Source organism: Paenibacillus xylanilyticus (assembly GCF_013359935.1).
GTDB lineage: Bacteria > Bacillota > Bacilli > Paenibacillales > Paenibacillaceae > Paenibacillus > Paenibacillus xylanilyticus.
In genome coordinates, this window is sequence record NZ_JABMCB010000203.1 from 115,085 (window position 1) to 157,173 (window position 42,089).

A 42,089-nucleotide genomic window follows, 5' to 3' on the forward strand; every position below is an offset into this window, starting at 1 on the left:
ATTGGTAACGAGTACATGTTCAAGCAACCGGAGAACGAAGTGGCTCTGACGACGAGTGAGCTGCAAGCTGAAATCCAGATCCTTGAAGATACGCCGTACCGTGCTGCCTACGAAATCGTCCATCATTGGGAAATTCCGGTGTCAGCGGATGAGATGCTGGATCGTGAACAGCGGGAACTGATCTATTATCCGCATCGCAAGGCACAGCGGTCCAAACAAACCGTAACGCTTCGCATTCGCACGCTCTTGTCGTTAAGCCGCAGCGGAAAAGGAGTTCGTTTGGAAACCACGTTCAACAATCAGGCGAAGGATCATCGTGTGCGCGCTCTGTTCCCGACAGATTTGGAGACTGCTGTTCATCATGTGGATTCCATGTTCGAAATTGCTGCTCGTGATAATGTACCCGCACCAGAGTGGCAAAATCCAAGCAATACGCAGCATCAGCAAAGTTTTGTGGATGTGAGCGAAGAACAGGCTGGGTTAGTCGTTGCCAATCTGGGTCTGAATGAATATGAAGTCCTTCAGGATGGACGCAATACGATTGCCGTAACGCTGCTGCGCGCTGTGGGGGAACTCGGAGACTGGGGATTGTTCCCGACACCGGAAGCACAATGTCTGGGAGAGCATTCGTTCCAGATTGAGATCATTCCACATGATGGAAATGGCGCATCGTCAGGTGCATACATCGAGGCTTACCAGTTCCAGGTGCCGTGGACTTTGGTCCAAACCGATGTTCATTCAGGCATGCTGTCATCAGCTCATACGCCATTTGAGTGGCAAGGAGAAGGTATGGCATTCTCCTCACTGAAAGTAAATGAGGAATCAGGAGATCTGATGATGCGCTGGTACAACATGGTGCCGAGCAAAACCCTGCTGCAACTTTCAACTGCTGAATTGAATACACAGCAATACGACGAGGCATACAAGAGCAACATTTTGGAGGAAAAGGGCGAGAAATTGGCTTCGTCCGATCATTCTGCTGGACCAGTTGGCAGCAAAGAATGGTCCATCCAGGCAGGCCCTTGCGAGATAGTTACCTTAGGTCTGCACCGTTAAGCCTCAACCCTAGGGAGGCGTCATGGTCATTATGTGATTTCACCGCGATGCGCTGCATCATGAAGGAAGATCGTTTTTTCCAGCCGGAACATGTTGAGTTATGCCTCGAGTTTCTATAGAATGAACAATAGAATTGCAATCGATCGAAGGATACTCTGCCATCATCATGGTTATTGGTAAAATTCAGGTGGTTCATTCTATATTGAATACATTAAGGGGGCTTGAAGCCATGGAATCCTTGGGAGGACTGCTTCAGCAGCTGAATCCTTCCTTTCGTGAGCAGTCGCGGCGAATAGCGGCGGAATTGATGGAAGATCCGTACGTACGCGAATTCCGCGCAGGTCATCCGGAATTGAAAGATGCACAACTCATGACCGATCTGAGCAAGCTGTATCAGTATGCCCGAGATTCGAAGAACTGTGCGAATTGTCCGGGCCTGGACAACTGTCCTAACGATTTCCAGGGTCACTTTTGCAAACTGGAAGTAGAGCATTTTAACGGTAAACCCGAAATTATAGATAAAAAAGCTCCGTGTTCCAAGCACATTGCAAGGCAAAATGAGCATGTGATCAAGAAGAGAATCCGCAGCTTCTATGTGGACGAGCGTGCACTTAGTGCCGGATATAACGATGTGGAAATTATGGGCAAGGATCGGATGCGTGCTCCGGCGGTGAATCAGGTTCTGCGTTATATTAACGAGACCAAGGAAAATGGGTTGTCTCCGCAAGGACTGTTTCTTGAAGGATCATTTGGAACAGGCAAGACGTTTCTAATGTGTTATCTGCTGCACGAATTGGCCGTCGCGGGTTATACGGGTGTCATTATCTATATGCCTGATTTTGTGGAAGATTTGAAATCCATGATCACTGAAGGGCAGAAACTGAAGGAAACGACAGATATTCTCAAAAGCTGTGACCTGCTTATCTTCGATGATATTGGCGCAGAGAATCTGAATCCTTGGGTTCGGGATCATGTGATGGGCTCCATTTTGAACTACCGCATGAATCGCAAACCGACGTTCTATACGTCCAACTATAATCTGGATGGGCTTGAGAAGCATCTCAGCTTTACGAGCAGGGATGGCGAGGAGACGAACAAGGGTCAGCGTTTGATGGACCGCATTCGTCCATTTGTCGACGTGGTCTCTGTTCGGGGCGAGAATCAGCGTGGGAAGCGCTAATCTGTATTATGCACAAGTAGTCCACAAAAAAGCCTGGCTTTTCGCGGTAATCGCGGAAACCGGGCTTTTTTGGTCCTGCGCGGGCCTGAATCCTATTCGGTCAGGAATTTGAAGATGACCATACCGAAAAAGATCACGGTCATCAGGCCACCCATGCCGGCAACACCCGCAATAAGATCAAACAGATCGTTACGGGGCTCCTCGTTCACATGTTCACGCGGGTCGTTGATCCGCACATTTGCGTCCATGTTTATTGCCTCCTTATGAGGATCGACAGCTCGCCCTTCCAGGGAGCTGAAGCCCGGAGTAATTTTAGTATACTTGGAAAAGAAAGCGTTTGTAAAGATTTTGCAGCAATCGTGTCAAGTTTGCCAATTGTGAAGATTTGATGGTGGAGAGATGAACATTGACGCATGTATTTCACAACTTTAGATGACCTGTGTTATACTGGAAGTGTCGTTCACGACGTTACAGGTTAAAATAAACCGTAAGTATATATAAGGAGGACAATTTCATGGCTATTGTTAACGTATCCGATCAATCCTTTAACGCTGAAGTCGAAGGAGAAGGAACGGTTCTTGTTGATTTCTGGGCGCCTTGGTGCGGTCCTTGCAAAATGCTCGCTCCAATCCTGGAAGAGCTGTCCACCGAAGTTGGCGATGCAGTGAAAATTGCCAAAGTCAATGTTGACGAAAATCCGGAATCCGCTTCCCGCTTCGGCGTAATGAGCATTCCGACATTGATCTTCTTCAAAGACGGTCAACCCGTTGATAAAGTGGTTGGTTTGAATTCGAAAGAAGCACTCAAAGGAATCATTGAGAAGCACCAATAATTCACTAGGCTAACAGATACGCCTCCGGTTATGCGCCGGGGGCGTTTTGCGTCGAATATCTTTTTATAGGACAATATAAAGTAAGCATTATTTACACTTATAATGTAGAGTACAGAACCGATTCGAAGAAGCGAAGCGCTCGCATTTATCCCCGGATTTCCCCATGCAAATGGGATCAAAGAAATCCGGGGATAACGGCGATCGGAGGACGGTACTGTAATCGGAATGGCTGAGTGTAACCGTTGATTATACTTTTTTCGGAAGGGAGGACCCACCGAATTATGGATGAATTCATAAATGTCCTGCAAGAGCAGGAGCAGGCACTGGAGCAGATTCGGCATAAGCTGGCGCTGCTGCCCGACATGCCAGGCTGTTATTTGATGAAAAACAGCGAAGGGACCATTATCTATGTAGGTAAGGCCAAAGTGCTGAAAAACCGCGTACGCTCTTATTTTATCGGCAGTCATAACGGAAAGACGCAGCGTCTGGTATCCGAAATCCGTGATTTCGAATACATTGTGACCGGCAGCAATATGGAAGCACTCATCCTGGAGTGTAACCTGATCAAAAAACACATGCCGCGTTATAACGTCTTGCTCAAGGATGACAAAACCTTTCCCTATCTTAAAATTACGAATGAAAAGCATCCCCGGCTCGAAGTGACCCGGCGCGTGCTGAAAGATAAAGCCAAGTACTTCGGACCTTATCCGAATTCATACGCGGCACACCAAACCAAAAAGCTGCTTGACCGCATGTATCCGCTGCGCAAATGCGGCGTGATGCCAAAGGAAGTGTGCCTCTATTATCACATGGGACAGTGTCTTGCCCCTTGTGTGAAGGAAGTGGAGAAGGAGCAGTACGACCAGATTTCGCAAGAGATCGGTTCATTCCTGAGCGGTGGTCACGAAGAAATCAAGAAAGATCTGCAGCGCAAGATGCAGGAAGCGGCAGAGGATCTTTATTTTGAACGTGCCAAGGAACTGCGCGATCAGGTGATCGCCATCGATGCGATGATGGAAAAACAGAAAATTACGATGGCGGATGCCAGAGACCGTGATGTGTTTGGTTTCGCCATTGATAAAGGCTGGATGTGTGTCCAGATTCTATATATGCGTCAAGGGAAAATGATCGAGCGCCATGTCTCGACATTCCCGTTTTATGGCGAAGCGTATAGTGACTTCATGTCCTACGTGACACAGTATTATAGCGATAACCCGGCATTGCCGCAGGAGATATTACTGCCGGAAGTTCCTAAAGAACTGGCTGCTGGGGAAGAAGGGGATACAGCTGATGCTGCCATTGCTGATGTGCCAGCTGCTGTGACATCGGAATCGGACCGTTTGTCATCAGCACCAGATGATGGTTCTGCTGATGAACCATTGGTTGCCGAGTCCCGTGCATCTTATGGGGAAACTCAGGCTCCTGAAGGAACTGAAGGAGAAGTGCAAACCGATATGACTCAAGATCTTTCCGATCAACAGGAGAGTGCTGTTGAAGAGACAAACCGACCTGGACTGGAAGATCCTTTCCAAGCGGCAGCCGCTCTGCAGGAATGGCTGGAGATCAAGGTGCACATTCCCCAGCGCGGGTTGAAACGTCAAATGATTACGATGGCTGTGGATAACGCGCGTGTGGCACTGGAAGAGAAGTTCCGCCTGATTGAACGAAACGAAGAACGCACATCCAAAGCATCTGAAGGTCTCGGACGATGGATCGGGCTGGACCAGCTGCGCCGGATCGAAGCGTTTGATAACTCGAACATTCAGGGTACCAACCCGGTATCGGCGATGATTGTATTTACCGATGGCAAACCGGATAAGAAGGAATACCGTAAATATAAGGTCCGTTCGGTTGAAGGACCTGACGATTATGAAACGATGCGAGAAGTCATTCGCAGGCGGTACGAGCGGGTGCTGAAAGAAAATCTCACCCAGCCTGACCTGATCGTTGTGGATGGCGGGAAAGGGCAGATTTCGGCAGCTGTGGACATATTGGAGAACGAATTGGGACTGTTTATTCCGGTATGTGGTCTCGTAAAAGATGCCAAACACAAAACGTCTCAGCTGATGATAGGCAATCCGCCGGAAGTCATCTCACTGCCGCGGGACAGCCAGGAGTTTTATCTGCTGCAGCGAATTCAGGAAGAGGTTCACCGCTTTGCAATCTCATTCCACCGGGAGCAGCGCGGAAAGTCCATGGTCACTTCGCGTCTCGATTCCATTCCAGGCATTGGCGAGAAGCGCCGCAAATTGCTCCTGAAGCATTTTGGCTCTTTGCGCAAAATAAAAGAGGCCAGCGTCGAAGACTTCCGGCCTCTATCGATTGGTGATAAGCTTGCCAAACAAATTATTGCAGCACTTCGGGATGAGGAGTCGTAACATACGACTTCTCTTTTTTTTGCGGATTCATTTTGTAGATGACATATCCAACGATGGCTGGGAGCACAATCCAGAAGATCCCTGCGGAGACGTTCAGCACATCACCCATGAAGATCAGGCTGAGTCCCATCAGCAGGCTGTCGAAGATGACATGGCTGAAGACAACAGCAATAAAGCCGTGACGCAGCATGACCAGACTGAACAGCAATCCGATGACCATCAACTCAATAGGACGTGTAATGACCGGATAGATTGGATACAGGGTATGTCCGAGTGCCCAGATCAGCGTTGGGATCAGACAGGCGATGAAGGTGTTTCGCACCATTTTCTGCATCATGCGAATTCCGAACAGACGGTATACCGCTTCCTCTCCAATTCCGGCCATCCAGGCCATGATGGGAAAGATCCAGGCGTACGACATATTGTATGTCGATTGATCTGCCGAGGTGGTAGACCAGCTTCCGATGCTTCGTTCCAGAATGAAGAATAGGATCGATTGAACCCCTAGCAGAATAAATGCCCATAGGTAACCCGCATACATACTATGAAGGACATATTTGCCGTATCCAGGCTCTTTCGCACGCGGCCAGGGATTCAGTCCGATTTTGCGCCACATGCCATCACCTGCAACGAGTGAGAGGTAGATGGTTGCACTCATGACCAGTGTGATTCCTGTCTGCATGATCATCAGAAAGGCGAGCATGAAACTGGATAGGCCCTGTGCCTCGAACAACGGAATCATGTTAAGCGTACCGATCACGGATGCAGCGAAGTATACCAGTGACAGGATGATTCCGCGTTTGAATGTCGTGTGGGTCCGGGTGAGAATGCTGTAGATAATCGCCAGTACACCGAGTACAAACGTCAGGAATGCATAGCCTCCATACGTCATCCAGTTGGCCTGACGGGTTTGTTTTTGGACATAATCGATATGGGCGTCAGGGACCGAAAAGACGGATTCAAAGGAGCGGACCGCTCCGTTTTCAAAGGTGAAATTCAGTTCCAGCTTGGAATCGCCAATCTGCTTCTCAGCATCCGTGTAGGTTAGACCCCCTTCACCTTCGCGAGTCTCCAATTGAAGTTTAGGAACTTCATAGCCGAATTCGCCAAGAATTCCAGAAGCAAGCTGCTCTTTTTCGTTCAATGAAATATTGCCTTCAGCAAGCTGAATCGTCGCATTACGTTTGCTCTTATCCTGCTCGACTTCAGCTGAAGCATACAGGGAGGAAGGAACTTCCCGTTTGAAACCGACGACTTTTCCTGTTCTCATATGTACGTCTACATTCAAATAACCGCCGTTGTCCTCATCGGGCAAACGAACGCGGAACACATCGTAGGGATACGTTGCTTCCCATTTTTGATTATAAGTGTCAAGCTGTTTGGTTTTGGCCATGTATCCGTAGATATCGGAATGGGTTTGATAGGTGACCAGTGTCTTTCCGTTATCCGTAGGAAGTGTGTAATCGGCTATGGAAGCTGCAAAGGATCGTGCAGATTGTGCTGCCTGTTCCTTGCTTATAAAGGACGTGGACTGGATATCTGTGGTTTGTGATGAAGTAGCAGGAAAGATCTGAAAGACAAAAAACAAAATCAGGCCAATCGCCGCCAGCAACCCTAAACGCTTGAAATTAGCTTTGAGTACCAAAGGCTGCCCTAAGGGGTTCATGTAATGGTGTTCCTCCTTTATTAATTTGGATATTAAAGTAAAGATATCACAGGCCTAACCCTGAATGCCAATGATGAAACGAAAAGACGTGCAAATCCTTGAAAATGAATGAAAATGATCGAAAGAATCTGATCCATCCATCGATATATCTGAGTTTTTCCCTTTTTAGCGGAATTCGATGCTATTTACACAAAAATCGTTTTGTCTGTAAGAGTCATAGCGCTTATAATTTTTGAAGCAAATGTGCAATATTCCGCATGTCTTTAGCCTTGCAGGGGAACGAATAAAAGGATTCCAACCTTAATGCATATGTGGCTTTGACTCAAATCATACATGTTTACGCTCCGAAATGGGGCTTATCCAAAGTTCAGATCGCTGACGTGATGTCGGATGGATAAGTAATTCGGAGAAAGGCTCCACATCGTGGAGTCATTTTCTTTTTGGCAGAGGTGGATGATCGACAAGTGAAACTAAATGTTCAATGGATGAAGCTATCGCCTCCGCGGATTCTGGTATTGGGTTTTGCCGGAATCATCCTGCTGGGAACATTGCTCCTCATGCTTCCGGTTTCCAGCCGCAGCGGGGTCAGCCTTCCCTTTATTGATGCATTATTTACGGCCACGTCCGCGGTCTGTGTCACAGGCTTGGTTGTGGTAGATACAGGTACGCATTTCTCGGTGCTGGGTCAGGTGATCATTGCTATCCTGATTCAGATCGGCGGTCTTGGCTTTATGACCATGTCCACGCTGGTGGCAATTGCATTCAAACGGCGGATTTCCCTGCGGGAGCGATTGATTTTGCAGGAAGCGATGAACCAGAATACGATGGAGGGCATTGTGCGGCTGATCCGTAAGGTCGTGGCGTATTCTCTCATTTTGGAGGCTGTATGCGGCACGTTGTTTGCTATCCGCTGGTCATTCGATATGCCTTTCGGACAGGCGATCTATTATGGATACTGGCATGCGATCTCCATGTTTAATAATGCAGGCTTTGATATGTTTGGTGATTTCCGCAGTCTTACCGGGTATGTATACGATCCTCTTGTGAATTTTACGGCCATGTTTCTGATTGTGGCTGGAGGCATTGGTTTTATCGTGCTGTCCGATCTGGTGGATTATCCCAAAACGCGCAAACTGTCGCTGCACTCCAAGGTTGTACTATTAACAACGGGGTTGCTGATCGTATTCGGTGCGTTGGTTATTTTTGTGTTTGAGTTTACTAATCCCCGAACATTGGGGGGGCTGAACTGGGGTGGGAAACTGCTCGGATCATTCTTTCAATCGATTACGCCACGTACTGCAGGGGCCAATACGATTGATATTGCCGGTCTCAGGCAGGCAACGCAATTTTTCATCATTATGTTAATGTTTATCGGGGCTTCTCCAGGTTCCACCGGAGGCGGAATCAAAACGACAACCTTTATGATCATGATCGGAGCTGTGATCGCGATGATGCGCGGCAGGGAAGATATTGTATTTTTCAGATATCGGCTCGCCCAGGAACGTATTTTCAAGGCATTGACGATCACGCTCCTTGCGCTATTGTTGATCATCACCGTGACCATGGTGCTCACGATGACGGAAGACAGTGGTTTTCTTATGATTTTATTTGAGACGACATCTGCTTTTTCTACCGTTGGTTTATCTATGGGACTGACCTTGAAGCTGACGGCGTTCGGGAAGCTCATGATCTGTTTCATGATGTTTGCGGGACGGCTTGGACCCATTACGCTAGCGTATGCACTTGGACAGAAAAAGGGTAAAGAACTGTATAAGTATCCTGAAGGAAAAATGATTATTGGATAGGGGTTCGTGAAGAACAATGAAAAGACAGCAGTTTGCGGTGATTGGACTGGGGCGTTTCGGTTCGAGTCTGGCACAGGAATTAATGGAACTTGGCTATGAGGTGCTTGGCATCGATAAAAATGAAGAGGTCGTTGAAAATATGAGTGAATTGGTCACTCACGCTGTCGTGGCGGATGCCACAGATGAGGAAGTGCTGCGCTCGCTGGGGATCCGTAATTTCGACTGCGGCATTGTGGCGATCGGGGACGATATCCAGACCAGTGTCCTCACCGCAATCCTGTTAAAAGAGCTCGGCGTGAAAACGGTCGTTGCCAAGGCGATATCCGTTTTACACGGGCGGGCCCTCGATAAGTTGGGCATCGATCGCGTCGTTTATCCCGAACGGGACATGGGCATTCGGGTTGCCCATCAGCTCGTCACTCCAAATCTGCTGGACTACATTGAACTATCCAACGATTACAGTATCGTGGAGATGAAGGTTCCGGCTTGTCTGCACAATAAAACGTTGTCCACGCTGAATGCACGTGTTCGTTTTGGCTGCAGTATTGTAGCGCTGCAGAAGGAGACTGGAGTCATCATCGCTCCGACTGCACTGGACTCGCTTCAGATGGGCGACATCATGGTCATTATCGGAATGAATGATGACATCGACCGGTTCGAACAAGAGGTGATCAGCCAGGAGAGTTGATCCGACCCTGGCATTTAGAAGAAGACAATATGCGGCTCGTTAGGTGGCTCAATCACAGATCAATTAAGGCGTCGTAGTCCTCCTGGAGGGCAGCGGCGCCTTTGCTGTAAAGAGCGCAGCAGTTTCCTTGACCCACTGTCTGGACGTTTCGCTGAGGTCCTCCTTTTCCCCATAGATCATGCAGGTTGTTCGGCGGGTCTGCTGCAGCTGGGGCAGGTACACGGAGACCAGATCATTGTCCGCAAGCAGTTGAGGTCTTAGATAAGACTTTGGCAGCAGAGCAGCAGCCTTGCATGTAGGCAGAAGTCGCACGATGGCTTCGAATGAATCAATCTCCATGCGGATATCCGGCATGACGGCACAGCGCTGGAACAGATCGTCTGTAAGCTTGCGATACCAGGTACCTTTGGAAAAGGTGATCATGGGCAGATCTTGCAAATGTTCCATCCCGGCCTCTTTGCCGGACAAGGGATGCGTAAGCGGCACAACCAGTACCAAATGATCATCAAAGAGCGGCACACAGTTCAGCCCGGCTTCATTAATGGAAGAGGCAACAATGCCGACATCTGCCTTTTTGTCCCGTACAAAGGAGACAATCTCATGCGTTTTACCAGTCACGAGCTTGATCTCCGCGTTGGGGTGTTTTTCCATAAAGGCATTGACCAAAGGTGGCAAGGTGGTCTGAAGTGTGGTCAGGCTCGCTCCAAGCGTTATAGCGCTTTGCTCCTCATCCTTGTACTGGGCAAGCATAGTCAGAAATTTCTGCTGCTGCTGCTTTTGTTCCACAGCGAACGTGTAGGCAAGCTGGCCGACACTGGTCAATTCAAGACGTTTGCCGCGGCGGTGAAAGAGGGCTACCCCCAGTTCATCCTCCAATTTGGCGATCTTGCGTGACAGGGCAGGCTGAGACAGATTCAGCAATTTGGATGCACGATTCAGGCTCGACTGCTCCACGACTGCCGCAAATGCATTTAACTCCTCGAACATATACACTGACCTCTTTTCCATGGGTTGTGATTGTTGTCCTTGATAAATCGTTTTCAATGCGATATGCCTGCTTATCCGATGTTTCAGCTCTTATACCTATAGGTTATAACATTTAATAATTATATTGCAATTCCATTATAAGAAAAAAAGGAGTAACATGAATTGTGACACAAGTTGTTCACACCTGATGAAAACGGAACAATTTGTCGAACCTTTCCTCGGGAAAGGTTTGTGTCATGATATGCGAACGATTTTATGAAAACGTTGTATTTAGCGAAAGGGGAACGACATTTTATGAAAGGGTTTTACTCCAGAAAGCTGCACTCCTTGCTTGGCGTCATCCCGCTCAGTCTGTTTTTTTTAGAGCATCTGGTGACGAACTTCTCGGCAGTTGAAGGCGGCAAAGAAGCTTTTGACGGTGCTGTTGCATTCCTGAACAGCCTGCCTCTTGTTATTGTTTTGGAAACGCTTCTCATCTGGTTGCCGCTGTTCTATCACGGTGTATACGGTCTGTACATTGCCTACCAGGCCAAGCCTAATGTGGGACGATACGGCAATGAACGCAACTGGCGCTACACATTACAGCGGATCAGTGGTGTCATTACGTTTGTTTTCGTAATCTGGCATGTGTGGGAAACTCGCGTTCAGGTTGCATTGGGTAATGTAACGCACGAAGAACTTGGCGGTGTCATTCATGACGTCGTGATGAACCCGGTAACGTTTATTTTATATCTGATCAGTGTGGTTGCGGCCTCCTATCACTTTGCCAACGGCTTGTGGTCGTTCCTGGTCAGTTGGGGGATTACCGTCGGTCCGCGTGCACAGCGTGTATCCTCTTATGTGTGCATGAGCCTTTTCGGTATTGTGGCGATTATGTTCATCGCGTCATTGTTTGCTTTCCGGAGCATTGATTTCCAGACAGCGACAACAATGATTGATGTGGTTAAGACAGTTCTGATATAAGCATTTGTGATAAATGCTGACTTATAAGGGAGTGAACAGCAATGGCATCATCTAATGTAATTATTGTGGGCGGAGGTCTCGCGGGCTTGATGGCGGCGATCAAATCGGCTGAGGCCGGAGTCCATGTTCATTTATTTTCATTGGTTCCCGTCAAAAGATCCCACTCCGTATGTGCTCAAGGCGGCATTAACGGTGCGGTAAATACCAAGGGTGAGGGCGACTCCCCGTGGGTTCACTTTGACGATACCGTATACGGCGGTGACTTCCTCGCGAACCAGCCACCGGTTAAAGCAATGTGTGAAGCTGCACCTGGCATTATCCACCTGATGGACCGGATGGGCGTTATGTTCAACCGGACACCGGAAGGTTTGCTTGATTTCCGCCGTTTCGGGGGAACCAAGCATCACCGTACGGCATTTGCCGGAGCAACGACAGGACAACAATTGCTCTACGCATTAGACGAACAGGTTCGTCGCTGGGAAGCGGCAGGTCTGGTTACGAAATATGAGAACTGGGAGTTCCTGCAGGCGGTTGTGGACGATGAAGGTACCTGCCGCGGAATCGTAGCCCAGGATCTGAAAACGATGAAGGTGCAGACATTCCCTGCAGAAGCAGTTATTCTTGCAAGCGGCGGCCCAGGTATCATTTTCGGTAAAACAACGAACTCGGTTATCAACACGGGTACAGCAGCAAGTGCGGTGTACCAACAAGGCGTCAATTACGCTAATGGTGAATTCATTCAGATTCACCCGACAGCTATTCCAGGTGATGACAAGCTTCGCCTGATGTCCGAATCGGCTCGTGGTGAAGGTGGCCGGATCTGGACGTACAAAGATGGCAAGCCTTGGTACTTCCTCGAAGAGAAGTATCCATCCTATGGTAACCTCGTTCCGCGTGATATCGCGACACGTGAAATCTTCAGCGTCTGCGTAGATATGGGACTTGGGGTCAACGGCGAAAACATGGTTTACCTTGATCTGTCTCACAAGGATCCGAAGGAGCTGGACGTGAAGCTCGGCGGTATCATTGAAATTTACGAGAAGTTCATGGGTGATGACCCGCGTAAAATCCCTATGAAAATCTTCCCGGCAGTCCACTATTCCATGGGCGGCATGTGGGTGGATTACAATCAGATGACCAACATTCCAGGTCTGTTCGCTGCGGGTGAATGTGAATATCAATACCATGGTGCGAACCGTCTGGGAGCAAACTCTCTGGTTTCGGCCATTTATGGTGGTATGGTGGCTGGTCCGAAAGCAGTTGAATATATCAAAGGGCTCAAAAAATCGTCCGCAGATATCAGTTCTTCTGTCTTCGATGGGTATACCAAACGTCAAACGGATAAATACGAAGGCATCCTAAAAATGCAGGGCAACGAAAATGCCTATGTCATTCATAAAGAGCTTGGCGAGTGGATGACGGCGAATATGACCGTTGTACGCTACAACGATAAACTTGAAGCCACGATCGGCAAAATCAAGGAATTGAAAGAGCGTTACGGCAAAATCAACATGTACGATACATCCGGCTGGAACAACCCGGGTGCGGCGTTTACCCGTCAGCTGTGGAACATGCTCGAACTGGCTGAAGCCATGACGCTTGGCGCATTGCTGCGTAATGAAAGCCGCGGAGCGCACTACAAACCGGAATTCACAGAGCGTAACGATGAAGAGTTCCTGAAAACGACCATCGCCAGCTGGTCGAAGGAAGGCCCGCAAATCTCGTACGAGCCTGTGGACGTTTCCCTGATCCCACCACGGATCCGGGACTATTCGAAGGACTAAGCAAAGACTACCGCAATCCAGAATGAATTATTGCTACTTTCAGTAAAGTGACTTTTTAGGACGACGTAGCGGAGGAAGCGGAAATGTCCTGAAGAAGCGAAGCGTTCGCCTTTGACACCCTATTTTTATCCGATTAATAATTCATTCAGTAAAATGGGGGAGCAACAGCGGTCGGAAGGACATTCCGCTGACGGAGCGTCTACTGTGCACACAACGTCTCTTTACGCATCAGCAATCAATCATCGTCACCAAAGGAGGGGACAACGATATGGCGGAACCAGCTACAGCCAACAAAACCGTCAAGTTTATCATCACCCGTCAGGACAGTCCGGAGTCATCTTCGTACACCGAAGAGTTTGAACTTCCGTATCGTCCCGGCATGAACGTTATTAGTGCCCTGATGGAGATTCAGCGAAACCCTGTCAACAAAGAGGGCAAGTCCATTGCCCCGGTCTGCTGGGAATCGAACTGTCTCGAAGAAGTATGTGGAGCATGCTCCATGGTGATCAACGGTAAGCCGCGTCAAGCGTGTGCTGCCCTGATCGACAAGCTGGAACAGCCGGTTCGTATCGAACCGATGAAAACCTTCCCGGTTGTACGTGACCTTGTCATCGATCGTAACCGGATGTTTAATGCCCTGAAACGGGTAAAAGCCTGGATTCCGATCGATGGTACCTATGACCTCGGACCAGGTCCTCGGATGCCGGAGAAGAAGCGTCAGTGGGCATATGAGCTGTCCAAATGCATGACATGTGGTGTGTGTCTGGAAGCTTGCCCTAACGTCAATGAGAAAACAGACTTTATCGGTCCGGCAGCACTTTCTCAGGTCCGCCTGTTCAATGCTCACCCAACCGGAGAGATGAACGCCGAGGATCGTCTGGAAGCCCTCATGGAAGATGGAGGAATCGAGGGCTGCGGTAACTCGCAGAACTGTGTGCGCTCTTGTCCAAAAGGCATTCCGCTGACAACATCCATTGCAGAAATGAACAAACAAACAACCAAGCATATGTTCAAACGCTGGTTGGGCGTGTAATCTCGTCATAATCATTGCAGAGGTGGAATCTGCAAATTTAGAAGAAGTCGTGATCCAAGGCAGCTTGCTGCCGGGGATCACGACTTCTTTTTCTCAAACAGCGAAGGAACCAGGCTCGTCATGCAGAATATGGTATACTGTAGAGATGCATGTAGAGCGGAGAAGGAGGGGAAGACATGGCAGAGACACCGCGTAAGGGCAGCTCCTGGCCACCGCCCCGGCGCTCAAACCATGAACCTGATGAAGAGTCCATTTTTCCCGGTGAGGAGAAGGATCATGATCCCTCCCGGCGCAGTTTTTTGCTGCGAATGGTCGTAATGACAGCGGGAGCAGCCCTATTCACAGGCGGATATGCGTGGCTCTGGGAGCCACGTCGTCTGGAAGTCAAGCAGGTGCAATTGAAACTGCCAGGATTTCCACAGGCATTTGAGGGGCTGCGTGTTGTCCAGTTCAGCGATGCACATCTCGGGTTTCATACCGGTTTGAAGGAGATGGAGAAGCTGGCTGGGACCATACAGGAGCAGCGGCCGGATCTGATTTGTTTTACCGGGGACATGGTGGAGCGAGAAGCCGAACCGATGCGGGAATGCATCCCCGTGCTGGCATCCATGCAGGCGAAGTATGGCAAGTTTGCCGTATTGGGGAATCATGATTACCGGGGCCGTCAGCAGAATGAAGTCGAAGCCATGTTCAAGCAAGCCGGCTTCACGCTGCTTCGCAACAGTCACGCTGTCATCAAACAAGGGAGCGAACATATCGCAGTGACAGGTCTGGATGATGCCCTTACAGGCCAGCCGAATCCTTTGGAAGCCATAAAAGGCCTGGATGCGGATGTGTGGAAATTATTGCTGATGCATGAACCGGATTTTGCCGATTTGGCAGCACCGTTTGGATTCGGGTTACAGCTGTCAGGTCATAGCCATGGAGGGCAGGTTCGTTTCCCTTGGATAGGAGCAGTCACGACGCCGCGAGGTTCACACAAGTATATTCAGGGGTTATATTATGCAGGCAAGGCGCGTATGCCCGTTTATGTGAATCGAGGCTTCGGCATGACCCAGCTGCCGATTCGTTTTTTGTGCAGGCCGGAATTAACCGTTTTTGAATTACAGGGAATACGAACATAGAGATTGTGCAAGATGAATTTAAGTATTACACGAGGAGGTTGGCCAGATGGAACGAATTGCGATTGTATCCGATATTCATGGCAACATGACAGCTTGGGAAGCTGTACTCAGAGATATTCGGAATCGCGGGCTGGAGCGTATCTTTTGTCTGGGCGACCTCGTAGGCAAAGGTCCGGATCCGGTGCAGGTGGTGGATCGGGTGAGAGAAACGTGCGAGCAAGTGATTCGGGGCAATTGGGATGAGCTGGTTGCGGTCAATCAGGATAATGAAAATTTCACCTGGCAGGCTGACCGACTGGGAGCGGAGCGGCTGGCATATTTGGGGAATCTCCCCTTTAGCCACCAATTTGAACTTAGTGGTCGGACCATTCGTCTGGTGCACGCCTCGCCGCAGAGTGTGTATCACCGCGTACAGCCGTGGGACGAGATCGAAAAAAGAACAGCCATGTTTGATCCTCCAGCGGATGATCCACATCTTGGTGAGGCGGATATCGTGGGATATGGAGATGTACATAACGCCTACTTGCAGCATTTTAATGGCAAAATGTTGTTTAATACCGGGAGTGTAGGCAATCCACTCGATATGACCCAAGCCTCTTACTGCATCGTTGAGGGAGAGAATGGCAGTGATCGAAACAAGGCGTTTAACCTTCAATTTGTACGGGTTCCCTACGATATCGAACGTGAAGTGCTGGCTGCACAGCAAGCGAAGGTACCTTCATTGGATTTCTACATCCGGGAGATACGTACAGGTATCTATCGTGGACTGCAGGAGAGCTCTACAGAGGAATAAAAAAAGGCAGTGAATCGACATACTAAAATTTGAAAGCCCGGAGTGTTATCCATCATTAATGGAGCCGGATCATCCCAGAGCTTGCTTGTCTTACCGGACCAGAACCCGATAGACAAAAGGAGCGATTGCCATGCTGACCCGAAAAATGCTGGGCCAAGGACTTCCTGTGTTATGGACAGAGAGATTGCTTCTTCGATCTTTGCGTCAGAGTGATTTCAACACATTATCGGAATTGTTCTCCGATCCGCAGGTTATTCAATATGTGAATAGGGGAGGCCAACCAACGCCAATCCGAGCTCGGCGATTATTGAATCAGATCCGGAGCAGCAGTGCGAAGCTGGATTCGCTGCACTACGGTATCTGTTGGAAAGGCAGGGAGCCGATCATCGGCATCACTTCTTTTCAGCACTGGAATGAGCAGAGCGGTACAGCCCAGATAGGCTATATATTGAACAAGTCCTGCTGGGGTATGGGGGTAGCAACCGAGGCTGTACAGCGTTTGCTGCATTTTGGTTTTACGGAGCTGGATCTCAGGAAAGTGGAAGCACGCTGCTACGAAGCCAATGTACCATCCGAACGGGTGCTTTGCAAAAGTGGAATGTCCTACGAACGCACCCTTCCCTCATTTGGTTTAGACCAGGAGGGTGGCCAAACACCTGATACACTGCTGGACGTCAAGGTCTATGCGCTATACCGTGAAGAGCACGTTCGATCCCGAGAGGGAAAAAGCCTGCAAACCTAGGTATCCGAGAAACGGAAGTCACATAGAATAAGATAACAAAACCAGTTGAAACAATCCTCAATCATTTGTTACACAATTGAAATATAGCTGCAATTGAACTCTAACAGACAGCGGGTAAACTTATCTCATGACCCCCTTTTTGATAAATAGATATGCTGTTGGGACCCGCCGCGAGCGGGTTCATTTTTTTTGTCCATGAGAAAAACCCTACTGCACGTATCATCACGCCAGGCAGTAGGGTTTCAAGCTTGTCATTCGATGTTCATTACAAGGGAACAATCTGCATCTGTTTCTGTTTAAAGTAGACCCATTCCTTAAAGCCAATTTCTTTCAGGCGTGTCCGTACTTCTTCCAGCTCGTCCGCTACACGCGATGGTTTGTGGGCATCTGATCCGAAGGTCACTTTCACCCCGTAATGGTTGGCTCGCTCCAAAATGGCATCAGACGGATACCAGCCGCCGCTTAGCTTCGTTTTGCCGGAAGTGTTGATTTCAATAGCTACGCCTGCCTCCGCAATCACCTGCAAGGTTTCATCAATGGCATGATCGGCAACAATATCGGAGAATGCAGGATAATTGCCTTTCATCGCATCAATGTGTCCAAGGATCTGGAACATGCCACTCCGTGCAGACTGTGAAATTAGGGAATAATAGCGTTCCTTCACTTCAATTTTCCGTGCTTCACTCAGTCCCTTCCACCGGGTTTTATTGAATATGCTGACATCTTCCGTATGGTGCACCGAGCCAATAATATAGTCAAAAGGATGCTGTCCCAGCGTAGTGCGATACAACTCAGCATGGAGAGGGAAATAATCGGATTCAATGCCAAGAAGCACGTCAATTCTTCCTGCATATTCCTCTTTCAGTGCGAGCACCTCTTCGACATAACGGCGCAATTCCGACTTGGCCATCGCAATGCGGGGAAATGCTTGCTCTTCCTCACTGGCAAAATAAGGCGTATGATCAGAAATGCCAATGGCCTGAAGACCAGCCTGAATGCCAGCTTCGATGTAGTCCCGAATATTGCCATCCGCATGACCACAGCGGAAATGATGAGTATGAAGATCGAATTTCATAAATGATCCTTCCTTTCTCCTGCCTTGTTTGTCATTCCGAACTGATAAACTGGGTTTCCGGCATGCCTTTCAGATCGCTCAGGAATTGATGCATGGCCGAATTAAGATACCGACTGGCTTTGTAAATGACGCCGACAGGGTGACTGACCTCAAGTTCACTTAGTGGAATCATCCGAAGGGTGCCCTGACGCAGCTCATGAGCAACCGATTGCTTGGATATCACGGCCGCGCCGAGGTTAATCTCTACCATCCGCTTGACTTCCTCACTGCTTGATAATTCCATTACGATATTAGGTTCAATGCCGTGTTTTTTGAAAATGCCTTCCGTAAAGCGCCGCCCTACCGTATCTGGCGACAACATAATCAGAGGGGTGCTTCGCAGCACGTCCACCGCTGCATGCTTCTGCTTCGCAAGTGGATGGGCAGGAGACACGACAAGTTCGAAGGTGTCGTAATAGAGCACGGACGTATTCAGATTTGGATTACGCTCCGTGAGATAACCGATGCCCACATCAATCAACCCATTCTCAACCTGCGTATAGATCTGTGAGGAGGGCAGCGACTGGATACTGGTTTTGATCAATGGGAACTGATCCTGAAAGTAGGATAGCACCCGTGGTAAAATCTGAATCGCAATGGAGGTCGTCGTACCCAGTACGATATGTCCTTGAGGCGTTTCATCGAGATCTGACAACTTCTGTTTCAGCTCGTCTACGATATCTAGCATGCGCTCGGCATGCTCCAAAAACACCTGTCCGCGATCGGTTAATGTGACGGGTTGGTTGCGATCTACAAGAACGGTGCTGAATTCATCCTCCAGACTTTTAATCTGGGCCGAGACGGCAGGCTGGGTCAGGTTAAGAAGTTCTCCCGCTTTGCGGAAACTCATCGTTTTCGAGATCGTAATCAGCGTTTCCAGTTGGCTGATATTCATGTATGGCCTCCTTGCGGATAAGATGTCTTGTCATGGAGTGTTCCTGTATGGAATGGAATCCCGTAACTGTTTTTTTGTTTTGTTATCTTAAATTATAGGTGATTCGGGACAACAGGGCAATGAAGTAGACGCGTGCAGTTTGAGAAGAAAATCGGAGTGTGAATTAAACTTAATATCAAGATTTTAAAATATTTAACATTCATAAAAATTCAGTAAAAAAGTCCTAAATATCAGCAGACACCTAACTGAATCAAAAGTCATCCTACAAAAGGAGTGCAAAGCTCTGTCATTTCGTCAAAAACAGCTATAAACAATTGCCCCGCGCCTGACGATAAATTATAGTACACATGTCTTACCGAATTCTTGGTGAATTCTTGTACGTGATAAAGTATAATAAAATTATTGAATATGGGACTTTTGGTATGTGACCAATAACCCAGTGTAAGGGGGACATTAGACAGTGAAAGCGGAAGTGATTAATCCTTTCCTGGAATCCGCACGGAACGTATTCGAACAACTCATCCAGGTTTCGCCTTCCACAGGGAGTCTTGGCGTGAAGAACGTAGAGTACATAGCAGACCATGTCTGGATCGTGATCGGAATGACCGGCCAACTGAGCGGAAACATTGTTTTCGGAATTCAGGAACAAGTTGCACTGCGAATTGTCTCTGCCATGATGGGCGGTTTTGTGATTACCGAAATGGATGAAATGAGTAAAAGCGCCATCTCGGAACTGGGCAACATGATTAGCGGTAATGCCAGCACGATCCTGTCCAACCAGGGTGTCGTTGTGGACATTACACCTCCGCAAGTGTTGAAGTCCGAACATTTGACCGAATTTAATGCAACGAAGGCACTGAGTATCCCATTGCTGATGGACGGAATCGGCGAGATGGATATTCAGGTAATGATCTCGTAGAATAGAGCCATAGCCTGAACAGGCGAGTGTGTTCAATACGGGAGGACTTCTTGTATGCTGAAAGATCAGGTTGTATTCATCACGGGTGCGTCGAGCGGAATTGGTGCGCTCTGTGCTCAGATGTTGATTGAAGAAGGAGCTATTCCCATTCTCGCTGCCCGTTCTCGGGACAAGCTTGAAGAAATAGGTGCTTCGCTAAAAGGGCCGCATGAGCTGCTTACACTGGATGTTACCAATGATGATCAGGTACAGACAGCTGTTAACATGATGCTGGAAAAGTATGGGCGAGTGGATGTTCTGTTGAATAATGCAGGGTACGGCAAATTCGCCGCAATGACGGAAATGACGGTGCAGGAATTCGATGAAATGATGGACGTCAATTACATGGGAATTGTTCGCTGCACGAAGGCGGTTTTACCGCACATGCTGAACCGTGGTGTTGGTCAGATTGTGAATGTGGCTTCCATGGCCGGCAAGATCGGGACCGCAAAATCGGCTTCCTACACAGCGACCAAACATGCCGTACTTGGCTTCAGCAATGCCTTGCGTCAGGAACTGCGCAGGACCGGAGTAACGGTTACAACTATTAACCCGGGTCCCATTGATACGCCATTTTTTCATCGCGCAGATCCTTCCGGGAATTACGTGAATAATGTGCGCTGGATGATGCTGAAGCCAGAACAGGTTGCTGGGCATATGATCCGGGCGATGAAGAAACGCAAGGAAGAAGTGAATCTGCCAAGACTCGCTTCGGCTGGCATATGGCTGTATCAGCTGTTTCCGCGACTGGCTGACCGGCTCACGCATGGAGTCATGAATCAGAAGTAGAAATGCAGCAATCGAGGCATCATATTAGGGAATAAGAGAAAAGCTCCGCCGAGGGGCTTTTCTTTTTTGCGACCAAGCCGCGTCTTACCGAATAAGATTTGGTCCACAGCCTTTTTTCGCATATAATGAAAGATAATGTGATGACAGGCTTATGCTCCAGAAGTACAAGCGGGAAATAGCATCGTAAGAATAAATTTAAAGGATGGACATACATGACGAATCAAACATTTGCTTCAATAGGTGTGGCACAGGACCTGGAAGAGCTCCTTGCTGCGCACGGGATTAACGAACCATCTCCGGTGCAGGCACAGACCATACCGGTTATTTTGGAAGGCCGCGATGTGGTTGCCAAATCCCAGACAGGAACAGGTAAAACCCTTGCTTATCTTCTGCCATTGCTGCAATCCATCAAAAGTGATGTGAAAGGTACACAAAAGCTCATTATAGCCCCTACGCAAGAACTGGCGATGCAAATTGTACGCGAAGCACAGCGGTATGGAGAGGGACGCAGCATTGGCGTTCTTGGCCTCATTGGTGGAGCAGCCGTCAAACGCCAGATTGAGAAATTGCGGGAACACCCTGAACTGGTTGTGGGTACGCCGGGACGACTGAAGGAATTAATTACGCTGAAAAAGCTGAAAATGCATAATGTTTCCACGATTGTCATTGATGAGGCGGACCAGGTGTTCCAGCTGGGTGGCGTGAGTGATGTGGATTTTGTGCTGCGCAGTGCGCTTCGTGACCGTCAGCTGATCTTCCTGTCAGCAACCATTGATGAGCATACCTCCGGACTTGCCAAGCGTGAGATGAAGGAGCCTGTTCAGATCGGAATCGAACCTGACCGGGCAACGGCTGCGGGACTGGAGCATTATTACTTTGTGGAAGAAACACGCAACAAAATCGATATGCTGCGTCGTCTGGTTAGACAGTATAATCCTGATCGGGCCATCGTCTTTGTTAATGCTACAGAAGATATCGGTGAGGTTGAGGCCAAAATGAACCATTTGGGTCTTTCGGCAGCCGGGTTGTATGGAGATGCAGACAAGGTAACCCGGAGCAACGTTCTCGCTGCTTTTCGCAATGGCAAAATCCAACTGCTGATTGCCAGCGAAGTTGCGGCAAGAGGATTGGATATTGAAGGTCTGCCCATGGTCATCAATTATGACCCTGCTTTTGACTCGGAGCACTATGTTCACCGTGCGGGACGTACCGGACGAATGGGACGCAGTGGTATTGTGCTGTCCATCGTGGATGAAACGCAAATCTTCATCATGCGCAAATTTGCACGCGAACTCGGCATCGAACTGACGGAACGCGTATTGTTCGGAGGTAAAGTGCTGGAGGCTGATCCGCGTCCGGATACGCGGCCTGAAGGTCATTCCTTTTCGAGAAAACCGGGACAGTCCCGTGATCGCAAGCCAGGCCAAGCAGGCCGTAACGGCGGTGCAAGAGCTGCAGTGTCGAATCAGCGCGGAACAGGCGGAAAGCCTGCAGGCGGCGGAGGCAGAACGGAGCGAGATCAGGATCGCAAAAACAAGGGAGCACCCAAATGGAGCAAGGGAAACACACCGCGTTCCGAAGAATAAAACCTGACGAAAGAGGTGCAGGGATTGATGGATAACGGACAATCGCCCGTGTTAAAAATCAGTGGGCTAAGCGGAGGATACAGTGCCAAACGGCCTGTTCTCCACGGAATCGACCTCGAAGTTGGACGCGGAGAGATGGTCGGACTGATCGGATTGAACGGTGCCGGCAAGAGTACCACCATGAAACATATTTTAGGATTGATGACTCCCCAGCAAGGGGACGTTCGGGTGATGGGCAAGAAACGGGACGAGGACGCGCAGATATATCAATCGGCGATGGCCTTTGTGCCGGAGTCACCCGAGTTGTATGACGAGATGACCGTGATGGAGCATCTGGAATTCACGGCCAGAGCGTATGGCGTATCGGAAGCGGATTTTAAACAGCGCACAGAGAAGCTGCTGGACTTGTTCCGCATGAGGGAGAAAAGTACAAGTCTGTCGACTCACCTGTCCAAAGGGATGCGGCAAAAGGTCATGATCATGTGTGCCTTTGTCGCAGGGCCGCCGCTGTACATTATCGATGAACCGTTTTTGGGCCTGGACCCGCTGGGGATTCGTTCCTTGCTTGATTTCATGCTGGAAATGAAAGCATCGGGATCATCGATTTTGTTAAGCTCGCATATTCTGTCCACCATTGAAAATTACTGCGACCGCTTTATTGTTTTGCATCGCGGAGAGGTAATTGCTCAAGGAACATTGACTGAACTGCGGGCCCAGTTCGGGGAATCGGATGCGACGCTGGAGCACATGTTCTATTCTCTCGTGCAGGGCAGGGATTAAGCATGGATCTCAAGCTGTTATGGAAGCAAAGACGCACGGGATTCTGGAACGGAATTCTTCCTTATCTGGGCTATGTCATACAGAGCGGCGTGGCCATGGTCTTTCTATTTCTCGTCATTGCATTCTCTGCCTGGTATACCTCATTTGTGCAAAACATTCCGGCAGGATTTCCGATTCGCTGGATTGCGTTACTGTTGTTGACACCGCTAGTCCTGTTCAGCAGTTATCGTACATATCTGCATCCTGCCGATATCGTATTTCTGAGACCCCAGGAATACCGGATGCAGGAGTATCTGAAGAATAGTTTTGCCCGGGGGATCATCTACAAAAGTCTGGGTATGCTGCTCGTATTTGTTACGCTGTGGCCTCTCTATGTTCGGGCAGACCAGGATGCACGGCCGTTTGGCTGGTTTATCGTGTTTCTGCTCCTGTGGAAAAGTCTGGCGAGCTACGGCGCCTGGCAAGAGCTTCGAATGGTGCAGATCGGGGCAGCCAGAGGCTATCGTTTGCTGCGCTGGGCACTGGCTATACTGGCGATTGCGGCATGGCTGTGGCAGCCTCCGCAGCGTAGCGCATGGTTCCTCCTTTTGCTTGCGGTCGTCTACATGGCTGCACTGCGTATCCCGATGAAGCACCGGATTGCCTGGGAACGTCTGATTCAGGTAGAGCAGAGCCAAGCCGGCCGTGTTATGCGGACATTAGGCTGGTTCGTGGATGTACCGTCATCCGGTCAGAAAGTAAGTGCGCGCCGCTGGCTCAGTAAATGGGGGAGTGGACTGCCCTGGAATGCCGGGAAAGCCTATCGCTATCTCATTACCAAAACATTCATTCGGACCGAAGTGTTTTCCATCGTACTGCGCCTGATTGTACTCGGCTTGCTGCTCAGCTGGTGGACAGCGGGAAGTTACTTTGGCGTGGGTGTCTATCTGTTCTTCCTTCTGCTGGTTGGTGTACAGCTCGGAGCATTGCGCCGCAGCCATGGTGAATCCTTCTGGATCATGATTTATCCAATTTCTGCAGAGAGCCGCCGTTCCCAGGTGCTCGGATTCATCTTCAATCTGCATGCGATCGCTGCTCTACTGATGTGGCTTCCAATGTGGGCTGCAGGAATGGGTGGAGTGAGCATTACAGGAATAGCGCTGGTACTCGGTCTGCTTGTGATCTATTTGATGAGACGTTCACAGGGGAACAAATGGTTAAAGGAAGAAGAGGACGAATAGCTTGACCTTATTTGATGCAAACATGTGACTGGATCAGGTGAACTGCAACAAAGAGGACGTTTCTTCTATACTAAGATACCAAAAGACGGTTATTTCGGGCTTAGTCCCCAAATTAACCGTCTTTGTGCTGCGGTCAGACCTCGTGTCACTGCCGCATAGAGGAGGATGGAACTAACAGAGGAACGATTTAGTGATGATTACGAGCAAAATGAACAAAACGAGAATGGCACCTGTGTTTGTAAATCCTCCATAACCGCCGCATCCATAACCGCCTCTTGTATCTTCAACTCCAGACATGGTCATTCCCCTTTCGAGTGGTGTTTGGCACGCCCTTGCGTACATCGTATATTATGTGCCTTGGGTTTCCGCTGATTGGGCCACTGCCCTGGATCATTTAGAAAGATGAGGTGGGTGGGCTTTTGAGATTGAAAAAGAAACACCAAACAGCCCTCTATAGAAGGTGTACATCACCGTTATATAGAGGGCTGCTTATATTGCAGGACACGCACAGAAGCCTGAACTGTCCCGAATTATTCATTTTTTAAAGAGCGGTATTGCTGCACATTATCAGTTCGTCTGCAGATCCAAAATTCCACGGTAGATGGTATCAAACAGATCTTCCAATCCGGACTCTTCAATACAGGAGAAGGCGATGCGCAGATCAGCTTCACCCAGCGCAATGGTGCCTACACCGTACTTCTTCAGCAAGTGGGAACGAAGTGTTTCGGCATCAACCTCTTTTAACTTCAAACACATGAAGTAACCGGAGTTAAACGGATAGTAATCCCATACTTCTCCGTATTTGCCGCTATCGAGGATAGCTTTCACTTTATTCGCACGGCCTTTCATGATTTCGAACTTCTCCTGTTTCTGTGCTTCAAACTCCGGCGCTTTCAGTGCATCCAGGACAAAAGTCTGCGAAGGATGCGGACCACTGGAGATGGTGGCCCGAATAATGCCGAGTGTTTTCTGTTCCAATGCATGCAGAACTGCAGCATCTTCATGAGCGTACGTGATGAAACCAACGCGGAAGCCCCATACGAATTCTTCCTTGGTCGCACCATCCACTTTGATCGTCAGTACGCGTGGATGAATGTTGGCCAGTTTGCCAAACAATGATTCGTGAATGGAATCCTCGAAGAACAGACCAAAGTAAGCATCATCTGTCACGGCAACCACGTCTACACCTGCTTCCGCAGCCTGACGAATCGTATCCACGATCGCATTGGCTTCTTCACCTCCAGGCGTGTAGCCTGTTGGGTTATTCGGGAAATTCAGCAGCACGACGGCTTTGCCTTTGCCTTTTTGTGCAAGGAGTGCTTCAAGCAGTCCGGCACTATTAAAATTCAATTGGTCATCGAACAGGGGGTAATGAACCAGCTGGCCATGACGGCGAATTCCGAAAGTCAGCTCGTAATTTTCCCAGTTTTTATCCGGATATATAACAGCGTCCCCTTCGTCAACGAAAAGGTCGGCTACGATACTGAGTCCATGAGTTAATGCATTGGTTACAATCGGGTTGCCAAAGGTTTTACCCTCAAGCGAAGGGGTCTCTTTCAGCATCTTGTCTCTCCATACCGTCCGCAGTTCAGGCTTGCCCGCAGGCGGAGCGTAAGGGTAGAGGTCCTTCGGTTGGAATGCAGACAGCTTCTCCTGAATAACCGGAAGATGCATCGGCACACCGCCCTCCAGAGCAATACCAATTGTAGCATTATAGGTCTTGGCCAGGCTTGCTGCTTCAGCAGACTGACTCAGGATGCCTTCTTTTGGGAAATAGATTTCTTTACCGAGCTGCGACAGCATGGAGTAGACGTGACTGCTGCCTGCCTGAATACTTTCGTTCAACTGTTCAGCCAGTGGATTCATTCTTTTCATCCTTCCAGGTCTTTGGGATTCAACTGCCTAACATTATATCACCTTGACATCCCCCCGTCACGGAAATTACGCAATATGACAGTTATATCACTTCACCGCGTTGTTGCAGGGGGTTTGCAGGTGGAATTAGAGCATATTTCCCAATGATAAGACATGGATAATCAAAGCCTATTCCTGATGAAAAGGACAGTATTTCCGCATCATTTCGGCTGTTTCCGCATCCCTTCCCTCATTGCGCTGTTCCAACTGACCGCTGATATGATCGAAACGTTCGGTAGAGAGGTTTTGTCCGAATTTGAACTTGGCACTGATTTGCTCTGGTACAATTCGTACAACGGCTACCGCTTTTAATCTACCTGTATAACGGGAGTCGGCAGCATCAATGGGTACATATCCGCCTTGAGGCTGGAGCTTCTCCATAAATCGCTGCAGCACCCTGCCCTTGATTTCCAGATCCTGAACAGGCTCTGCCTGTCCGGAAGCCATGACACTTTTGAAAAAGGAGGTTGCCGGACAAGCTAACTCGGGATCACTGAAATAGGAGGGAATCAGGGAAAACTCTTCGGCCACCGTAAAGCTGACCGAGGAATCATGCTTGATCTGTTTCATCTTCTCCCCGGCAAGACTGCCATGGAAATAGAAGCATCCATCCATATATACAAAATTGAGCGGCGTTACCCGTGGATGTCCATCCGGACTGACGGTTCCCAGGAATCCGAAGGAGCACTGATCCAGAAACGCAGTAATTTCCTTTTCTTCGTCGACTGTAAATTCTTTGCGTCTCATATGTGTTTCCCCCTTGGTAATGATAGGTGATCGCTTTTGAATGAAAAGTTGTACCGTTGACCTAACGATAAAACATGCATTGACATAAAAATAGATCCAATTTACATTCATTTTTATAGTCCAATTTGTGAAAGGAACGGGTGATCAATCCAAGTGGATTGGAGCAAGAGGAATTTTAGCGGTATCTGAAAATAAAAAAAAGGAGCGAGCGCCTTGGAACTGTGGCTGCCCATGAATTCTTACGAGCATCAGCATCGCTATAAATACACGGCATTGTACCATGCCTTGCGTGATGCCATCCATGCGGGAACACTCGTTGGAGGGACAAGGCTCCCCTCTACGCGTGAGCTCGCACGCCAGTATGATATGTCACGCGGCTCTGTTGCACAGGTATATGACATGCTGCTTGCGGATGGTTACGTCGAGGCACATCGGGGAAGGGGAACCTTTGTTACGGGTTCGTTTACCACAGAGAAACAAGCAGAACAGGAAGCGGTCATTGACCTGTCCCCATGGGGAGAACGCGTGAGCAGACTGGATACTCAAAAAGTGGCTGAGTCTGTTCATGACCAGAATCAAGACGTCATCGATTTTCATGTCCATCGCATGCCTGCAGACCATTTTCCCGAAGCCGAATGGAAAAGTGCACTTGCTGCCGTGCATCGGAGCGATTGGCGGGAACAAAGCGGTGCAGCAGGGGACCCCGAGCTGCGTGAGGCCATTGCTTCACATCTAAGATGGACGCGCGGAATTCAGGCAGATGCATCTCAGATCGTACTGTTCAGCGGTTCGATGCAAGGCATTACATTACTCGCCCAGCTGCTTATCCGGGAAGGCTCATCAGCCATATTGGAAAATCCCGGATATCCGGGAATCGCTCATGCGGTGAGCTCCTGTGGGGGCCGCATCGTCCCGGCAAATGTGGATTCACAGGGCATCATCCCCCAAGACTGGGAAGCGCAGACGTTATTCGTCACCCCTACCCGGCAGTTCCCGACCGGTGCCGTGCTGGGGCTCGACAGACGCCAGGCATTGCTTGCCTGGGCCTCCAAGCGCAATGCCGTCATTATTGAAGATGATTATGACAGCGAATTTCGCTGGGGCGGCAGACCGATCGAACCACTCAAAGTATTGGACCGTGAACAACGGGTAATCTACGTGGGTTCGTTCACGCAAACGATGATTGCTTCCTTCAGGCTGGGCTACGCCGTTCTGCCGCCAAGTCTGGTGCAGCCGCTGCTTGCAGCAAAGGCTCTATATGAACCTGTACCTCCTGCACTATTGGAACAGCGGGCACTGGCAAAATTCATGAGCAGAGGAGGATATCTGCGGCACTTGAGACGACTAACCCGTTTATACGGTGAACGACATGCCTTTTTTGTGCAGGAGATGCAGTGTCAATTACCGGAGGCATTCACTATGCAGCCTGGGGATGCAGGGCTTCACATTTACGCCACCTGGAATGGCTGTCCGGACAGTTACATTAGCTTCAAAACGGTGGCGCTGGAAGAAGGCGTACGGTTCCGGGATGCCGTTCGTTATCAACTCATCCCCGGCCATCCGGCTGCCTGTTTCGGTTTTGCACATTTGGAGAAAGAGGAGATCACGGAGGGGATCCGAAGGCTGCGGCTGGCGTGGGAGAAGAGTACATTTTCGTTTCGCTGAAATCCGCTGTATAATGGACTAAGATATTTCGCTCCGACAAGAGCAGAAATCACATACAAGTGCATATTGCATCAAGTCCAAGAAGCGCAACCCTATTTAGAAATAGGTTGATCGAATGAGTTGTGTTCGTATGCCTGTTTATCCATAAGCGATTGGAATCCAATGATGCAACATGCGGAGAGATTAACTTTCAAGGGGGAGTGGCGACATGCTGCAGGCATCGCCGTCATCTTTTGTTATTTTGCCCGCCGTCGCCAAAATTGTCTGCGAACCGGGATGGAAGTGGCAGAAGCGGGAAAAACCGATGCAGAACTATGATTTATTTTATGTATGGAGTGGTGAAGGGACCGTTGTGCTGAATGAGCAGTCGTATGAAGTTGGCAAGGGTAGTTGTTTTCTGTTCAGGCCAGGCGATCATCCTACCGCAACACATAACAAACAGAAACCGTTGGTACTTACGTATATTCATTTTGATGTAGATATACCCGTTAATGATGTTCCACAGTCCTATCGTGAGCTAGTGGAAACAGTGGAATTCGAGCACTTGCTGGCTCGGTATGTAAGACTGTTCCTGTCTGATGTATATGGGCGGGATGAAGAGAGCCGGCTGATTTTGAAACAGCTGATGATTCATTTGCTGCGTGCAGATACGGAAGCACCTGTGGAGAAAAAGGTCAGCAACCAGCTGTCGGATGTGATCCAGGAAGTTGCGAATTATGTACGCCAGCATCCGGGGATTACCCATCGGGTGGAGGATCTGGCTGCACGTGCGGGATTGTCACCCCGATACTTCTCCATCAAGTTTAAGGAATTGATCGGATCTTCTGTTCAATCCTATATCATCCGCATGCGTATTGAGCGTGCAGAGCATCTGTTGGTCCATACGGGCATGAATGTAACCGAGGTTGCAGATGCTCTCGGATACCGGGATATCTTTTTCTTCAGTCGTCAGTTCAAGCAGTATACCGGCAAAAGTCCTTCCGAAATTCGTTAGGTCCAGCCGGAGGTCAGAGCAACGTTTCAAGTCTGAAGGCCAAGGGTAAGTAAGTAGCATTCCAGACGAAACGAAAGGGGGAGCTTATGATGAACGGAAAACGGCGGATCCGCAACCGGGGATGCTCTACGAAGGGGTACAATATTTTCCGGAACCGTCTGCGTCGCTTAAAACCGGCGGAGGAATTGCAAAACGTATGGTTTTGAAGAAAAGTCAGAGGATCTATACATACGGAGCGATGTTTCGTATTGAATGTATATATGGAATCTCAACCGCAGTACTATAAAATGATATGTTTCAATCATAAAGAGGATGACACAAGACCTGATTACAGGTGCTTGCGTCATCCTCTTTATTGGTCTTGTGCCATCTTACTTATAGGTATCTGGATAATCAGTGAAGTGGCTTCAAGCGGCCAAGCAGTGTGCCCATTTTGACCGTATCACCAGGCTGCAGGCTGGGTTCAGGCTCGAAAGTACCGCTCTGGGTCAGCAGAACCACGGTGGAACCGAATTCAAAATAAGCCAGATCATCGCCTTGTGCCCAGCTGCTTGCAGCTGTATCCGCGTACTGAATACTGCTTACATTCATGGCACCGACTTTGACGACAGCCACTTCTCCATAAGCATGACCAATATACGTAATGAGACGCTCGTTTCGACTTAGCACGGACTTCATGTGAGTCAGACCAAAATCATTTACAGGGTAAACTTTGCCCTTGATATGCTCGCTCTCAATTCTGCGTCCGCTGACGGGTGAATGAATCCGGTGATAATCACGAGGGCTGAGGTACAGGACTAACCCATAACCGTGCTTGTACTTCTCCAGATGTGGAGAATGGTTTAATAGTTCAGCAAGTGTATAATTTTGTCCCTTAACATTCAGGAGTGTACCTGCAGATACCGGCCCGGCTGCCGTGATTTTGGCGTCTACGGGGCTGATGAGTGCATGTTCTGAAAGATCCAGCGGGCGCATGCCCGGCTTTAATTTGCGGGTGAAGAAATCATTCAGTGAACGATATTCCTTCCAGTCTTTCTCGGCTTCCTGAACAGGGATGTTGTAGGTCCGGACAAAATATGGGATAAATGCCTTGCTTCCCCGGCTCTTGGAGAAGGCTCCCACAGTCCGGGAGATCCATTTGCGCGAAGAAAGCTCGGTCATTAACCGCAACAGCGTTTTTGCCATGAATATCCCCCTTAGGGTTAGTGCGAACTTCAAGGCCGGCAGGACCGGCCGTTCTGCATAATATTGACACAGAATGCCAGCGAAATCAATACGGGTACCTATGGTAGGTTTGCGGCTGGCGTGGAATCTGTGAATTTTGTTCCATCAACAGGCGTCCATATGCCATTGGCTCGCGGTAGCTGGCTTTCCAATGTTCAGGCATTCCCGCCTTGCGAAAACCGTACCGCTGGTCCCGTCCATTGCATTCTATAAAATAAATCTGTCCGTTTCTGGCGATGCCAAGATCGAGACCAAGGTCGGCAAGGTGCGGCAGACTGGAAGCCAGCGTACGTGCGATTCGCAGTCCGACAGAACTGATTCTGGCTTCAATCTCCGGAATGCTGAGGCCAAGTTCATCTTCATCAAAAGCATCTGCCATGGTCATGACCTTGCCTCCCTGGGCAATATTGGTGACAAAGGTGTGGGCAGGTGCTGCCTTGGCGAACATGCCCGTGATGCCCCATAGACCGTCCATTCCCCGCTGCACAGATACACGCAGATCCACGGGTCTTCCTTCGTAACGGACCAGCGGGATCCGCTCCTCAATGAGATACGCATGGCGAAAAATACGTCTCAAGGTGGCCGAGGGCAGTTGTCCCCTGCTTAGCCTGAATGTTGCCCATCCTTTGCGGGAAGCCTTGGTCTGGCATGTCAATCTCCAGTCCCCATCCCGTTTATATAAGCGCATGATGCCGTGTCCAATACTGCCGCTGCACGGTTTGATAATCAGATCATTATAATGTTCCATCATATAAACCAGAGACTCCGGCGCAGCTTTGGCGGCATGAGGCAGATGTTTCTTCAATACAGGGTCCTGATGAAGCATGTCATGAATATGATCCTTGCGATACCGATTCCGAACATTATATACCTGAATGCCCTGCAAGAGCAGCTTGGTCACCTGATGCTGTTCAGTCCGGCGAAGCTGCAGAGCCCGGTTATGAATGACGGAAGGCAAGAGCATTTTTTGACGAACATAAACACCTTCCTTTTTGACATAAGCCAGACAGGTCTTCGTATCCGGATCCACATCTTCAAGCCGCAAAAAGCAAGGGATTAATCCATAAAAGGCCGCAGCCTGCTCATAATTCGCGAGTGATTCCTGACCGGTCCTTCCGGCCGGTATCCCCCGGTACATGCGTGAATCGAACATGATGCCGATCGTTTCTGGGGGCATGACCGTTCCTCCTTCAATATTATCGCGACATGGATCGTCCATTCATGAGATGCCGGCCTGTCAACGCATGATTGGACATCACGATAACGCAGACCGGAATCATGATGCATCTTCATGCACCAGCTATTCTTGTTTAATTTCCGCCTCCATTGAATCCAGGAAGAGGTGCAACTTGTGGTGCGGATAGGTAGTTATTTTACGGATTTGTACTAAATGCTTATATAGTATCGTATGACATTGCTGGATCGGGGGCGTGGACAGCCGCCTTTCATCTATAGCCGAGTACAGCCTATTTCCCATGGACAGGTACCTTGTTCGCATTTTGACTTGCACATCCATCCAACGTTATCGGCAAAAGTCGTGATTTGAAGTGGCAGATGCCCATATCGAAGCATATGATGCCGGAGACGAACGTTAGAGGAAGGAGCAAGCTGCATGAGTAAAAAAGGCAACAAGAAGGTTCCTACGCCGAAACTGCGGCATGTGAGCCCCAAGTTTAAAGAACTGGAACTGACCGAACGCCGTGCAGGCACATTGAACCCAGGTTCCACCCAGAATAGGGAAGAGCGCATAAATACCATAGCTAATCAGGCATCGGAAGAATTCCTATACGAATCAACGGAACTCCCTGCTTCCATGAACGAGCTGGAAGATCTGGATATCCCAGATGAAACGGTCGAACCCGAACCCGTAGAATCGGATAGCAAGGAAGCCCAGACGGACGATAGCTCGGAAAAGCAGATTCAGGTCAGCAGCGTGGCTTCTCTTGCTCTGGAAGAGCAGAGCATCAACAAGCAGGAGACCACAGGCAGGGACCGGTTGGAGGTCCTGAACCAGAACCAGATGCCGGGTCATACCGGACACTACATCTATACAGATGATCTGAGTGATTTTGCGGTGACGGAGAGCAAATTGGCTCCGTTCTCTGTGGATGAATCCAAGCTGAAACCGGGTGCGGTCGGCAGTGAAGCATTGCAGGATTACGCAGTGACCAGCATTCACATTGCAGATGGGGCAATTGTTTCCGCCAAACTGGCAGAAGCTTCTGTATCCGATGAGCATCTCATTGACGGCTCTGTATCCGGAAATAAATTGCGCAATGCTTCCATTGCCGGCGAGAAAATCAGAGATGGCAGCATTACCTCGCAGAAGCTTGGCAACCAGGTAATCGATTCAGCCAAAATTGCCGACGGATCCATCGGTACAAGACATCTCAGTCGTATGCTGGTCACGGAAGATTTAATCAAGAATCATGCCGTAACCGGAGACAAAATTGCGATTAGCGGCGTGGATACACGGCATCTCACGGGAGGCGCTGTGCATACGTCCAAATTGGCCGACGATGCGGTGACTACATCCAAAATTCGTGAAGGTGCTGTTACGGGCAGCAAAATTGAAGAACAATCGATCGAGTCTCACCATATACAGGCAGGCGCCGTTAAACAGACTCATCTGGCAGAAGGGTCTGTCGGCCGTTCACAACTGTCCTTTGGCAGTATCGGAAGTGACCAGATTGAGGATGGATCGATACAAACCAGACATTTAGCTGAGGGTTCACTCAGTGGAAAACACTTGCTGGATGGTTCCATCGGTTCGAACCAGATTCGCGCTCAGGCTGTGGGGAAAGAGCAGCTTGGCAAAGGCGAAGTGGGCAGTGAGCATTTGGCGGAGGGAGCTGTAACCAGCAGTAAACTTGCGGACCAGTCGGTTGGAACAGCAAAATTGCTGGAGCAGTCGATTACGGCTTCCAAGATTTCAGACCAAAGTGTCATTGCTTCCAAAATTGCAGATGAAGCTGTGCAGGGCAAACACCTTGCCAAAGGGTCCATTCGTGCGGAACATATCGTCAATCGGGGAATCACGCCGGTACATGTGGACAATTCCGCGATTCACTCCATTCATATTGCAAGTGGAAGCATCGAGGTAACTCATCTGTCCACCGGTAGTGTAACCGGAGAAGCGCTCGCAGATGGCGTGGTATCCGAGCGGCATCTGGCTGAGGCGGCGGTGGGTACATTTGAGTTACAGGATGCTGCAGTGACAGACGTCAAGCTCGCAGACGGAAGTGTGACAGCAGAAAAACTTGGAACGGCATCGGTTAGCAGCAGAGCGCTTGCTCCGGGAAGTGTTGCATCCTCGCATCTTGCGGGTGGTGGTGTCACGGGTACACATCTGGCTCCGGGAAGCGTGGGGTCCGAGGCCCTGAGACCTTATGCCGTGAAATCGGAGCATCTGACGGAACATGCAGTAGGTGTCCCACACCTTCAACCGGGCAGTGTTGAAACAGAGGCCATTGCAAGGGCAGCAGTCACAACCGACAAATTAGCTCCCGGTAGTGTAACTTCGGCCCAGCTGGCTGGAGGGTCCGTTTTTCCGCCTCATCTGACAGATCATTCGGTTACCTCACCAAAGCTCTCACCAGAGAGTGTTGCCACGGATAAACTGGCGGATTTTGCTGTCACGTCAGCCAAACTGGCAGACGGCAGTGTGACTTCTTCCAAGATTATGGCTGAAAGCATTATCGCCAAACATATTCCAGCAGGAACCATACGCGGCTATCACCTGAAACAGCATGCCGTATCCCTGGAACATTTGTCGGAGGAGATACGTTCACCGGAATTATTCGCCGATGGCAGTATTACAGGCAGCAAACTGCGGCATGGTTCGGTCACTGCCGACCATTTGACAGCTGACTCCGTATCAGGGACAGAGTTGCAAAAGGCAGCCATAAGCAGTGAGCATTTTCAGCCATCCATTGTGCAATCCGAGCATCTGGCAGACGGCAGTGTGAAGTCTGACCATCTGGGTGATCACGTTGTGAACTCACAGCATCTGAAGCCAGACATTATTCATGCGGAGCATATTGCCGAACAGGTCATTACATCGCATCACCTGGCTCCGGGATCTGTCGAAACAGACCACCTGGCACCGTTATCCATCACTGCAGCCCATCTTCAACCAGGCTTGATCAGTGGCCTGCATCTTCAGGCAGAGTCGACAAGTGCTGTTCACCTGCAGCAAGGAGCTGTACATTCCCGTCATATTCAAGATGGTGAGATTCTGCCCCATCATATCCAAGAACGCAGCATCGGAACGTCTCACCTGGAAGAAGAAGCGGTAAGTACGATTATATTGCAGGAAGGATCCGTAACACGTTCCAAATTGGCGAGTGGCAGTGTAGATGGCAGCAAATTAGCCGCAGGAACGGTGGATGCGATCCATATTGCAGACGAAAGTGTGCAGTCCCGTCATATCCAGGAGGGAGCCATCCATGCGGATCATATTCAAGAGAGCAGCATTGGCCCAACTCATCTGGAAGAGGAATCGGTAAGTGAGTTCCATTTGCAAAATGGATCTGTAACGAGTGCCAAGCTGGCGGACAGTAGTATAGACGGCAGCAAATTGCTCGAAGGTACGGTATCAGAGAGCCATATTGCACCCGCAAGTGTGCACTCCGGGCATATTCAGGAAGGTGCAGTCCATGCTGATCATATTCAGGAGCGGAGCATCGGCACATTCCATTTGGAAGAGGAAGCAGTAAGTGCAATTCATCTGCAAAATGGATCCGTAACAAGTGCCAAATTGGCTGACGACAGTGTAAATGGAAGCAAGTTGCTCGAAAATGCGGTATCGGGAATTCATATTGCATCCGAAAGTGTGCAGTCTCGCCATATCCAAGAAGGAGCCATCCTTGCTGACCATATTCAGGAGCGGAGCATCGGCACACCTCATCTGGAAGAGGAAGCAGTAAGTGCAATTCATCTGCAAAATGGGTCCGTAACAAGTGCCAAATTGGCTGACGACAGCGTAAATGGAAGCAAGCTGCTTGAAGGAGCGGTATCGGATATCCACATTGCAGAGGATAGTGTGCAATCCCGTCATATTCAGGAGGGAGCCATCCTTGCTAATCATATTCAAGAGCGCAGCATTGGCACTGCACATTTGGAAGAAGAGTCGGTAAGTGCAATCCATTTGCAAAATGGGGCTGTAACGAGTTCCAAATTGGCCGATGGCAGTATAAATGGCAGCAAGCTGCTCGAAGGTACGGTATCCGGGATTCATATCGCCGCGGAAAGTGTGCAATCCGAGCATATTCAGGCAGATGCCATCCATGCCGAGCATATTCAGGAGCGCAGCATTGGCACAGTCCATCTGGAAGAAGAGTCGGTAAGTGCAGTTCATCTGCAAAATGGGTCCGTAACGAGTGCCAAACTGGCCGATGGCAGCATAAACGGCAGCAAGCTGCTCGAAGATACCGTATCGGGAATTCATATTGCACCGGAAAGTGTGCAAAGCCGGCATATCCAGGAAGGCGCGATCCTTGCTGACCATATTCAGGAGAACAGTATCGGCACGTCTCATCTGGAAGAGGAAGCAATAAGTGCGGTTCATCTCCAAAATGGATCTGTAACGAGTGCCAAATTGGCCGATGGCAGCGTCAGCGGCAGCAAATTGCTTGAAAATGCGGTGTCAGATGTTCATATCGCAAATGGAAGTGTGCAATCCCGCCATATCCAAGAGAAAGCCATTCATGCGGACCATATTCAAGAGCGCAGCATCGGGATCTCTCACCTGAAAGCGGAATCGGTAAGTGCCATTCACCTGCACAATGGTTCCATAACGAGCGCGAAACTGGCTGATGGCAGTGTAAACGGCAGTAAATTGCTTGAAGGTACGGTATCGGCGATCCACTTGACAGACAAAAGTGTACATTCTCGACATATTCAGGATGGAACGATCCTTGCTGATCATATTCAGGAACGCAGTATTCGCACAATCCATTTGGAAGAGGAATTGGTAAGCGGAATTCATCTGCAGAATGGATCCGTAACGACTGCCAAACTAGCCGACGGCAGTGTAACCAGCAGCAAACTGAGTGACCAAAGCATTACCTCCAATCACTTGAATGCGGGAATTGTTGGTCCGGCCCATCTGAGCGAAGAGATCTGGAATGCGATTCGTCAGTTCAGTGGAGAAACGCTGGAACAGCTGGCAGCGATCAAAAGACAAGAGGCATTGCTTCAAGAAGGAAGTGAGGCTGCAGCGCCATCACAGCCGGCAGTTGTCGTGCAACCCCCAAGCGATGATCTGAACGAAACACAGACTCTCCAGACGTCAGTTCAGGACTTGGGGCAGCAACCAGATCAGCCATCGCAAGTTAACGAGCTTGAAGAATCATTGCCAGATTCATTAACTACAGCTGACACGGTCCAGCCACAGCTACAGCAGCCAGAGCCTGAATATGCACAAGAGATCAGTGAAACTGCGGAGTTCAAGCTGAGTGAGCAATCGGTTAAGCAGGAGCATCTGAGCGATGGAATTGTCGGAAGCAGCCAATTGCAGCATGGAGCAGTGGAACCTGAACACCTGTCATTCCAGCCTGTTCGCAGTGTAAGCCGTCAGCCTGTTGTTCAGCAGTTCGGCATGGAGGCTTTTATTCTGCCTGAAAATGAAGAATGCGTTGAGGTGACCGTAGCATTTGAGCAATCATTTGCATCAGAACACTACGTAATTGTAGGAATGAGTAATGACCGGGGGTTCCAGGTGTCATTGCTGTCCCAGAGTGAAGATGAAGCGGTATTGGAAGTTTACCGGACCGCAGGTTGCAAGCACACCTATGGCTTGTTGTCCTGGATTGCAGCCGGACCTTCCATTTAATTAAGAAGAGCCAGAAAATAACCATTGTAGAGACAAGAAACACAAAATGATTGTCATGACTTTACGGACAAAGGCGGTTCCCGGTATGGTCCCGGGACACCGCTTTTGTTTCTGTATCGGCCTGATCCTTTTATAAGATGGAAGCCGGGTAGCGTATAAGCATTACAGAGGAATGATGCCTGAAAGACAGGGGTGAAGAATTATTTTTCCTGACAGAAGCTTGAGCAATTCAAGGACAAACGCCGTTTCCACTACTCCATGAATACATAGAATAACGTGTACTCCCTTGGCATGTTGTGTATTTTTTTGGGAGGGAGGTGACAGTTTTGCAACATCGTCGCAGTACCGTTCATTCAGCCGCCAAACCCGTGTCCCGAAAGAGGAAACCGTTGAACAAACGGCGTGTCAAGTCGGTGATAAGAAATAGCAACAAGGCTCACAGATACGTCATTCCTACACCACAGGAGGAGACGAATCCGCACATCCCTACACTTTCGGTCATTATTCCGGCGATGAATGAAGAAAAGACGATTGGCAGAGTCATCCGTCAGGCACTTCGAATCTGCAGGGATTCCGAAGTGATTGCTGTTGTTAACGGATCAACGGATGGCACAGCAGCAGCGGCACAGGCGGCAGGCGCGAGAGTGCTCTTGTACACCGAGGCGCTGGGCCATGATACAGGAAGACGAATGGGTGCAGCGGCAGCCCGCGGGAAGGTCCTGCTGTTCACGGATGCGGATATACCGATTCCCGCAGAACAGCTCGCTCCCTATGTGCAGGCTATATTGAAAGGGACAGATGTTGCGCTTAACGATTATGACGGTCCCGTTACACGTTTCCCTGTGCATCCGGTCGTGGAGGCCAAGCATGTCCTGAACAGCATCCTGGCCAGACCGGACCTGCAGGGAGCTTCAATGACAGCCATTCCGCATGCATTAAGTCGCAGGGCACTTGATGCTGTCGGCATCCATTCGCTGGAGGCCCCTCCGCTTGCACTTGCCAAAGCAGTCTCAAGTGGATTGGAGGTACGTGCCGTTCATCATGTGCCTGTAGGTAAAATGAATGCGGTTCGCGTAAAACGGCGAAGCGGGCCGGATCCGCTGAGCCAAGTGGTGCTGAATGATCATCTGACAGCGATCAGGTGGATAACCGACAAGCTCGGTCCACGCGGAGGATATTCCGATCTGCAGCGTGTTCGCTGCCTGACGAGGTGAGTATTTTGCATCCCATCCAACAAGCGACTTCCAGGCGGCAGGATAAAAATATACCAGGGTTAATTCATCCCAACCTCTTGCCCGGGAGCGTCAGGATCGAATGATGCAAAATGCTGGAGGTGAGAAAATGAAGGGACGTACGAGGGCTGTCCGCCATCGTCGGACGATGAAAAGACAGCTGGCATCAAGACGGAAAAAGCCGGGGAGAAGACGGCCGAATGGTTCGGCAGCCAAAGGACCAGGGCTAAATCTGAATGCAATCTGGAAGTCGGGATATCAAGCCGGACTTGATGCGCCTGAAAATAGAGCGATGACTGCCGAGCATGCACGTCATTCCTGGCGTGAACACTGGCAGTCCATCTCGGGAAATACCGGAAGCTATGAAGCTGCCATGCAGGCAGGGAAAGCATATATGCAAGGTTACGTACATGCTGCAGGATATCCGGTGGATATCGTTCCGGTGCCCCTTCATCATTCGGCTGCTGCCGTTGTCTGTGCGTGCAATGAAGAACGGACACTCGGCAAAGTAATGGCACAGTTAAAACGCTTGCCGCTGAAGGATATCATTGTCGTGTTGAACGGAACAACAGATGACAGCCTGAATCTAGTACTGGCCGAGTCCGGTATAACCCTTGTGTATGAGCCGGATCGGGCAGGACATGATGTAGGCCGTGCACTTGGAGCCAAAATGACCGAAGCGGAAGCGATCCTCTTTGTGGACGGGGACATGGTGCTTCCGGCAGAACAGCTCGCCCCTTTCCTGTATGCAGTTGACCGGGGAAGCGATGTGGCCTTGAACAATCTGTCCTCATTGCTGCCGCCGTTTGCCCGGCAGGATGAAGTGAGCCGAATCAAGGCCTATCTCAACCGTACGTTGGGCAGGCCGGACCTGGAATCCAATTCCCTGACGGCCGTCCCGCATGCCCTGTCTCGCAAAATGATCCAGACCGTTAAGCCTGAATCACTTGCTGTACCGCCGAAGGCGCAGGCCATGGCGATCCGGCACGGTCTGAACGTAACGGCACCCTGCCAGGTGGATGTGATTCGCTCCAATCGCCTGCGTACAACCAATACAGGCAGCGGTAATGAAGTCGCCGGATTGATCATCGGGGACCATCTGGAGGCGATTGCAACCTGGATGGCAGGGGCAGGGCATGAGGCGGATTCGCGGACATTATCCCGGACCGAAGTGGCTTACAGGAGGAACGCCCGATGACACTGACAAGTATCATTATTCCGACGTATAACGGACTGGACCTGCTGAAGCCATGCATTGATGCGATCCGGGAGCATACCGGAGCCCGTACACCGTATGAGATTGTGGTTGTGGATAACGGTTCTGTCGATGGTACGGCTGCCTATTGTGCCAGGGAGCGAGTTCGTTTTGTCCGATTGCCGGAAAATCGCGGCTTCCCTGCTGCCTGTAACGCTGGGCTCCGTGCGGCATGCGGTGATGAGCTGCTGCTGCTGAACAACGATGTCACCGTGACTCCGCGGTGGCTCGAAAATCTTCGTACCGGACTGTACAGTGAAGCAAACATCGGTATCACGGGTCCTGTCACGAATTATGCAAGCGGTATTCAGCAAGTTGATCTGGATTTCGGGAGCATGGAAGAATTTCAGAAACTGGCGGAAGCCAACAATGTTTCTGATCCGAACAGGTGGAAGGAAGTCAGCCGCATCGTTGGACTGTGCATGTTGTTTCGGCGGGATGTCATGACGTCCATCGGCTTGCTTGACGAGGCTTATTCCCCGGGACATTATGAGGATGATGATTACTGTTACCGGGCTCGCATGCAAGGATATCGGCTGCTTGTATGCAGGGATGTGCTTGTGCATCATCAAGGCAGCGCGAGTTTCCAGAAGACGGATCCGGCTGCCTGGAAGCAGTTGCTTGAGCGCAATCGCTCGATTTTTATTCATAAATGGCATGTCGATCCTCTTGAATATATTGAGACATCCGATGAGGGAGGGAATGTGGAATGAAAGGTGTAATTCTTGCTGGCGGAACGGGAACGCGGCTCTATCCTCTGACGCGGTTGATTAACAAACATCTGCTTCCGGTCGGTAAACATCCGATGATTGTGTATGGCATCGACAGACTCCGTCAGGCGGGGATTGAAGATATTCTGATTGTGATGGGCAAACATTCGGCAGGGCTGTACACGGAATATCTGGGTGGCGGAGCCGACCTTGGTGTCCGGTTGACATACCGGATTCAGGAGCAGGCGGGAGGCATTGCCGAAGCACTGGATTTGGCAAAGTCTTTTATTCTTCCAGGGGAAAAGTTTGTGGTGCTGCTGGGTGACAATCTGTTCAGTGATGATCTGAAACCTTACGTTGATCGCTATGTGCATCAGCCGTCAGGGACGGCACGTGTGCTGCTGAAAGAAGTGGATGATGCCAGACGTTACGGTGTGCCCGTGTTTGATGTGAAGCATCCGGAACGCATATCGTACATTGAGGAGAAACCAAGCGAGCCAAAAACCTCCTACTGTGTGACCGGAATTTATATGTACGATGATCATGTATTCAACCTGATTGGGGGCATCGCGCCGTCTGCACGCGGAGAGCTTGAAATTACGGATGTCAATAATATTTATGCCTCTGCTGGAGGCTTGGAGTACGACATTTTGCAAAAATACTGGAGCGATGCAGGGACCTTCGAATCGCTGCAGGAAGCTGCAGTCCGCATGAAGGGACAACTGCCATAACATCATGCGCCTGATGCTGCCGCTGTGAGGTGCCCCATGGGACCCGAAATCCCCTGCGCCGGAGCTGGAAGGAGGCTCCGGCGCTTTGTGCAGCGGCGCTCCTCGTGCATGCCAAGGGAGGGAATGCCATGAGAGTAGCGAAACGGACCGGGCACACGGAAGCCAAGGTGACAGGTAAGCCACGGGGTACTCACCCGGCAGCGTTTCAAGGCCAAGGCGTTCTGATGGTTACGGGAACCACCGGAACCAAGCGTGCAGCCGCCAAGCCAGCCAATCGCACTGCACGCGCCCAGGCGGGTACCGGTGCTGGCGTGCCGCGCAAGCCTGCCGGCAGGAAGGCCGCGGCGCGCCGCCGCAGCGCTGCTAAGCGCGGGCTTGCAGCCGCGCCCGGCCGCCGCCGCGCAGCAGC

Annotated in this window: 35 protein-coding genes (1 of these 35 cut by a window edge); 25 read left to right on the forward strand and 10 right to left on the reverse strand. The window is 49.9% G+C overall.

Annotated features, from left to right (window positions below):
• A protein-coding gene (locus HP552_RS31270) for an alpha-mannosidase (protein WP_175399256.1) crosses the window boundary here: on the forward strand, positions 1-1,056 show its end. It extends 1,755 nt beyond the left edge of the window; only the last 1,056 of its 2,811 coding nucleotides appear in the window; its start codon lies beyond the left edge, outside the window; the stop codon is at positions 1,054-1,056.
• 229 nt (positions 1,057-1,285) lie between these two features.
• Positions 1,286-2,236, forward strand: coding sequence for a primosomal protein DnaI (gene dnaI, locus HP552_RS31275; RefSeq protein ID WP_175399257.1), 951 nt, complete (start codon positions 1,286-1,288; stop codon positions 2,234-2,236).
• 92 nt (positions 2,237-2,328) lie between these two features.
• On the opposite strand, the gene HP552_RS31280 is transcribed toward dnaI, so the two are convergent.
• Positions 2,329-2,484: a YqzM family protein gene (locus HP552_RS31280; protein WP_175399258.1), complete on the reverse strand. Its 156-nt coding sequence runs from the start codon at positions 2,482-2,484 to the stop codon at positions 2,329-2,331.
• A 266-nt stretch (positions 2,485-2,750) separates the two neighbouring features.
• On the opposite strand from HP552_RS31280, the gene trxA reads away from it, so the two are divergent.
• Positions 2,751-3,068, forward strand: coding sequence for a thioredoxin (gene trxA, locus HP552_RS31285; RefSeq protein WP_095292059.1), 318 nt, complete (start codon positions 2,751-2,753; stop codon positions 3,066-3,068).
• A gap of 281 nt (positions 3,069-3,349) precedes the next feature.
• A complete protein-coding gene (gene uvrC / locus HP552_RS31290) occupies positions 3,350-5,446 on the forward strand; it encodes an excinuclease ABC subunit UvrC (protein ID WP_175399259.1) in 2,097 nt (698 codons plus the stop codon).
• On the opposite strand, the gene HP552_RS31295 is transcribed toward uvrC, so the two are convergent.
• Positions 5,415-7,112, reverse strand: a complete 1,698-nt coding sequence (locus HP552_RS31295) for a CPBP family intramembrane glutamic endopeptidase (protein ID WP_175399260.1) — start codon at positions 7,110-7,112, stop codon at positions 5,415-5,417. The two genes, uvrC and HP552_RS31295, sit on opposite strands and share 32 nt — an antisense overlap.
• Before the next feature lie 485 nt (positions 7,113-7,597).
• Here HP552_RS31295 and HP552_RS31300 point away from each other — a divergent pair, with 485 nt between their 5' ends.
• Positions 7,598-8,917 carry a TrkH family potassium uptake protein gene (locus HP552_RS31300; RefSeq protein ID WP_217506625.1) on the forward strand — a complete coding sequence of 440 codons (1,320 nt, stop codon included), beginning with the start codon at positions 7,598-7,600 and terminating at the stop codon, positions 8,915-8,917.
• A 16-nt stretch (positions 8,918-8,933) separates the two neighbouring features.
• Complete coding sequence (locus HP552_RS31305) at positions 8,934-9,605, forward strand: potassium channel family protein (protein WP_175399262.1); 672 nt, start codon at positions 8,934-8,936, stop codon at positions 9,603-9,605.
• A 63-nt stretch (positions 9,606-9,668) separates the two neighbouring features.
• Here HP552_RS31305 and HP552_RS31310 read toward each other — a convergent pair whose 3' ends face one another.
• Positions 9,669-10,592: a LysR family transcriptional regulator gene (locus HP552_RS31310; RefSeq protein ID WP_175399263.1), complete on the reverse strand. Its 924-nt coding sequence runs from the start codon at positions 10,590-10,592 to the stop codon at positions 9,669-9,671.
• Positions 10,593-10,886: 294 nt separating this feature from the next.
• Here HP552_RS31310 and HP552_RS31315 point away from each other — a divergent pair, with 294 nt between their 5' ends.
• From HP552_RS31315 to HP552_RS31340, 6 genes are all read left to right on the forward strand, one after another.
• Positions 10,887-11,555 (forward strand): succinate dehydrogenase cytochrome b558 subunit, encoded by a 669-nt coding sequence (locus HP552_RS31315; protein ID WP_175399264.1) that lies wholly within the window; start codon positions 10,887-10,889, stop codon positions 11,553-11,555.
• Between the two features lie 41 nt (positions 11,556-11,596).
• Entirely contained in the window at positions 11,597-13,339 is a 1,743-nt protein-coding gene (gene sdhA / locus HP552_RS31320; RefSeq protein WP_175399265.1) for a succinate dehydrogenase flavoprotein subunit, read from the forward strand.
• Positions 13,340-13,607: 268 nt separating this feature from the next.
• Complete coding sequence (gene sdhB, locus HP552_RS31325; protein ID WP_175399266.1) at positions 13,608-14,372, forward strand: succinate dehydrogenase iron-sulfur subunit; 765 nt, start codon at positions 13,608-13,610, stop codon at positions 14,370-14,372.
• Between the two features lie 176 nt (positions 14,373-14,548).
• Positions 14,549-15,496, forward strand: a complete 948-nt coding sequence (locus tag HP552_RS31330) for a metallophosphoesterase (protein WP_175399267.1) — start codon at positions 14,549-14,551, stop codon at positions 15,494-15,496.
• Positions 15,497-15,542: 46 nt separating this feature from the next.
• A complete protein-coding gene (locus tag HP552_RS31335; protein ID WP_175399268.1) occupies positions 15,543-16,289 on the forward strand; it encodes a metallophosphoesterase family protein in 747 nt (248 codons plus the stop codon).
• A 130-nt stretch (positions 16,290-16,419) separates the two neighbouring features.
• Positions 16,420-17,031, forward strand: a complete 612-nt coding sequence (locus HP552_RS31340; RefSeq protein WP_175399269.1) for a GNAT family N-acetyltransferase — start codon at positions 16,420-16,422, stop codon at positions 17,029-17,031.
• 265 nt (positions 17,032-17,296) lie between these two features.
• Here the strand turns inward: HP552_RS31340 and HP552_RS31345 are convergent, their stop codons facing one another.
• Complete coding sequence (locus HP552_RS31345) at positions 17,297-18,106, reverse strand: histidinol-phosphatase (protein WP_175399270.1); 810 nt, start codon at positions 18,104-18,106, stop codon at positions 17,297-17,299.
• Between the two features lie 31 nt (positions 18,107-18,137).
• Positions 18,138-19,040, reverse strand: a complete 903-nt coding sequence (locus HP552_RS31350) for a LysR family transcriptional regulator (protein WP_175399271.1) — start codon at positions 19,038-19,040, stop codon at positions 18,138-18,140.
• Positions 19,041-19,500: 460 nt separating this feature from the next.
• Here HP552_RS31350 and HP552_RS31355 point away from each other — a divergent pair, with 460 nt between their 5' ends.
• The 5 genes from HP552_RS31355 to HP552_RS31375 all read left to right on the forward strand — a co-directional run bounded on the left by HP552_RS31355 (position 19,501) and on the right by HP552_RS31375 (position 24,373).
• Positions 19,501-19,959 carry a chemotaxis protein CheX gene (locus HP552_RS31355; protein ID WP_095292039.1) on the forward strand — a complete coding sequence of 153 codons (459 nt, stop codon included), beginning with the start codon at positions 19,501-19,503 and terminating at the stop codon, positions 19,957-19,959.
• Between the two features lie 54 nt (positions 19,960-20,013).
• Complete coding sequence (locus tag HP552_RS31360; RefSeq protein ID WP_175399272.1) at positions 20,014-20,787, forward strand: SDR family NAD(P)-dependent oxidoreductase; 774 nt, start codon at positions 20,014-20,016, stop codon at positions 20,785-20,787.
• Positions 20,788-20,999: 212 nt separating this feature from the next.
• The gene (locus HP552_RS31365) at positions 21,000-22,373 is read left to right on the forward strand and encodes a DEAD/DEAH box helicase (RefSeq protein ID WP_175399273.1); all 1,374 of its coding nucleotides are present in this window, start codon (positions 21,000-21,002) and stop codon (positions 22,371-22,373) included.
• A gap of 27 nt (positions 22,374-22,400) precedes the next feature.
• Entirely contained in the window at positions 22,401-23,153 is a 753-nt protein-coding gene (locus tag HP552_RS31370; protein ID WP_175399274.1) for an ABC transporter ATP-binding protein, read from the forward strand.
• A 2-nt stretch (positions 23,154-23,155) separates the two neighbouring features.
• Positions 23,156-24,373 carry an ABC transporter permease gene (locus HP552_RS31375; protein ID WP_175399275.1) on the forward strand — a complete coding sequence of 406 codons (1,218 nt, stop codon included), beginning with the start codon at positions 23,156-23,158 and terminating at the stop codon, positions 24,371-24,373.
• Between the two features lie 171 nt (positions 24,374-24,544).
• On the opposite strand, the gene HP552_RS34725 is transcribed toward HP552_RS31375, so the two are convergent.
• The 3 genes from HP552_RS34725 to HP552_RS31385 all read right to left on the reverse strand — a co-directional run bounded on the left by HP552_RS34725 (position 24,545) and on the right by HP552_RS31385 (position 27,034).
• Positions 24,545-24,670, reverse strand: a complete 126-nt coding sequence (locus HP552_RS34725) for a YjcZ family sporulation protein (protein WP_206759599.1) — start codon at positions 24,668-24,670, stop codon at positions 24,545-24,547.
• Between the two features lie 270 nt (positions 24,671-24,940).
• Entirely contained in the window at positions 24,941-26,239 is a 1,299-nt protein-coding gene (locus HP552_RS31380) for an aminotransferase class I/II-fold pyridoxal phosphate-dependent enzyme (RefSeq protein ID WP_175399276.1), read from the reverse strand.
• Between the two features lie 177 nt (positions 26,240-26,416).
• Positions 26,417-27,034, reverse strand: a complete 618-nt coding sequence (locus HP552_RS31385; protein ID WP_175399277.1) for a pyridoxamine 5'-phosphate oxidase family protein — start codon at positions 27,032-27,034, stop codon at positions 26,417-26,419.
• A 213-nt stretch (positions 27,035-27,247) separates the two neighbouring features.
• Between HP552_RS31385 and pdxR the strand changes: the two genes are divergently transcribed.
• Positions 27,248-28,699 (forward strand): MocR-like pyridoxine biosynthesis transcription factor PdxR, encoded by a 1,452-nt coding sequence (gene pdxR / locus HP552_RS31390; RefSeq protein WP_175399278.1) that lies wholly within the window; start codon positions 27,248-27,250, stop codon positions 28,697-28,699.
• Between the two features lie 208 nt (positions 28,700-28,907).
• The gene (locus HP552_RS31395) at positions 28,908-29,693 is read left to right on the forward strand and encodes a helix-turn-helix domain-containing protein (RefSeq protein ID WP_175399279.1); all 786 of its coding nucleotides are present in this window, start codon (positions 28,908-28,910) and stop codon (positions 29,691-29,693) included.
• A 393-nt stretch (positions 29,694-30,086) separates the two neighbouring features.
• On the opposite strand, the gene asd is transcribed toward HP552_RS31395, so the two are convergent.
• The gene (asd, locus tag HP552_RS31400; protein ID WP_175399280.1) at positions 30,087-30,878 is read right to left on the reverse strand and encodes an archaetidylserine decarboxylase; all 792 of its coding nucleotides are present in this window, start codon (positions 30,876-30,878) and stop codon (positions 30,087-30,089) included.
• 85 nt (positions 30,879-30,963) lie between these two features.
• Positions 30,964-32,094: a YheC/YheD family endospore coat-associated protein gene (locus HP552_RS31405; protein WP_175399281.1), complete on the reverse strand. Its 1,131-nt coding sequence runs from the start codon at positions 32,092-32,094 to the stop codon at positions 30,964-30,966.
• 435 nt (positions 32,095-32,529) lie between these two features.
• On the opposite strand from HP552_RS31405, the gene HP552_RS31410 reads away from it, so the two are divergent.
• The 6 genes from HP552_RS31410 to HP552_RS34730 all read left to right on the forward strand — a co-directional run.
• Complete coding sequence (locus tag HP552_RS31410; protein ID WP_175399282.1) at positions 32,530-37,752, forward strand: WIAG-tail domain; 5,223 nt, start codon at positions 32,530-32,532, stop codon at positions 37,750-37,752.
• Positions 37,753-38,078: 326 nt separating this feature from the next.
• Positions 38,079-38,966 carry a glycosyltransferase family 2 protein gene (locus tag HP552_RS31415; protein ID WP_175399283.1) on the forward strand — a complete coding sequence of 296 codons (888 nt, stop codon included), beginning with the start codon at positions 38,079-38,081 and terminating at the stop codon, positions 38,964-38,966.
• Positions 38,967-39,093: 127 nt separating this feature from the next.
• Positions 39,094-40,182: a glycosyltransferase family A protein gene (locus HP552_RS31420; protein ID WP_246311140.1), complete on the forward strand. Its 1,089-nt coding sequence runs from the start codon at positions 39,094-39,096 to the stop codon at positions 40,180-40,182.
• Positions 40,179-40,952 carry a glycosyltransferase family 2 protein gene (locus HP552_RS31425; protein ID WP_175399284.1) on the forward strand — a complete coding sequence of 258 codons (774 nt, stop codon included), beginning with the start codon at positions 40,179-40,181 and terminating at the stop codon, positions 40,950-40,952. Before HP552_RS31420 ends, HP552_RS31425 begins: the two co-directional genes overlap by 4 nt.
• Positions 40,949-41,680, forward strand: a complete 732-nt coding sequence (locus tag HP552_RS31430) for a sugar phosphate nucleotidyltransferase (protein ID WP_175399285.1) — start codon at positions 40,949-40,951, stop codon at positions 41,678-41,680. The genes HP552_RS31425 and HP552_RS31430 overlap by 4 nt, the downstream gene beginning before the upstream one ends.
• A gap of 128 nt (positions 41,681-41,808) precedes the next feature.
• Positions 41,809-42,089: hypothetical protein (locus HP552_RS34730; protein WP_217506616.1), on the forward strand; the 281-nt coding region annotated here is incomplete at its 3' end.

What these genes read in the sequence shown, in the direction of transcription:
- HP552_RS31340 (WP_175399269.1), top strand. Translation starts at nt 16,420, where the DNA reads ATGCTGACCCGAAAAATGCTGGGCCAAGGACTTCCTGTGTTATGGACA.
- asd (WP_175399280.1), bottom strand. Translation starts at nt 30,878, where the DNA reads ATGGCAAAAACGCTGTTGCGGTTAATGACCGAGCTTTCTTCGCGCAAA.
- sdhA (WP_175399265.1), top strand. Translation starts at nt 11,597, where the DNA reads ATGGCATCATCTAATGTAATTATTGTGGGCGGAGGTCTCGCGGGCTTG.
- HP552_RS31375 (WP_175399275.1), top strand. Translation starts at nt 23,156, where the DNA reads ATGGATCTCAAGCTGTTATGGAAGCAAAGACGCACGGGATTCTGGAAC.
- HP552_RS31310 (WP_175399263.1), bottom strand. Translation starts at nt 10,592, where the DNA reads ATGTTCGAGGAGTTAAATGCATTTGCGGCAGTCGTGGAGCAGTCGAGC.
- HP552_RS31295 (WP_175399260.1), bottom strand. Translation starts at nt 7,112, where the DNA reads ATGAACCCCTTAGGGCAGCCTTTGGTACTCAAAGCTAATTTCAAGCGT.
- HP552_RS31360 (WP_175399272.1), top strand. Translation starts at nt 20,014, where the DNA reads ATGCTGAAAGATCAGGTTGTATTCATCACGGGTGCGTCGAGCGGAATT.
- HP552_RS31350 (WP_175399271.1), bottom strand. Translation starts at nt 19,040, where the DNA reads ATGAATATCAGCCAACTGGAAACGCTGATTACGATCTCGAAAACGATG.
- sdhB (WP_175399266.1), top strand. Translation starts at nt 13,608, where the DNA reads ATGGCGGAACCAGCTACAGCCAACAAAACCGTCAAGTTTATCATCACC.
- uvrC (WP_175399259.1), top strand. Translation starts at nt 3,350, where the DNA reads ATGGATGAATTCATAAATGTCCTGCAAGAGCAGGAGCAGGCACTGGAG.
- trxA (WP_095292059.1), top strand. Translation starts at nt 2,751, where the DNA reads ATGGCTATTGTTAACGTATCCGATCAATCCTTTAACGCTGAAGTCGAA.
- HP552_RS31365 (WP_175399273.1), top strand. Translation starts at nt 21,000, where the DNA reads ATGACGAATCAAACATTTGCTTCAATAGGTGTGGCACAGGACCTGGAA.
- HP552_RS31305 (WP_175399262.1), top strand. Translation starts at nt 8,934, where the DNA reads ATGAAAAGACAGCAGTTTGCGGTGATTGGACTGGGGCGTTTCGGTTCG.
- HP552_RS31405 (WP_175399281.1), bottom strand. Translation starts at nt 32,094, where the DNA reads ATGCCCCCAGAAACGATCGGCATCATGTTCGATTCACGCATGTACCGG.
- HP552_RS31315 (WP_175399264.1), top strand. Translation starts at nt 10,887, where the DNA reads ATGAAAGGGTTTTACTCCAGAAAGCTGCACTCCTTGCTTGGCGTCATC.
- HP552_RS31345 (WP_175399270.1), bottom strand. Translation starts at nt 18,106, where the DNA reads ATGAAATTCGATCTTCATACTCATCATTTCCGCTGTGGTCATGCGGAT.
- HP552_RS31330 (WP_175399267.1), top strand. Translation starts at nt 14,549, where the DNA reads ATGGCAGAGACACCGCGTAAGGGCAGCTCCTGGCCACCGCCCCGGCGC.
- HP552_RS31300 (WP_217506625.1), top strand. Translation starts at nt 7,598, where the DNA reads ATGAAGCTATCGCCTCCGCGGATTCTGGTATTGGGTTTTGCCGGAATC.
- HP552_RS31280 (WP_175399258.1), bottom strand. Translation starts at nt 2,484, where the DNA reads ATGGACGCAAATGTGCGGATCAACGACCCGCGTGAACATGTGAACGAG.
- HP552_RS31335 (WP_175399268.1), top strand. Translation starts at nt 15,543, where the DNA reads ATGGAACGAATTGCGATTGTATCCGATATTCATGGCAACATGACAGCT.
- dnaI (WP_175399257.1), top strand. Translation starts at nt 1,286, where the DNA reads ATGGAATCCTTGGGAGGACTGCTTCAGCAGCTGAATCCTTCCTTTCGT.
- HP552_RS31385 (WP_175399277.1), bottom strand. Translation starts at nt 27,034, where the DNA reads ATGAGACGCAAAGAATTTACAGTCGACGAAGAAAAGGAAATTACTGCG.
- HP552_RS31370 (WP_175399274.1), top strand. Translation starts at nt 22,401, where the DNA reads ATGGATAACGGACAATCGCCCGTGTTAAAAATCAGTGGGCTAAGCGGA.
- HP552_RS31430 (WP_175399285.1), top strand. Translation starts at nt 40,949, where the DNA reads ATGAAAGGTGTAATTCTTGCTGGCGGAACGGGAACGCGGCTCTATCCT.
- HP552_RS31425 (WP_175399284.1), top strand. Translation starts at nt 40,179, where the DNA reads ATGACACTGACAAGTATCATTATTCCGACGTATAACGGACTGGACCTG.
- HP552_RS31420 (WP_246311140.1), top strand. Translation starts at nt 39,094, where the DNA reads ATGAAGGGACGTACGAGGGCTGTCCGCCATCGTCGGACGATGAAAAGA.
- HP552_RS31380 (WP_175399276.1), bottom strand. Translation starts at nt 26,239, where the DNA reads ATGAATCCACTGGCTGAACAGTTGAACGAAAGTATTCAGGCAGGCAGC.
- HP552_RS31395 (WP_175399279.1), top strand. Translation starts at nt 28,908, where the DNA reads ATGCTGCAGGCATCGCCGTCATCTTTTGTTATTTTGCCCGCCGTCGCC.
- HP552_RS31410 (WP_175399282.1), top strand. Translation starts at nt 32,530, where the DNA reads ATGAGTAAAAAAGGCAACAAGAAGGTTCCTACGCCGAAACTGCGGCAT.
- HP552_RS34725 (WP_206759599.1), bottom strand. Translation starts at nt 24,670, where the DNA reads ATGTCTGGAGTTGAAGATACAAGAGGCGGTTATGGATGCGGCGGTTAT.